Raw genomic sequence first — 55,251 nt, forward strand, 5'->3', positions numbered from 1 at the left:
ACCGGAGATCACCAGGTCGTAGCCGGCCTTCTCGATCGCCTTCGCCAGCACCAGCGAGGTGCCGATCGCGTCCGTGCCGTGCAGGTCGTCGTCCTCGACGTGGACCGCCTTGTCGGCGCCCATGGACAGCGCCTTGCGCAGCGCGTCCTTGGCGTCCTCCGGACCGACCGTCAGGACGGTGATCTCGGCGTCATCGGCCTCATCGGCGATCTGCAGGGCCTGCTCGACCGCGTACTCGTCCAGCTCGGAGAGCAGACCGTCCACATCGTCACGGTCGACGGTCAGGTCAGCGGCGAAGTGCCGGTCGCCGGTGGCGTCCGGCACGTACTTCACGGTCACAACTATCTTGAGACTCACGGCAATTGCTCCTCTTTCGACAGTTCGGCATACGGCGTCACCGGCCGCTGCGCCGCAGCCGTACGCGGTACGAGTAGTGCTCGGGCAGAAAGTGACTGATCGCCAGCTCGACGAGTTGTCCGGCGACCGACTGGTAGACCCGGTCGATGCGCAGCAGCGCGCGGCCCGGTTCGCAGCCGAGGTGTCCGGCGAGTTCGGGGGTGGCCTCCGCGACCGTGATGCTCTGCTCGGCCTCGGCGATCGGTTCGGGCAGCCGGCCGTCGAGGAAGCCGATGACGGTGGAGGCGCTGGGGGTGCCGGGCTCGGTGAGTTCGGGGACCGACTCCAGCAACTGGCCGACGGCGGGCGGCAGGGAGACCGCGGTGTGGCAGAACGCGGTGTCCTCGTGCAGCCGGACGAAGGCCAGCTTGTGCACCCGGTCGGTGTGCAGGCCCAGTCGCCCGGCCGCGTCGACGTCGACGCGTCGGTGCAGGGGCGTGACGACCCGCATACGGGTGTCGATGGACAGGCCCATCAGGTCGTCCACCGAGCCGAATTGGCGCAGATACTGCTCGTCGCGGGGCGTGGCGAAGGTGCCGCGCCCCGGCACCCGGTGGACCAGCCCTTCCGCCACCAGGTCCTGGAAGGCCCGGCGCACGGTCTGCCGGCTGATTCCGTAGTGCTCGGCGAGCTGGGCCTCCGTCGGCAGCCGTACCCCCTCGGGGTAGTCGTGCCGCAGGATCGCGGTGCGCAGTTCGCGGGCGAGCTTCAGGTAGGTGCTCTCACGCTGTGGTTGCTCGAGCATCGACGTCGCCCCGTCGTCAGACGACGCCGTCGGCGCGCAGCGCCTCGATGTCGTCGCGGCTGTGGCCGAGCCCGGTGAGGATCGCGTCGGTGTGCTCGCCCACCGCCGGCACGGGGTCCATGCGGGCGGGCAGCCCCGCCAGGTCGGCCGGCGGCAGCAGTGCCTGCACGGTGGCGCCCGGTACACCCACCTCGCGCCAGCGGCCACGGGCGGCCAGCACGGGGTGGTCGAGGAATGCGGCGATGTCGTTGACACCGGCGCAGGCGATGCCGATGTCCTCCAGGTCCTTGAGGATCTCCTCGGCGTCGGAGCGCGCACAGCGCTCGGCGACGACGGCGTTGATCTCCTCGCGGTGGGCGACACGGTCGGAGCCGGTGGCGAAGCGCGGGTCGGTGGTCAGCTCGGGATCGCCGAGGAACTCCGCGCACAGCACGGCCCACTCGCGCTCGTTCTGGATGGAGAACAGCACGTCCTTGCCGTCGGCGGACCTGAAGGTGCCGTAGGGGGCGATGGTGGCGTGCTGGGTGCCCAGGCGTGGGGGCTGCCTGCCGCCGTACTGCGTGTAATTGGCTGGCTGGCCCATCCACTCGGCCAGTGCCTCGAAGAGGGACACCTCCACCGGGTGGGCCGTGCCCGTGGTGGCGCGTGTGTACAGGGCGGTCAGGACGCCGCTGTAGGCGTACATCCCGGCGGCGATGTCGGCTACCGAGATGCCGACCCGCGCGGTCTCCTGCGGGGTTCCGGTCAGGGAGACCAGGCCGGTCTGGCACTGCACCAGCAGGTCGTAGGACTTGCGGTCGGCCCATGGTCCGTCGGTGCCGTATCCGGAGATCGTGCACGGGATGAGCCGTGGCCGGCGCTCGGTGAGTGTGCCGGTGTCGAGGCCGAGGCGGTCGACGGCGCCGGGGGCGAGGTTCTGCATGAAGACGTCGGCGTCGTCGAGGAGCCGGTGCAGGATCTCCAGGCCGCGCGGATCCTTGAGGTCCAGGGTGAGGGATTCCTTCGAGCGGTTCAGCCAGACGAAATAGCTGGAGTGACCGTGGACGGTCGTGTCGTACCGCCGCGCGAAGTCACCGCCGCCCGGCCGCTCCACCTTGATGATCCGGGCGCCGAGGTCGGCCAGCTGCCGGGTGGCGTAGGGGGCGGCCACCGCCTGCTCCAGGCTGACGACCGTGATCCCGGACAGAGGAAGCTTCGGGACGCTCATATGGCCTATTTGTACGGCCAAATCGAGGACACTGTCAAAGTGATCCAAGTCATGTGCGCGTGGTCATGTGTACGCACCGGGCCAGCGCCTGCGGGCAGGGAGGAAGGACCGCCGGTCCCCCCTCCTCACCCCGCGTGATCAGGACTGGCGGCTCGGATGGCACAGCACCATCACTGCGCGGGCGACGAGTTCGCCGGCGCCGCCGAGCTCCTGCCGGTAGCGGTCCGTCATCTCCCGTACGGTCTCCGCGAACTCGGGATCGACGGCGCGGGCGCGCGCGGGGGGAGGCAGTTCCTGCGCCATGGCGCGGCGACGGGCGAGGAGGGTGATGATCTCCTCGTCGAGACGCTCTATACGGTCCGGTGACGGGTCCGCCGTCAGGTCGGCGGTGCTGTTCGTCGTCACAATGAATCTCCGTTCTCCCGCGGGTGACGCGACGGGCCTCATCGCAGTTGGTCCTTCAACACCTTGCCCGTGGCGCCGATCGGCAACTCCTCCCGGAACTCCACGGATCGGGGCACCTTGTAACCGGCCATGCGTTCCCGGCTCCAGGCGATCAGCTCCTGCGCCGACACCCGGCCGTGCCGTACGACGAAGGCCTTGCCCACCTGACCCATCCGCGTGTCGGGGACGCCCACCACCGCGGCCTGGGCGACCGCCGGGTGCTGGAGCAGGAAGCCCTCGATCTCGGCGGGGTAGGCGTTGAAGCCGCCCACCACGAACATGTCCTTCTTCCGGCCGACGATCCTGAGCCGTCCCCGGTCGTCGAGCGTGCCGAGGTCACCGGTGTGCAGCCAGCCGTCAGGGTCGATCGCCTCGGCCGTCGCCGCGGGGTCGTCGAGGTAGCCGAGCATGACGCTGTAGCCGCGCACCAGCACCTCGCCGTCGTCGGCGATACAGACCTCCAGACCGTCGCAGGGGAGGCCGACGGTCGTGGCGATCTCCTCGAAGGAGTCGCCGGAACGGGATGCCGTGACCGTGCCGGCCTCGGTGAGGCCGTAACCGGTCATGATCGTCCGGAAGGGCAGTTCGCTTCTGATCCGGCGGATGAGCTCCACGGGGATGTCCGCCGACCCGGTCACCGCCGCCCGCAGCGACGACAGGTCCCGGCCGCCCGTCGCCTCCGCCTCCAGGAGGCAGTGGTAGAGCGTGGGCGGGCCGGGCAGCATCGTCACCCGTTCGCGTTCGACCAGGTCGAGCACGTGGTCCACGTCGAAGACCGGCACCGGGAGGATGGTCGCGCCCCGGATCAGGGAGGCGATACAGCCCGCCTTCCAGCCGAACATGTGGAAGAACGGGTTGACGATCAGATAGCGGTCGCCCTCGCGCAGGTCCGCCAGCTCGCACCACTCCGCGAACAGCCGAAGGTTCTGCGCGTGGCTCATCAGGACGCCCTTGGGGCGGCCCGTCGTCCCCGAGGTGAAGATGATGTCGGAGAGGTCCGATCCGCTCACCTCGCACTCGTACGGTGGTCCGCTCGCGAGGAAGTCCGACTTCAGGTCGATCACCGGCACGCCGGGCGGCCCGGTGAACTCCAGGCCCAAAAAGCCCTGTTGGACGAGCAGGGCCTTCACTCCGCCCCGTACGACGATGTCGTGCGCCTCGTCCGCCTTGAACCGGGTGTTGACCGGCACCAGCACCCCGCCGGCGGCGAGCAGGCCGAATCCCGCGACGAGCCACTCCGCGGAGTTGGGCGCCCAGATCGCCACCCGGTCGCCCTTTTCCACCCCCAGTGCCTTGAAGGCTCCCGCCGCTTTCCGTACCCGCTCGGCGAGTTCGGCGAAGGTGAGCCGCAGCGGGCCGTCGACGACCGCTTCGGCGTCACCGAAGCGGTCGGCGGCGGTGAGCACCATCCGGGGGATGGACTCCCAGGTCATGCGGGGATCAGCCGGGCCAGATTGCCGCCCATGATCTTGGCCTGGTCGGGCACGGCCAGCCCCTGGATGGCGTTGACGTACGAGGTCGGCTGGGACAGGCCCTCGGGGTGCGGGTAGTCCGAGCCGAACAGGATGCGGTCGACGCCGATGAGGTCGACAAGGCCGCCCAGGTCCTCCTCGTAGAACGGGCTGACGTGGATGCTGTTCTTCACGGCCTCCACCGGGTCGCCGAGGAACTCGTTCGGCATCTTCTTGTGGACGTCGGCGAGTTGGTCGAGCAGCGGGGCCACCCACGAGGAGCCGTTCTCGATGAGGGCGATCTTCAGCTCGGGGAAGCGGAACAGCGCGCCGTGGCACACCCACGCGGCCACCGCGTCCTGGATCGGCCGCCATTCCGAGACCGTACGGAAGGCGTTGGGCTTGAACGGCAGCATCTCGCCCCGGCCGCCCTCCCAGTCGCTCGTGTACCTCGCGTAGCCGCTGTCGGAGGAGTGCATCGCGACCAGGACCCCGGTCTCCACGACCCGCTTCCAGAAGGGGTCGAACTCCTCCAGCGCGAACGAGCGCGAGCCGCCGTGCCCCGGCACCGGGGCCGGGCGGATGAGTACGGCCTTCGCGCCGCGCTCCACCGCCCAGTCGAGCTCGGCGATCGCCTTCTCGACGATCGGCAGGGTGATCACGGGCGTGGTGAGGATCCGGTCCTTGTAGTTGAACGACCAGGTCTCGTACAACCACTCGTTGAGCGAGTGGATCACCGCGTGGATCAGCTCCGGGTGATGCCGCATCCGCTCCTCGATGAGACTCGCGAGCGTCGGGAACATCAGCGTCCGCTGTACGCCGAGTTCGTCCAGCAGCTCAAGGCGCGGGCCCGGTTCACGGAACGCCGGGATCGAGCGCATCGGGTCGCCGAAGATCTCCCGGCGTGACTTGCCGTCGGGGTTGCCGACCCGGAAGTACTCCTCCATCGCGCCCGGGCGGGCGACGACCTCGAAGGTCGGGTTAGGGATGTACTCGCTGATCCGGCCCAGGATCGCGATCTTCGTACGGCCGTTGACCTGTACGTACTGGATCGCGCCCTCGTACTCCTTGGGGAGGTGCTTCGTCAGCGCCTCCTCGGTCTCGTACAGGTGGTTGTCCGCGTCGAAGAGCGGATACGGCAGCGCACGCGACGTCATGAGACCCTCCTTGGCGAATTGCGAGAATCATATTCTCATCATGTGCGTACGGCAATGTCCTGCCGGAGTCGGAACTTCTGGACCTTGCCGCTCGCGGTCCTCGGGAAGTCGGTGACGCCGTGCAGCTCCTCGGGCCACTTCTGCCTGGCCAGGCCGGAGTTGTCGAGGTGGGCGCGCATCTCGTCGAGGCCGGGGAGGCGATGGCCGGGCAGCATGCGCAGGACGGCGGCGGCGTGTTCGCCGAGCCGGGCGTCGGGGGCGGCGACCACCGCGGCCTCCGCGACGCCGGGCAGGGTGAGGAGGACTTCCTCGACCTCCAGGGCGCTGACGTTCTCGCCGCCGCGGATGATGATGTCGGACTTGCGATCGGTGATCGTGAGATAGCCGTCCTCGTCGAGGACGCCGACGTCACCGGTGTGGTACCAGCCCTCCTCGTCGAAGAACCGCTCGGTCAGGGCCGGATCGGTGTAGCCGAGGCAGAGGTCCGGGCCGCGGCTGAGTACTTCGCCGTCCTCGGCCAGACGTACCTCCACGCCCGGCCGCGCGTCCCCGTCCGTGAAGAGGCGCTTGGCCTCCGGGGCGTCGAACCGTGACGACGTGACCGAGGGGTGCTCGGTGCTCCCGTAGGACCGGAAGACGTGCACCCCGAGACCGGCCAGACGGGTCGTGACCGCCGCCGGGACCGACGAACCGCCCAGCCCCGCGTACCTCATGTGCCGCAGATGGGCCCGGGTGAAGTCGGGGTGGTCGAGCAGGCTCGTCACGTAATAGGGGGCGCCGCCGCCGATGTGGAGGTTGTGCCGGGTCATCAACTCCAGTGCCTGGCCCGGGTCCCACACGTCGGTGAGATGGACCGGGGAGCCCTCCAGGACCGGGATGAGGAAGGCGTTCACCATGCCGATGAAGTGGCCGACCGGGGCCGCGGTGAGCTGATGGCCGCGGTCGGGCGGGTAGCTCGCGGTGAGCTGACGGGTCTCGTGGCCGAGCGTCTGGTGGCTGTGGACCACGCCCTTCGGGTCGCGGGTCGTGCCCGAGGTGAAGGCGATGAGGGCGGGGCCCGTCGGATCGGCGGGCAGGGCGGCGGGGAGCGGGGTGGCGCTCAGCAGGTCGTCGAAGTCCTCGACGCGCGGCTCCCGTCGCGTGGCACCGCCCACCACGCCGACCACGGGCACGTCCGCGCACAGGTCGGCCCGGAACTCCAGCCTGCCGAACCGCTCGGCGGCCACGAAGGCCTTCGGCTTCACCGCTTCGAGGATGTACCCGACCTCCTTGCGCCCGTAGAAGTGGACGATCGGCACGACGGCCGCACCGAGAAACGCCGAGGCCCAGAACACCGCCGCGGCCTCCATCCAGTTGGGCAACTGGAAGGCGACGGTGTCGCCGGGACCCACGCCCCGCTCGCGCAGTCCGCTCGCCAGACGGCGCGCGACCTGCTCGACGTCATGGAACGTTCCGGACCAGGGGCGGACGGCCGAGTGCACCCGGAACTCGGCGCCGGGCGCAGCCGCGAGGCCTCGTGCGAGCAGGTCCCCGATCGTGTCCCGGGTCCACCAGCCCTCTGCCTCGTAGCGCTTGGCCAACTCTGCGGGGATCCTTCGCATGTGCCTGCTACCTCCCGTACGGTGCGGCTCCGACCGGCGGCGCATACGCTATTCTCGGATTTGGAGAATGCCAATATCCCTCGGGGGGAATCACGTGATTGACCTCGAACTGGACGACGGCCTGGCCGTCCTCACGATCGACCGCCCGCACGCCCGCAACGCCATCTCGCTCGACACCATGGGCGAGTTGGAGAAGGCGCTCGACGCGGCGGAGGGTGCGCGGGCACTGGTGGTCAAGGGCGCCGGAGAGCGGGCGTTCGTCTCCGGGGGAGACCTCAAGGAACTCGCCGCGATCCGCACCGAGGACGAGGCGGTCGCGATGGCCCGGCGGATGCGGGGCGTCTGCGACCGCATCGCCGCCTTCCCCGGACCCGTTGTCGCCGCGCTCAACGGACATGCCCTGGGCGGCGGGGCCGAGGTCGCCGTGGCCGCCGACATCCGGGTCGCCGCGGACGACATCAGGATCGGCTTCAACCAGGTGACTCTGGAGATCATGCCCGCGTGGGGCGGTGCGGAGCGGCTGGCCGCGCTGGTGGGGCGGGGGAGGGCGCTGATGCTCGCGGGGAGCGGAGCCGTACTCGACGCCGCGGAGGCGCAGCGCCTCGGACTCGTCGACCAGGTGATTGCCCGCGCCGCTTTCGAAGAAGGCTGGCGTGCCCTGGCCAGATCCCTCGCGACGGTTCCAGCCGGTGAGGTCAAGCGTGTTGTCTCCGACGGCACTTCGGCCGACGATGCGGTACGCGCTTTCGCTCGGCTGTGGGTGGCCGACGCGCACTGGTCGGCGGCGGAACGGCTACTGGCACGCGGAAAGTGACGCGCCCCGCGAAGGCCTGGGACGCGCTCCTACGCACCAACCAGTTCGCCTGCACATGGTCTTCCTGGCCTCGGCCCTGTCCTCCTACGTCACCGGCACCCCTCCACTCCGACGCCGGCACCCACGCCTCGTCGGGGTGGTTCAAATGGCCGGGGTCGGAGTGGGCGAACCATGCCCCGACGCATCTGGTCGAGGACCGGCAAGCTCCACGGTGAGGCGCATCCGGACGTAGTGCCCGTCACCCGGACCGGGCCGCCGGTGCCCGTCGGGCCGCCAGCCGTGCCGGGCATAGAAGCCCTGGGCCCGGCTGTTGCGCTCCCAGGCCTCCAGCACCCCGGCCGTCAAGGACGCGTCCCGAAGGTGCCGCACGAACGCCGCGTGCAGCCGGGCGCCGATCCCCTGTCCCCAAGAACCCGGGCGGACGTGGATCTGGTACAGCTGCCCGGCGGCCGCGGCGTCCATATCGGCGTCATGTGGTGGCCCCATCGCCAGGACGCCCACCAGCTCGGCCTCCCGTACGGCGCACAGGACCGTCTTGGAGTCGTTGCGCACGGCGCGCAGCCACATCTCCCGCCGCCCGGACCATGCCTCAGGTGAGGTGAGCTCCGGCTCGCACCATCCGCCCGCCTCGTAGTACGCGGCACGCGCCCACGTGTGCAGATCGGTGATGGCGTCCAGGTCGGCGAGGCCCGCGGGGCGCAGCGAGGTGGTCACGCGTGTACGACGCACACACCTCGCCGCGCAGTTCCCGCCTCAGGTGTTGCGCCCCCCGTTCACCCCGATCACCTGCCCGGTGACGTACCCGGCCTCCTCGGACACCAGGAAGGAACACGCGGCGGCGATGTCCTCCGGTCGCCCGGCCCGCCGTACCGGAGTCAGCTCGGCGTGATGGTCCACCGAGCCGCCCAGCAGTCCGCGCTCCTCCGAGGCCCGCAACATGGGGGTGTCCACGAACCCCGGAGGGATCGTGTTCACCGTGATGCCCGCCGGGCCGAGCTCCAGGGCCAGCGACTTGGTGAGGCCGATGAGACCGGCCTTCGAGGCGACGTAGTGGGCCATGTACTGCTGGCCCGACTGGGCGCTGGAGGAGGAGATATTGACGATGCGGCCCCAGCCCGCGTCCTTCATGCCGGGCACGACGGCCTGGCAGAAGTAGAACGGGCCGTTGAGGTTCACGGCCATGATCCGGTTCCAGGACTCGTCGGTGATCTTCAGAAAGCCCTGGGTGGCGGACACCCCGGCATTGTTGACCAGGACGAGCGCCGGCCCGCCCAGCGTCTCCCGCACCCGCCGTACGGCGTCGTCCACCTGCGCACGGTCCGACACGTCGACCCCGCCGAGGGCGACCGCCTCGTGCCCCTTGCGGCGGGCCTCCTCGGCCACCCGCTCGGCCGCCTCCGTGTCGATGTCGAGGACGGCGGTCGCGAAACCGTCCTCGGCGAGCCGGTGCGCGATGGCCCGCCCGATGCCCGAACCGCCGCCCGTGACCAGGGCGGTACGCCGCTCCCCGGTCACGCGACGAGCTCCTCGCCCGCGAGGGAGGTGCGGTGCATGAGCCGGGAGGAGGCCTCGCCGTAGGGCAGGGCGCGGTGCAGCATGCCGGTGTTGTCCCAGATGACGAGGTCGCCCCGGCGCCAGCGGTGGCGGAGGGTGAACTCCGGCCGTGTCGCGCGGTCCAGGAGGTCGTCCAGAAGCGCACGGCCCTCGGCGGCCGGGCGGCCGACGACCTCGCCCGCCGTGGCTCCGATGAGGAGGGACCTGCGGCCACCGGCCCGGGTCCAGACGAGCGGCTGCTCGCGCGAAGGGTTGCGGTCCCAGGCGGCCCGTTCCCTCGGCGACGGATCGGGGGTGACGAGCAGTTGGGAGGCCGCGAAGCCGTGCACGACCCGCAGGCCGTCGAGCTCCGCCTTCTCGGTGTCCGACATCGCCTCGTACGCGGCGAACGTGTTGGCGAACTCCGTGTCGCCACCTCCGTCGTCCGGTACCTGGCGTGCCGTCAGAAGTGTGGCCTTGTTGGGCACTTCGTCCGTCGTCCCGTCGATGTGCCAGTGAAAGGTGCCCTCGCGACAGGCGGCCAGCGGACTCTTCGAGGGGTCGCGGGTGATGCGCTGGATCTCGCAGTGCGTCGGATGGCCGCCCAGGGGAAGCGGTACGACCTGTCCGAGGAGCCGGCTGAAGGCCACCAGGTCGTCATCGCCGATGTGCGCCTCGCGGTAGATCACGACCCCCCGTCGGTCCAGGGCTGCCCGGCACTCCTCGGCGACTTGCCTGTCGACCAGCCTGTCCCCGACCAGTGCGGTGATCTCGACGCCGGTGGTCGGGGTGATGTCGGAGACGGTGACTGTCATGCACGTTCCCTTTCTGTGACGAGGACTCAGGTCACCGCTCCCGCGGCCTTGAGCGCGAGGATGCGGTCCCAGTCCAGGCCGAGCTCCAGGAGGATCTCCTCGGTCTGGGCCGCGAACTCCGGTGCCGGACCGCTCGGTTGCGGAGCCTCGACGTCGAACTGCACCGGACTCGCCGCCAGTTCCAGCGCCCCGGCCCGCACGACGTACTCGTTGGCCCGCACCTGCGCGTCGCCGCCCACCTGCAGGGAGTCCTGCACCGGAGCCCAGGGCCCGGCCAGCGTCGCGAAGCGCTCGGTCCACTCGGCCAGGGGGCGGCCCGCGATCACCTCGCGCAGGATCTTGACCGCCTCCTCGGTGTGCGCGGCGATGTCCGGGGCGGTGGCGAAGCGCGGGTCCTCGGCCAGTTCGGGCCGGTCGATGTGGCGGCACACATCGGCCCAGAACTTGCCGGGCTGCATCATCACGAAGGCGAGATGGCGGTCGTCGGCCGTGCGGTACAGCCCGGACAGCGGGTTGGTGGGGGAGCCGTGTCCGCCCGCGGGCGGCGCGATCATCGGCCGCTCCAGGTGGAGCGACAGGGCGATCCCGTGGCCCATCGCCCAGACGCCGCTGCCCAGCAGGGAGACGTCCACGACCGGTGCCTCGCCCGTGCGCTCGCGCTGGAGCAGGGCCGCCGCGATGCCGCCGGCGAGGTTGGTGCCGGAGATGGTGTCGCCGTAGGCCGGTCCGGGCGGCGGGATCATCCCCTCGATGCCGGGCGGGGTGAGGCTGGCGGCCGTGCCGGCCCGGGCCCAGAAGGCGGTCATGTCGTAGCCGCCCTTCTCCGCCTCCCGGCCGCGCGGGCCGAGCGCGCTGCCCCGGGCGTAGACGATCCGCGGGTTCACCTCCCGGATGTCGTCCACGTCGATCCCGAACTTCCGCCGGGCCGAGGGCAGCAAACTCGTCAGGAACACGTCCGAGCGGCGGGCCAGGTCGTACAGCACCTCCCGGCCCTCGGGCCGCGCCATGTCGAGGCCGATACTGCGCTTGCCCCGGTTGGCGTGCTCGACGTTGGGGTTGGGATCACCCTCGACCTTGAACGTGCCGGTCTGCCTCAGACCGCGCTGCGGATCGCCGTTGACCGCGTGCTCCACCTTGACGACGTCGGCGCCCCAGTCGGCGAGGACGGCACCGGCGGACGGCACGAAGCCGTACATCGCGACCTCGAGAACCCGTATGCCACTCAGAGGTCCGGCGCTCATACGACCACCGCCCCGAAGGTCTTGCGCTCCATGAACTCCTCCAGCCCGTCCACGCCCTTCTCCCGCCCGATGCCCGACTGCTTGTAGCCGCCGAAGGGTGTGTCGGAGAAGAAGTAGTTGCCGCCGTTGATGCTGATCGTGCCCGTGCGGATGCGCCGGGCCAGGGCGATCGCCCGTTCCTGGTCGGCGCTGTGGACCGCGCCGGACAGGCCGTACACCGAGTCGTTGGCGATCCGGACCGCGTCGTCCTCGTCGTCGTACGGGACGATGGCGAGGACCGGACCGAAGACCTCTTCCTGTGCCAGCTCGCTCGTCGGGTCCACGCCGGTGAGGAGCGTCGGCGTGTAGAAGAAGCCCGGGTCCATCCGCTCGCCGCCGGTCACCAGCGTCGCGCCCGCCTCGACGGCCCGCCGGACCATGCCGTCGACCTTGTCGCGCTGCCGCTCGCTGATCAGCGGGCCCATATAGGTGCGGGGGTGTGCGGGATCGCCGTACCGCACCCGCTCCAGCGCGGACGCGACCTGCTCGGCGATCGCGTCGTGGTGCGCGCGCGGCACCAGCATCCGCGAGGTGATCGCACAACTCTGGCCCGCGTGCAGACAGATCATGTACGCCGCGTACATCGAGGCGGCCGCGAAGTCGGCGTCGTCGAGGACGATCAGGGCCGACTTGCCGCCGAGTTCGAGGAAGACCCGCTTCACGGTGCCGCTCGCGGCGGCCATGATGCGGCGGCCGGTCGCGGTGGACCCGGTGAAGCTGACCATGTCGACGTCCGCGTGGGCGGTGAGCAGCTCACCGACGGTCGCGTCGGACGAGGTCAGTACGTTCACCACGCCCGCCGGGATGTCCGTGTGCTCCGCGATCAGCTCGCCCAGGGCGAGGGTGATCAGCGGGGTGTCCGGGGCGCCCTTGAGGACGACCGTGCAGCCCGCGGCGAGCGCCGGGGCCAGCTTCGCCAGGGCGAGTTGGGTGGGGTAGTTGTACGGGACGATCGCGGCGAGGACCCCGCCGGCCTCCTTCTCCACCCAGCGGCGGTGCCGCTGACCCAGGTACTCGACGACGCCGAGATCCTCGGTCAGGGGGTGGGTCTTGAGGAGGTCCGCGTAGTAGCGGACCAGGCCTACCGGCTCGTCGAGCTGCTGGCTGTGCGTGAGCATCCGGGGCGCGCCGACCTCGGCGATGGTCAACTCCCGCAGCTCCTCCAGGTGTTCGGTGAGCGCGGTGTGGAGCTGGCCGAGGCAGTGGATGCGGAACTCGGTGTCGGTGGACCAGTGCGTGGTGTCGAACGCGCGGCGGGCGGCCGCGACGGCGGCCTCGGCCTGCTCGGCGGTGGCGTCGGGGGCGTGGCCGAGCAGGCCGCCGGTGGTGGGGTTGAGCGTGGCGAACGTCCGGTCGGCCTCGACGAGCCGCCCGTCGATGAGCAGCCGCCTGTCCGGGGGTGGCATCCCGTCCCCTTCCCGATGGAAATGGCGTTCTCGGATTGAGAGAACAGTACAGGGGCCCAACTTTCGCGTCACGACCCCGGTCTGGATCGGTCACGCATGTCACGTGCTGACACAAAGTCGCCACCCGGACCTTCCGGGTACTGCAGATTTGAAAGTATGGTTCTCGCATTCGGAAGGGAGATTCTTGTGATCCGGGTTGGAACGTGACGCGCGTCGGGCTCGTAGGAGCCGGCCGCATGGGACGCCCCATGATCCGCAGACTCGCCGAGGCGGGACACGCGGTGTGTGTCCTGGGCCGGTCGGCCGATTCCCGTGCCGCCCTCGCCCAGGAGTCGGCCCGAGTGGTGGGCCGGGTCGCCGAGGTCGGCGAAGGCGCCGATGTCGTACTGGTCTGCGTCCACACCGACGCACAGGTGCGTGAAGTCTGCCTCGGCAGCGGCCTGTTGGAGACTCTGCCGACCGGCGCCGTCCTCGTCGTGCACACCACCGGCGACCCGCACACCGTCGAGGAGATCGCACAACGCGGCATCGACGTGATCGACGCCCCCGTCAGCGGCGGCCCGCCCGACGTCGCCGCCGGTCACCTCACCCTCTTCGTGGGCGGCGCCGACGACACCGTCGCCCGCGTCCGCCCCGTCCTGCGCAGCTACGGCGACCCGGTGCTGCATGTCGGCCCGCTGGGCGCGGGACAGCGCGTGAAGCTCGTCAACAACACCGTCTTCGCCGCCCAGATCGGACTGCTCTCGCACGCGGCCCGGCTCGGCGCACAACTCGGCCTGGACGAACGGCTCCTGCTGAACGCCCTCACCCACGGCAGCGCGTCGAGCCGCGCACTGGCCGGAGTCGTACGCCGTGGCTCGGTCGCCGAATTCGCCCGGTCCACGGCCGAGTTCCTCGGCAAGGACCTCGATGTCGTCCGTGCGGTCACAGCCGAACTCGGCGCCGATCTCGGCGCACTGGCCCAGGTGCTCGACGCGGCGACGCCCGCGAGCACGCCCTGACCCCATCGACCTGCGGCGCCCATGGGCGTCCCCGAACCAACCGACCGACAACGTAAGGACACCACCCATGGGACGAGTTGAGGGCAAGGTCGCGTTCATCACCGGCGCCGCTCGCGGGCAGGGCCGCAGCCACGCCGTACGCCTCGCCGAGGAGGGCGCCGACATCATCGCGGTGGACCTGTGCCGCGACTACGAGACCGTCGGCTATCCGATGGCCACCCCCGAGGACCTCAAGGAGACGGTCCGCCTGGTCGAGGAGCAGGGCCGCCGTGTCGTCGCCCGCCAGGCCGACGTACGGGACGTGGCACAACTGCGCGAGGCGCTGGAGGCCGGGATCGCCGAACTCGGCGGTCTGGACATCGTGGTGGCCCAGGCCGGGATCGCCCCCCTGCGTGGCGAACCCAAGCTCCAGGCCTGGTGCGACGCGATCGACGTCGACCTGATCGGCAGCATCAACGCCATCCAGATCTCCCTTCCGCACCTGCGCGAGGGCGCCTCCGTGATCGCCACCGGCTCCACCGCCGCCCTCATGGAGCACGGCATCGTCGACACCCCCGGCTCCAACCCGGGCGGCTCCGGCTACGTCTACGCCAAGCGCGCCCTGTCGGAGTACATCCACGAACTCGCCCGCAACCTCGCCCCGTTGAAGCAGCGCGCCAACGTCGTCCATCCCACCAACGTGGACACCCGGATGCTCCAGAGCGAGCCGATGTACAAGTCCTTCCGCCCCGACCTCGAACACCCCACGCGCGAGGACGCCGAGCCCGTGTTCGCCGTACAGCAGGCCATGCCGATCGCCTACGTCGAGCCGGAGGACATCAGCAACGCCGTGCTCTTCCTCGCCTCCGACGAGGCCCGTTACATCACCGGCACCCAACTTCGCGTCGACGCCGGCGGATACCTCAAGTGGTACGACTGGCGCCGCTGAGCGTCAGGGACAACAGAATCGACAGGGAGGCAAGCCGTGAAGGTCCGCGTCGATCCGGAGCGCTGCCAGGGCCACACGCTCTGCTGGATGACCGCTCCGAAGGCGTTCCAGCTGGACGAGGTGGACGGCCACTCCTCGGCCGTCAGCGAGGACGTACCGGCCGATCAGGAAGAGGACGTGCGGGAAGCCGTGCACTCGTGCCCGGAAAGGGCCATCCAGATCTTCTGAAGGGAAAGGTCCCATGAGCGAGGCCGCGAGCGGCGACGACCGCAGGAAACACCAGGTGCACTTCGACCGGCACACCCCCGAGTACCGCCACCGGTTCGAGGAGATCACCCACGAGTTGCACGCCAAGTGCCCCATCGCCTGGACCGACACCCACGGCGGCCACTGGGTCGCCAGCGGCAACCGCGAGGTCTTCGAACTGGCCCGGTCCGCCGAGTTCCTCTCCAACGACCATGACGTCAAGGGGGAGCGGCGCGGCTACAAGGGCATCACCATCCCCTCGCCGCCACGTGCGCGTGAAGTCCAGGGCGGTTTCCTGGAGATGGATCCGCCGGAGCAGCGCCACTACCGGCAGACCCTGAACCCGTATCTCTCCCCGGCCGCGGTCGGCCGCTGGGTGCCCTTCGTGGACGAGGTGGTGCGCGCCTGCCTCGACGAGAAGATCGAGCAGGGGCGGATCGACTTCGTCGACGACCTCGCCAACATCGTGCCGGCCGTCCTCACCCTGGCGATGATGGGCATCCCGCTGAAGGACTGGACCGTCTACAACGAACCGGCCCATGCCTCGGTCTACACTCCGCCCAACTCGCCCGACATGCCACGCGTCGCCGAGATGAGCCGGAACATGGGGATGGGCCTGTACAAGGCCATCCAGGAGATCCGCCAGAACCGCCGGCCGGGACTGATCGACGCGCTCGTGCACGCCGACATCAACGGCAGCACCCCGCCCGACGAGGAACTGACCGGTGTCCTGGCCCTGCTCATCGGCGGCGGCTTCGACACCACGACCGCCCTCACCGCACACGCCCTGGAGTGGCTCGGCGAGAACCCCGAGGACCGCGACCGGCTCAGCCGCGAGCGGGACAGCCTGCTGGACTCCGCCACCGAGGAGTTCCTGCGCTTCTACGCGCCCGCCCCCGGGGACGGCCGTACCATCTCCGCCGACTGCGAGATCGCCGGTCAGCGCTTCGAGGAGGGCGAACGCCTCTGGCTGTCCTGGGCGATGGCCAACCGCGACCCGTCCGTCTTCCCCGATCCCGACCGCGTCGACCTCGAACGCAAGGGCAACCGGCACAGCAGCTTCGGCCTCGGCATCCACCGCTGCATCGGCTCCAACGTCGCCCGTACGGTGTTCAAGCGCATGGTCACGGCGGTGCTGGACCGCATGCCCGACTACCGCTGCGACCCCGACGCCAGCGTCCACTACGAGACCATCGGCATCATCCAGGGCATGCGCCACCTCCCGGCCGGCTTCACCCCCGGCAAGCGCCTGGGGCCCTCGCTGGAGGAGACCCTGGAGATCCTCCAGAAGGCGTGCGACGAACAGCGCCTCGCCGAGCCCGTCACCGTCCGCACGGGCCGGGCGAACATCGCCCGCTGAGAGGGAGGACACCCAGTGGCCGGACCCCCAGGACGTCCCCTGCCCCAACTCACCGACCAGAACGAGTTCTTCTGGACGGCGGGGGCGGACGGACGGCTGCGGATCCAGGAGTGCACCTCGTGTGCCTCCCTGATCCACCCGCCCCAACCCGTGTGCCGCCACTGCCGCGGCCACGACCTGGGCGTACGGACCGTCTCAGGCCACGCCACCCTCATCGGCTTCACCGTCAACCACCGCTTCGGCCTGCCCGGCCTCCCCGCCCCGTACGTCGTCGCCCAGGTCGCGCTGGAGGAGGACGACCGCGTCCGGCTCACCACCAACGCGGTCGAGTGCGACCCCGACGACCTGGTCCTGGGCATGCGGATGGAGGTCGTCTTCGAGCAGGCCGGAGCGGTGTGGCTGCCGCTGTTCCGCCCCGCGGCAGAACAGGGCGAGCCGGCGCCGCTGCCCGAGGACGAAGTCACCCCGCGGACAAGGCCGATGCCGACCACCGAGAAGTTCGAGGACAAGGTCGCCCTCACCGGCATCGGCAGCTCGCGCCTGGGCCGTCGCCTGCTGGTTCCCCCGCTCTCCCTCACCGTCGAGGCCTGTGAGCAGGCGGTCGCCGACGCCGGTCTCACCTTCGACGACATCGACGGCCTGGCCACCTACCCCGGCGCGGGCCCTTTCGGCGGCTTCGCCGAGGGCGGCATCACGGCCCTGGAGTCCGCCCTCGACATCCGCCCCACCTGGCACAACGGCGGCGGCGAGACCTTTGGCCCGGGCGGCTCCCTCATCGCCGCGATGCTGGCCGTGGCCGGCGGACTGGCCCGGCATGTGCTCTGCTTCCGGACCCTGTGGGAGGCGTCGTACGGCGAACTCGTCAAGCGCGGCAGGCTCCAGCCGCCGAGCAGCCCGGACGCCGGCTGGCTCAAGCCCTTCGGCGCGACCTCCGCCGCCCACACGCTGGCCCAGAACGCCCAGCGCCACTTCCACAAGTACGGCACCACCCGCGAGACCCTCGGCTGGATCGCCCTCAACCAGCGCGCCAACGCCGCCCTCCACCCGACGGCGATCTACCGCGACCCGATGACGATGGACGACTACCTCGAAGCCCGGCCCATCACCACCCCGTTCGGCCTCTACGACTGCGACGTCCCCTGCGACGGAGCCGTGGCCGTCGTCGTGTCGCACGTCGACACTGCCCGGGACCTCGCCAAGCCGCCCGTCCTCGTCGAGGCCGTCGGCACCCGGATCACCGAGCGCCTCGAATGGGACCAGAGCACCCTCACCCACGAACCCCAGGTCATCGGCCAGTCGGCCCATCTGTGGACCCGCACCTCGCTCGGCCCCGACGACGTCGACGTGGCCGAGCTCTACGACGGCTTCACCTTCAACTGCCTGTCCTGGATAGAGGCGTTGGGCTTCTGCGGCATCGGCGAGGCGAAGGACTTCCTGGACGGAGGAAAGAACATCGCCCGCGACGGCGTACTGCCCCTGAACACCCACGGCGGCCAGCTCTCCCACGGACGCACCCACGGCATGGGGCTCGTCCAGGAGGCGATCGTCCAACTGCGCGGCGAGGCGGGCCCACGCCAGGTGCCCGGCGCGCGCGTCGCCGTGGTCAGCTCCGGAGGGCTCACCCCCAGCGGAGTCCTTCTCCTCAGGACGGACACGTGAACCACAGCTCCCTCGCCATCGACGGCATCCCCCTGTCGTACCGGGCGAGTTGGGCCCCGCTGCCGCGCGCCGTCGTCCTCGCCCTGCACGGCGGCGGCACCGACTCCGCGTACTTCGACTGCCCGGGCCGCCCCTCGCTGTCGTTGCTGCGGACGGCTCCGGCGCTCGGCTTCACGGTGATCGCCCTCGACCGGCCGGGCTACGGCACCTCCCACGCCCACCAGGAGAAGGTGACCGACTCGGTCCACCGCGTCGAACTGACCTACGCGGCCCTTGACCTGCTGCTCGCCTCCCGCCCGCACGGCGCGGGCGTCTTCCTCATGGCGCACTCGGCGGGCAGTGAACTGGCCATCCGCATGGCGGCCGAGGAGCGTGGCGGTGCCCTGCTGGGGCTGGAGGTCGCCGGGACCGGACGGGAACACCATCCGCGCTTCACCGAGCGCTGGGCGCACCACGGGGAGCTGGGCATCCGTCGGCCGGCGCGCGGCCGGATGCGCGATCTGCTGTGGGGACCCAGCCATCTGTACCCGGCCGACGTCTTCGGCGGGACGGCCATCGGCGCCCCCTCGCCCGCCTACGAGGCCCAGGCGCGTGACTGGGTACGGGAGTTGCCCGAGCTGGCCGCCCGGGTGCGCGTCCCCGTGCACTACACCCTCGGCGACCACGAGGCGGTGTGGAGTCCCGGTGAGCGGGCGCTGAAGGACTTCGCCTCGGTGTTCACTTCGTCACCTCGCGTCAGGGTTCACGAACAACCTGACAGTGGCCACAATCTGAGCCTGGGTCACTCGGCCCGGGCTTACCACCTCGGAGTCCTGTCGTTCGCCGAGGAGTGCGCGGTGTTCCGCGAGAACGCGCGCCCCGAGGGCGTCGACTCCTCGCAGGGAAGGGCGGGTTGAGCGCCATGGACGACTTCGCGCTGCTGCTGATACGGCTGGTCCTGGGCGTCGTGATGATCGCGCACGGCCTGAACCACTGGCGCGGCGGCGGCCGGATCGAGGGCACCGCCCGCTGGTTCACCGGCCTGGGCCTGCGCAACGGCACACTGCAGGCCTGGATGAGCGTCGTCACCGAGATCGGCGCCGGAGCGCTCCTGGTGCTCGGCCTGTTCACGCCGCTGGCCTGCGCGGCCGTCGTCTCGGTGATGCTCGTCGCGGGTCTGCTCGCCCACCGTCGCAACGGCTTCTTCGTCTTCAAGGAGGGCTACGAGTACGTCCTCACCCTCGCCGTGGTCGCCCTGGCGCTGGCCGTACTGGGACCGGGCGGTGTGTCGGTGGACGAGGCGAGCGGCATCGACGTCACCGGTTGGGCCGGCGGCGTCCTCGCCCTGGGCGTCGCCGCGCTGGCGACGGCGGGACTGCTCGCCGTGTTCTGGCGCCCTGAACCCCCCGAGCAGGAGGCAAGCTGATGCGAGTCGGATTCATCGGTCTGGGCAGCCAGGGCGCCCCCATGGCCCGGCGGATCGTGGACGCGGGATTCGAGACCACTGTCTGGGCGCGACGGCCCGCCACCCTGCTCCCCTTCGAGGACACCCCCGCGAAGCGTGCCGGGTCCCCCGCCGAACTGGCGTCGGTCAGCGACCTGGTCTGCGTGTGCGTCGTCGGCGACGCCGACGTGGAGGAGGTCCTCACCGGAGGGGCCGGCGTCCTGTCGGGCCTGCGCCGGGGCGGGGTCGTCGCCGTGCACAGCACCGTCCACCCCGACACCTGCCGCCGCCTCGCCGACATCGCCCGCACCCACGGGGTCACGCTCATCGACGCACCCGTCAGCGGCGGCGGACCGGCCGCGGCGGAGGGGAGGCTGGTGGTGATGGCCGGGGGAGAGCAGGGCACCGTCGCCTACTGCCGCCCGGTCTTCGAGACCTACGGCGACCCGGTCGTCCACATGGGCCCGCTGGGGTCCGGACAGGTGGCCAAGCTCCTCAACAACGTCCTGTTCACCGCCCACCTCGCCACCGCCGCGAGCACCCTCGCCCTCGGCCGGGACCTGGCCGTCGACCCCGCCGCCCTGGCCCGCGTCATCTCCCACGGCAGCGGCAGGAGCTTCGCCCTGGACCGGGTCACCGCCGCGGGCGGCACCCTCGACCGGCTGGCCGCCCGCGCCGGACCGCTGCTCCGCAAGGACGTCCGCCTGCTGACCGACGTCGCCACGACCGCGCAGGCGTCCACGGGGGTCGTCACCTCGGCCGCGCAGGAGGCACTGGCGCTCATGAACCAGCTGCGCTGAGCCGCGAAACCCGGTGGTCGGCGCCTCGACGCCACCGGTAGGGTCGCCGCGTTCCGATCGATCACGCATATCGATCACGCACCTCGACCACGCACCTCGACCACGTACGGAGCGCGACCCCCATGACCAGCCCCCGACCGACGACGACCCTCTGGCGCCCCACCGGCCCCGTCGAGCTGGATCTGGTCCGCGAGCTGAACTGGCGTGCCTGGCCGCCCCGGCTGCCCGAGCAGCCGATCTTCTACCCCGTCCTGAACGAGGACTACGCCGTGAAGATCGCCCGGGACTGGAACGTCAAGCACGACGGCGCCGGCTTCGTGACCCGCTTCGAGGTCGACTCCGACTTCCTGCGCCGCTTCCCCGTCCAGCAGGCGGGCGGCGAGACGATCCTGGAGCTGTGGGTGCCGGCCGAGGAGCTCGACGAGTTCAACGCGCACATCGTCGGCGAGATCGAGGTCGTCCACGAGTTCCGGTGACGGGACCGCGTCTACGAGCGGGCCAAGTGGCGCATCGTCAGGGCCAGTTGCAGCCTGAACCGGTCCTGCGGGGTGCGCACGGGCCAGCCCAGCAGATGCTCGGCGTGCGCCAGCCGGTCCTGGAGAGTCGAATGGTGCACGTTGATCTCCGCGGCGGCCGCCCGCAGACTCGCCGTCGACGCGACGGCGTGCAGCGTGACCAGGAGCCACGGCGTCGCCGCGGCCGCGGACTCCAACGCGATGACGTCGGGCGGGGGTTCGGCCCCCGGGACGACGAGATCGGCGAGGAGAGCCGTGCCGCCCAGCTCGTCGGCGTACACCACACGCTGACCGGGATCCTGCGCGGAGCCCTCGGCGGTGAACCGCAACGCGGTGCGCGCGGCGGTCCAGGAGCGCGGCAGGTCGAGCACGGGCACGGCGGGGCCCAGCCCCAGGCGCCCGGCGGGAAGTTCCGCACCGTGCTGCTCGGGCACGATCCGGGGCAGGCCGTCGGCGGCGGCCACGGCGCGCGCGGGCACCGCCGCGTCGAGGCCCAGGCGCCGCGCCGCGTGCAGCCGGGCCGGTTGCGGGGCCGTGGCGTCGAGCAGTGTCTCCATCAGAGCCGGATCGTCGACCGGGACCCTGCCGCGGGTGCGGTCGAGGACGAGCCGCACGGCACCGGCGGCCCGTTCCAGGATCACGGCGTCCACCACGCTGGGCTCGGCCGCCCGCTCCAGCCACAGCGAGGGCACCCCGCCGGGCGCCAGCGCCGCCGACGGCCAGGCCGGATCCGGTGGCAGATCCGAGTCGCGGCGCGTGCCGTCGGCCTCCACCCGCACCTGCACCCGCCGGTCCGCGTCGACGAGCCGCGCGGGCACCCCGGCCAGTACGGCCGCCCCGCGCACCAGCGCCTCCAGACCGGCCCGTGACTCGGCCAGCCGGTCGAAGTAGGCGATCACCTGGACGGCGGCACCGGCGTCCGGGTCCAGCGCGGTCAGGCGCCCGGCCAGCTCTTTCATGGGTCCATGGTGCGCTATGCGGGGCGCGGCTGGGGAGCCCCGCGGCGCACACCGGGCACCATCCGATGGGAGCCGTGCCGTACGGTCACGCGTCGAGAAGCCTGCGCAGCCAGTCCAGATGCGCAGCCCGTGTCCGCTGGGACAGCGCCGCCTGCGGGGCGAAACCGTCGAAGCCGTGGAAGCCGCCCGGCCACACATGCAGCTCGGCGATGCCGCCGGCCTGCCAGATCCGCGAGGCGTAGGCGACGACCTCGTCCCGGAACGTCTCCGCGGAACCCACGTCCAGGAACGCCGGGGGCAGCCCGGTCAGGTCCTCGGCGCGGGCCGGCGCCGCGTACGCGGGCACGTCCGGGCCACCGCGAAGGTCGCCGAGCAGCGCCGTCCAGCCGGTCTCGTTGGCCGTCCGGTCCCAGACACCCAGGCCCGCCATCTGGTGCGAGGACGGGGTGTCGTTGCGGTCGTCCAGCATCGGGCACATCAGCACCTGGCCGATCGGACGCGGCCCCTGACGGTCCCGGGTGAGCAGGGCGAGGGCCGCGCACAGTCCGCCGCCCGCACTGGCGCCCGCGAGGACGATCCGCTCCGGGTCGACGCCCAGCTCCCCGGCGTGCTCCGCCGTCCACACCAGACCGGCGTACACATCCTCGATCTGCGCGGGATACGGGTCCTCCGGGGCCAGCCGGTACTCCACCGACACCACGACGGCGTCCAGCTCCTTCGCCCAGGCCAGCGCCACGTCCACGCCCACCCGGTTGGTGCCGAGGACCATGCCGCCGCCGTGCACGTGATAGACGACGGGCCGCGGACCCGCGGCCGAGGGCACGGTGGGGCGGCAGATCAGCAGCGAAATCTCGGGGGCGTCCTCGGGACCCGGCACCACGCGGTCCTCGACCTTGAAGAAACCGTCGAGCGTCAGGTCCAGCTCGGCCAGCATCTGGATGCCGGGGCCCTGACGTATCTGCTCGATGTCCTGCGGGGTCATCCCCGGGGAGATGAACTCCTTGATCAGTTCCAGGGCTCCGGCAAGTTCCGGGTCGAACGGCGGCGGCACCAGGGTCATGTCTTCTCCTCTACGCGGGAACGCGGCGGCTCATGCCGACATGATTCGCGCCCTGCCCGCCGTCCGGGATTCCGCCGTCCGGCGGAACCTGCCCGCCGTCCGGCGGGTGGCACCGGCGTGACCTGGGACCTTGCCATGTCATGACCCTTTGTTCACCTGTCAGGGGTGGAAGGGATCAGAAGCTGAGACAACCCTGTGAAGGCCCCACACGTACCAGGAGTAACAAGTGAACGTGTCCCTCTCCGTCTGGCTGTTGACGGTAGCCGCCCTGTGCGTGCTCGTCGCCATCGACTTCTTCATCGGCCGCAAGCCCCACGACGTGTCGATCAAGGAAGCCGGCATCTGGACGGTCGTCTGGGTCGTGCTGGCCTGTCTCTTCGGCATCGGTCTGCTGATCTTCAGCGGCGGAAAGCCGGCCGGTGAGTTCTTCGCCGGGTTCATCACCGAGAAGTCGCTGAGCGTCGACAACCTCTTCGTCTTCGTCCTGATCATGGCGAAGTTCGCGGTGCCCTCGCAGTACCAGCAGCGGGTCCTCATGGTCGGCGTACTGCTGGCCCTGGTGCTGCGCGCCGGGTTCATCGCGGCCGGCGCGGCGATCATCTCCACGTTCTCCTGGGTCTTCTACATCTTCGGTGCCTTCCTGATCTGGACCGCCTGGAAGCTCGTCCAGGACGCCCGCAAGGACGAGCACGAGGAGGAGTACCAGGAGAACAAGCTCCTCAAGATGGTCGAGCGGCGCTTCGGCGTGGCCGACCGCTACCACGGCACCAAGCTGTGGATCGAGGAGAACGGCAAGCGGGTCATGACCCCGATGCTGGTCGTCATGCTCGCGATCGGCTCCACCGACGTGCTGTTCGCGCTCGACTCCATCCCCGCCATCTACGGCCTCACCGAGGACCCGTACATCGTCTTCACGGCGAACGCGTTCGCGCTGATGGGTCTGCGCCAGCTGTACTTCCTCATCGGCGGTCTGCTGAAGAGGCTCGTCCACCTCAGCTACGGCCTGTCGATCATCCTCGGCTTCATCGGCGTCAAGCTGGTGCTGCACGCCCTGCACGAGTCCGGCGTCCATGTGCCCGAGATCAGCATCCCCTTCTCGCTCGGCTTCATCGTGCTGGTCCTCGCCGTCACGACCTTCACGAGCCTGAGGGCCTCCAGGAAGCAGGAGGAGCGGGTCTCCTAGCCGAGCCTCTTGACTTCGAGAGCGCTCGAAGATCTAGCGTCACCTGGGTCGGTTACGACCTTGGTGAACGGAGACGGCCATGCGCGTGGGCGTGCACATCAACCGGTTCGACCATCCCGGGGGAGGGCCCGCGCTCGGCGCCGAACTCGCCGCCGCGGGCGACGCCGCCGAGGCCGCGGGCCTGAGCTGGCTGTCGGTGATGGACCACTACTTCCAGATGGAGTTCAACGACCGGGCCGAGGACCCCATGCTGGAGGCCTACACGACCCTCGGCTATCTCGCGGCCCGCACCTCGACGGTCCAGCTCAGCGCCTTGGTCACCGGGGTGTCGTACCGGCACCCCGGACTGCTCGCCAAGATCGCCACCACGCTCGACGTCCTGTCCGGAGGCCGGGCCACCCTCGGGATCGGCGCCGCCTGGTACGACCGGGAGCACGCGGGCCTCGGCGTGCCGTTCCCGCCGGTCGCCGAGCGCTTCGAGCGGCTGGAGGAGACCCTGCGGATCTGTCTGCAGATGTGGGACCCGGAAGCGAACGGCCCCTTCGAGGGCAAGCACTACCGGCTCGCCGAGACGTTGTCCGTACCGGCCCCGGTCAGCGACCCGCGCCCCGAGATCATGATCGGCGGAGGCGGCGAGAAGAAGACGCTGCGGCTGGTCGCCCGCTACGGCGACGCCTGCAACCTGTTCACCACCACACCCGAGGAGGTCGCGCACAAGCTCGACGTCCTGCGCGGCCACTGCGACACCGAGGGCCGCGACTACGACGCGATCCGCAAGACCGTCGCCTACTCCGGGGACCCGCTCACCACCGGTGACCTCGACGCCTTCACCCAGGACATCACGGGCTACACCAAGCTCGGCATCGACACCGTGATCCTCTCCCCGCGCACGGGGGAGCCGGCGGCGTTCATCGAGCGGTTCGCGGCCCCCGCCGTTCAGCGGCTGGCGGGACTCGACTGAGGGACGGCGGGCCCGCTGCGGGAGACGATCCGCATCCCGCGGTCGTCGACCACACGCACCTGCAGCGAGCCGCAGCCGCAGCGGGTCCACACCGTGCGGCCCGCCGCGGTGGCGTGCCGGGACACCACCTGGAAGGGCTCGGCGCCGTCCGGCCATCCGCAGTGCGGGCAGACGGTGCCGGCCATGGTCGTGCCGGTCGGGCTGGTCATGGGGACTCCTCGTACGTGGTGGATGGTTGACCGTCGCGACACAACCAGGGTGCAGCGCATGCTTCGTACACGTCCAGGTTGACTTTCCGGACCTCACCTTGAAGCGTGGACTTCATGATTGATCTGCGTCGGCTCCACGTCCTGCGCGCGGTCGCGCACTACGGCACGGTCACCGCGGCCGCCCGCGCCCTGCACTTCACCCCGTCCGCCGCCTCCCAGCAGATCCGCCAGCTCGCCCGCGACCTCGGCGTCGACCTCCTGGAACCACAGGGCCGGGGGATCCGTCTCACCCCGGCGGCCGAGAGCCTGCTGGCGCACGCCGACGCCATCCAGGCCCGCTGGGAACAGGCGGAACTCGATCTGCGCGCCGAACGAGGCGCGCCCGGCGGGCCGTTGCGGGTGAGCGGCTACCCGGTGGCGATCTCGGTGCTGCTGGCGCCGATGGCGGTGCGGCTGCAGGAGCGGTACCCGCGGCTGAGCGTGCGGATCCAGGAGGCGGATGTGCCGGAGAGCTTCGATCTGCTCTTCGAGGGCGAGACCGACCTCGCGATCGTGGAGGCCACCCCGCACAACCCGCCGCTGAACGACGTCCGCTTCGACCAACAGCCGCTGCTGGACGACCCGTTCGACCTCGTCGTGCCCGCGGGTCATCCGCTGGCCGGGCGCGAGCTGGTCGGCCTCTCGGAAGCGGCGCACGAGGACTGGATCGCCCCGATGCCGGAGAGCCCCTGCCGCCCGCACATCATCTCCGCGTGCGCGGAGGCCGGGTTCAGCCCCGCGGTGGTGCACCACGCCGTGGACTGGAACGTCACGGCCCATCTCGTCGCCCACCGGCTCGGCGTCGCGCTGATCCCGCGCCTCGCCCAACTCGCCCCGCACCTGCCCGTCACGCGGGTGCCCTGCACCGGCAACCCGCACCGCAAGCTGCTCACCTGCACGCGGCGCGCCGGACGTGAACGTCCCGCGGTCGAGGCCGCGTTGACGCAGCTGCGGGAGCTGGCGTCCACCGCTGTGGCCTGAGCGTTGTCAGTGCCGTTCGGCATCATGGGGATCATGAGTCGCAACATCAGCTACAACACCGCCGACCAGAACGACATCATCGGCTTCCTCGGCGCCGGCGAACTGACGAAGGACCAGCAGCGCATCCTCGGCAACGTCCGCAAGTACGCCGAGGCGCACCAGGCCGACCTCGAACGGCAGGGCGTCGACTGGGGACTGACCATCCCCGAGGCGCTGGACCACCTCATAGCGGGCCGCGCCGACTCGGACGCCGAGTGCGCGGGCAACGCCTACTACACCGCCCTGCAGAAGATCATCGACAGGAACGGCAGCGACCCGTACCAGCTGGGCACCTTCTCCAAGCCCTCGACCTTCTTCGGGCTGATGGACGACGAGCTGCGCCGCCTCGGCGTCCCCGCGGACCTGCTGCCGGGCGACTTCCTGTTCGCCGGTCCGCCCGACGGCATCCCGTTCCCCATCCCGTGTCCGGTGGACGGCACCCCGGACATCGGCCGCCTGCCGCTGGCCAGGGCGAAGCCCGCCGCGGACGCCTACCGCGCCGTCCTGGACCGCGTCGACAGCGCCTTCTCCCACGAGCTCGGGCAGCTCGCCGGACAGCTGGAGTTCGAGCACGACGAGTGGCGGTCCGCGCAGTCGATCGACTGGTACAGCCAGGACACGATCTTCTTCTCGATCACAGGCTGAACCGTCATGCGGGCGTGAGGTCGTGCGGGCGTGAGGTCGTACGGGCACGAGAAAGGGGCCGGAGCTCCGTGAGCTCCGGCCCCTCGCCGCGAGGAGATGATCAGGCGGCAGCGGTCTCGCCGGCGTGACCGTGCACACGGGCGATGACCTCGGTCAGCTGCGCGGCGACCTCGGCGTCGTCGGCCGGGTGGGTCTCGGCGAAACGGACCACGGAACCGGGGATGGAGAGCTTGACGTCCTCCAGCACCGTGGCGCCGGCGATGCCCAGCGCCTTGCGGGTCTCGTCCTGCGCCCACACGCCACCGAACTGGCCGAACGCGGTGCCGACCACGGCGGCCGGCTTGCCGCCGAAGGCACCGGCGCCGTACGGGCGGGACAGCCAGTCGATGGCGTTCTTCAGGACGGCCGGGATGGTGCCGTTGTACTCGGGGGAGAAGAGCAGGAAGCCGTCGGCGGCCTGGGCGGCCTCACGCAGCTTGGCGGCCGGGGCCGGGACGCTGCCCTCGACGTCGATGTCCTCGTTGTAGAACGGGATCTCGGCCAGGCCCTCGTAGAGCTCGACACTCGCACCCTCGGGAGCGAACTTGACGGCCGCCTCGGCCAGTTGGCGGTTGTGCGAACCGGCGCGAAGGCTGCCGACGAGCGCAAGGATGCGAACAGACATGTGAACTCCAAAATGCTGAAACAGTGCCGTCACAATACGGACCGAGGTCCGTTTAACTTCTATCACCCTAACCGGACCGCGGTCCAGTTTCATTCCCGATGCTTTACGCTGTCGTCATGTCCGCCTCTCTGCCGCCGTTTCCCAGGCCTCAGGAACCTGCGGGTGAGGCCGAGTTGCTGCAGCTCGGCGCACCCGAGGAGGAGCCCTGCCTGCGCGCCGACGCCGCGCGCAACCGGGCCCGGCTGCTGGAGGCGGCCGCCCGGCTGATCGCCGAGCACGGTGCCGCCGGGGTCACGATGGAGGCGGTGGCCGCCGCAGCCCAGGTCGGCAAGGGAACCGTCTTCCGCCGCTTCGGCGACCGCACCGGCCTGCTGATGGCGCTGCTTGACCACTCGGCGAAGAAGCTGCAGGAGGACTTCCTGGGCGGCCCGCCGCCCCTGGGTCCCGGGGCGCCGCCCCTGGAACGGCTGCGGGCGTTCGGCGTGGCGGTGCTGTGCCGCACGGCCGAGCAGCTGGACCTCCACCTCGCCGCCGAGCCGGAGCCCACCCGCCGGTTCTTCCATCCGTCGCACCGCGCGCTCACCATGCACGTCACGGTCCTGCTGCGCCAGATCGTGCCGGACGCCGACTGCGAACTGCTGGCGCGGACGCTGCTCGGGTATCTCGACCCCGCCCTGATCCACCACCTGACCAGGGAGTGCGGGATGCCGATGGAGCGCCTCGAAGCCGGTTGGGCCGATCTGGTGGCCCGCGTGACAGGCACCGGGGCGACCCACTGAGAGGCGACTCGTACAGGTTCTGCAAAGATGCGTCACGTCATGGTGCAGATACCGAAAACGCCCGCCCCCGCGTCGCCCGCACCGCGCTCCGTACCCACGAGCGCCGATGTGGCCCGTCTGGCCGGCGTCTCGCGCGCGACCGTCTCCTACGTCCTCAACAACACCAGCGCCGTCCGGATCAGTGAGCCCACCCGCCGCCGTGTCCACGAGGCCGCCAAGGAACTCGGATACGTGCCGCACGCGGCCGCCCGCAGCCTGCGCGCCGGACACAGCCGCCTGGTCCTGATGCCCGCCCCGACCATCCCCGTCGGCCGGCTCTACGGCCAGTTCATCAACGAACTCCAGTGGGCCCTCAGCCGCCTCGACTACACCGTCGTGCAGCACGGCAGCGTCGGACTGCACGGCGACGAGGCCGCCCGCGCCTGGGCCGAACTCCGCCCGGTCGCCGTCCTGGTGCCCGGCGCCGGGCTCGGCCCGAAGGGCGTCGCGGTCCTCAAGCGTTCCGGCGCCCGCGCCGTCGTCACCCTCGGCCCCGAGTCCGTCGAGGGCGCCCACGCCCTGCTCATGGACCACCGGGCCGTCGGCCACAGTGCCGCCCGGCACCTGTGCGGGAGCGGCCGGCGCCACATCGGCGTCGTCGTCCCCGAGGAGCCGGGCCTGGAGGCCTTCTCCCTGCCCCGTCTCGAAGGCGTGCGCCGCGCCCTGCACGGCACCCACGCCACCATGACCCCGCTGCCCCTCGCCCACACGGAGGAGGCCGCCGCCCAACTCGCCGCCCGCTGGCGTGAACTCGGTCTCGACGCCGTGTTCGCGTACAACGACGAGTACGCGATGCTGCTGATGCGCGCCCTTCAGGACCAGGGGATCGACGTACCCGGTGAGACGGCGGTGATCGGCGCCGACGACCTGATGCTCGGCCGCCTTCTGCGGCCCAGGCTGAGCACGGTCCACCTGGAGCTGCCCTCCGGCCGAGACCTCGCCGAGCTGGTCGACCGGGCGGTGCGCGACCCCGGCGCCGTGCCCGAGACGCACAAGGTGCTGGGAGCGACGGTGGTGCACCGCGAGTCCAGCTGAGAGTCTGAGCCTCAGGCTGTCTCTCACGGAAGGCGTGCCATGCGCACGACGGTCGGCATCATCGGCGGCGGCCCCGCCGGACTGCTCCTCGCCCGCCTGCTGCACCGCGCGGGCATCGACTGTGTCGTCCTGGAGGCCAGGACGCGCGAGTACGTCGAACAGCGCCAGCGTGCCGGAATGCTGGAGCAGGGCACGGTCGACGCCCTGCGCGAGTGCGGCGCGGCCGAGCGACTGGAGGCGCAGGGTCTGGTCCACCAGGGCATCGAGCTACGCTTCGACCGGGAACGCCACCACATCGACTTCCCGGTCCTCACCGGCGGTCGCACCGTCACCATCTACGCCCAGACCGAGATCGTGAAGGATCTCGTGGCCCTCCAACTGGCCGACGGGCCACCGCTGTTGTTCGAGGCGCCGGCACTCGCGATCGAGAAGCCGGAGTCCACGGCACCGGTCGTGCGGTTCGTGCACGAGGGTCGCGAACAGACCCTGAGCTGCGACTGGGTCGTCGGCTGCGACGGCTTCCACGGCATCGCCCGCGACACCTTCCCCACGGAGGTGAGCCGGGCCCACGAGCACGACTACCCGTACTCCTGGCTGGGGATCCTCGCCGATGTCGCCCCGTCCTGCGACGAGTTGATCTACGCCCGCGGCGAGCGCGGCTTCGCCCTGCACAGCATGCGCTCACCGCATGTGTCACGCCTGTACCTACAGGTCCCGAACGACACCGACCCGGACGACTGGTCCGACGACCGCATCTGGGACGAACTCGCCGCCCGCTTCGCCATCGACGCCGACTGGAGCCTGCGCCGCGGCCCGATCACCGCCAAGTCCGTGACCCCGATGCGCAGTTACGTCCACGAACCGATGCGTCACGGACGGCTCCTGCTGGCCGGAGACGCCGCCCACATCGTCCCGCCCACCGGCGCCAAGGGCCTCAACCTCGCGGTGTCCGACGTGCGCCTGCTCGGCCGCGCCTTCACCGAGCTGCGTCGCACCGGTTCCGAGCAACTCCTGGACACCTACTCGCAGTCGTGCCTCGCCCGCGTCTGGCAGGCGACCCGATTCTCGTACGAGATGACGACGATGCTGCACACCCGGCCCGACGCGGACCCCTTCGAGCACCGACTGCAGCTCGCGCGGCTGCGCCGGATCACCGCATCCCGGCACGCCGCCGCCGAACTGGCCGCGAACTACACGGGACTTCCCCTCCAGTGGTGAGCCCCACCGGGATGCGGCGCCTCAACAGCCTTACGGTTACTGGCCGTTCTGCTCGGCGTCGGCCTGCTGCTCGGCGACCGACTTGCGGACCTCGTCCATGTCCAGCTTCCGGGCCTGCCCGATCACATCCGTCAGCGCGGCCTCCGGCAGCGCGCCCGGCTGGGCGAACACGGCCACCCGGTCACGGACGATCATCAACGTGGGAATCGACTGGATCCCGAAGGCCGCCGCCAGCTCCGGCTGCGCCTCCGTGTCCACCTTGCCGAAGACCAGGTCCGGGTTCGCCTCGGCGGCCTTGTCGTAGACAGGCGCGAACTGACGGCACGGCCCGCACCAGGACGCCCAGAAGTCGATCAGCACGAACTCGTTGTCCGTCACCGTCTGGTCGAAGTTCTCCTTGGTGAGCTCCACGGTCTTGCTCATGGCGTGAATCCCTCTTCCTGATGTCGGGGCGAAGCCGTCGTCGCAAACACGGCAGGCCGAGTAGGTATTCCGCGCACGTACCCATGTGGCTTGAGCGCACACCACCCACCAGACTGACCCCATGACGGAAACGGAATCCATCGCGCACACCACCTACGACGTAGTGGTTCTCGGTGCCGGGCCCGTGGGGGAGAACGTCGCCGACCGCACCCGCGCGGCCGGCCTCTCCACCGCGGTCGTGGAGAGCGAGCTGGTCGGCGGCGAGTGCTCCTACTGGGCCTGTATGCCCAGCAAGGCCCTGCTGCGCCCGGTCATCGCCCAGGCCGACGCCCGACGCCTGCCCGGTCTCGCACCCGCCGTGCAGGGCCCCCTCGACACGGCCGCGGTCCTCGCACGACGGGACGAGTACACCTCCCACTGGAAGGACGACGGCCAGGTCCGCTGGATCGAGGGCATCGGCGCCGACCTCTACCGCGGCCACGGCCGCCTCACCGGTCCACGCACGGTCACCGTGGGCGACAAGACCCTCACCGCCCGGCATGCCGTCGTCGTCAGCACCGGCACCCGCGCCGTCCTGCCCGACCTTCCCGGACTCGACGAGATCAAGCCCTGGACCAGCAGGGAGGCCACCAGTGCCAAGGCCGCGCCCGGCCGGCTGGTCGTGGTCGGCGGCGGGGTCGTCGCCACCGAGATGGCCGCCGCCTGGCAGGCCCTCGGCTCCCGGGTCACCCTCCTGGTCCGCGGCAAGGGCCTGCTGAACCGCATGGAGCCCTTCGCCGGCGAACTGGTCCACGAGGGCCTCACCGAGGCGGGCGCCGACGTCCGCACCGGCACCTCGGTCGCCTCGGTCACCCGGGAGAAAGGCACCGTCGTGGTCGTCACCGACGCCGGCGACCGCATCGAGGCCGACGAGATCCTCTTCGCCACCGGACGGGCCCCGCGCACCGACGACATCGGCCTCGACACCGTCGGCCTGGAACCCGGCTCCTGGCTGGACGTCGACGACAGCCTCCGCGTCACCGGCAACGACTGGCTCTACGCCGTCGGCGACGTCAACCACCGCGCCCTCCTCACCCACCAGGGCAAGTACCAGGCCCGGATCGCGGGCGCCGCCATCGCCGCACGTGCCTCCGGCGTCCCCCTGCTGGAGACCGACCCCTGGGGCGCGCACGCCGCGACCGCCGACCACTCCGCCGTACCCCAGGTCGTCTTCACCGACCCGGAGGCCGCCGCCGTCGGCCTCTCCCTGGCCGAGGCCGAACAGGCGGGCCACCGGGTCCGTGCCGTCGACTACGAGCTCGGCAACGTCTCCGGCGCGAGCCTGTACGGCGACGGCTACCGGGGCCGCGCCCGCATGGTCGTGGACCTGGAGCGCGAGATCCTCCTCGGCGTCACCTTCGTCGGCCCGGGCGTCGGCGAACTCATCCACTCCGCCACCGTCGCCGTCGCCGGAGAGGTACCGATCAGCAGGCTGTGGCACGCCGTGCCGTCCTATCCGACGATCAGCGAGGTGTGGCTGCGGCTGCTGGAGAGCTACCGCGACAACTGAGGCTGGTGCTCACGCGGGCGTGAGCAGCTCCAGGTAGTCCTCGTGCCACAGGTCCTCCTCGGACTCCGGGAGAAGCAGCACCCGGTCCGGGCGCAGCGCCCGCACGTCCGGGGTGTCCCGGCCCGCCAGAATCCGCAACAGGGTCGTCTTTCCCGCTCCGTTGGGCCCGAGCACGACCAGGCGGCTGCCCCGGTCGACGGCCAGATCGACGCCCGCAAGGACGCGATGGTCGCCGTAGGACTTCGTCAGGCCGATCGCGGCCAGCGGGATCCTGCCGCAGGGCGCCGGCTCGGGCAGCCGGATCCTTGCCACCCTGTCGGCCCGCCGCACCGGGTCGAGGTCACCGAGCAGCCGGTCGGCGCGCCGGGCCATGTTCTTCGCGGCCGTCGCCGTCGACAGGGTCCTCAGCTAGGAAATTCGGGGCGTCGACATGCGGTCACGGTAAGGGAGGCGCACGGGTCGGCGCCTCCGATTTTCGGTTACGGCAGTTCGCAGCCCGGCTACGGCAGTGCGAAGCCCAGCGACTCGGCGGCCTCCGCCGGCGTCGGCTGCGCCCATCGTTCCGCCATCGCCTGGCCCGAGGACAGCGACCGCAGCTCCGCCCGGTCGAGGTAGAGCAGGCCGTCGAGGTGATCGGTCTCGTGCTGCACGATCCGCGCCGGCCACCCGGAGAACACCTCGTCCACCGCACGCCCGTGCTCGTCCTCGCCCGTCAGCCGCACCTCGGCGTGGCGCGCCACGACCGCCTGCCAGCCCGGCACGCTCAGACAGCCCTCGAAGAACCCGGCACGCGCGGTACCGACCGCCTCGTACGACGGATTGACCAGCACCCGGAACGGCTGCGGCACCCGTCCGCGCGCCACCCTGATCTCGTCCGGCACCGGCGCCGGGTCCTCGATCACCGCGATCCGCAGAGGTACGCCGACCTGCGGAGCCGCCAGGCCCACGCCCGGCGCCGCGTGCATGGTGACGCGCAGCGCCTCGACGAACCGGGCCAGCAGCGCGGAGTCCAGCTGTCCTTCGAACCGCTCGGTGCCGCGTCGCAGCACCGGATCACCGGCCGCCACGATCGGCAGCGGGCCGTCGCCCGCCAGGAGTTCCTCGACCAGCCCGGCAAGGGGCGCGTGATGACGGGGAGTTGCCATCGCGCCAGGATGCCATGCCGCCCTGCGCACCCTTGTGTGACGCAGACCACTTCAATCCTCGGGAACTCGAGGACCTCTTCCCCCGACTACTGGACCGGTACAGCCGAGAAACGTCCCCTGCCCCAGAAAAGAACCGCCGATGACCTCCGCTCTCACGAGGACCACGGACGAGGCCCAGAAAGCCGCCGATCCGATGCCGTCACGCAGCAGTTGGGCGCCGCTCCGCCCCCTGTTGCTGCGCCTGCATTTCTACGCCGGACTGCTCGTCGCGCCGTTCCTTCTCGTGGCCGCCTGCACCGGACTCCTCTACGCCGCTTCCTTCCAGGCCGAGAAGATCGTCTACGCCGACGAGATGACCGTGTCCCAGGTGGGTGACACCAAGCTGCCCATCTCCGAGCAGGTCACCGCCGCCCGCGAGGCCCACCCCGAGGGCACCGTCGCGGCCGTCCGCCCCTCCCCGCAGGACGACGCGACGACCCGGGTCCTGCTGTCCGGCGTCAAGGGCGTCGACGCCGACCACACCCTCGCCGTCTTCGTCGACCCGTACACCGCCGAGGTCGAAGGCGCCCTCGAACAGTACGGCTCGACCGGCGCGCTGCCCCTGCGCACCTGGATCTCCGGGCTCCACCGCAATCTGCACCTCGGCGAGACCGGACGCCTCTACAGCGAGTTCGCGGCGAGCTGGCTGTGGGTGATCGCGAGCGCCGGCCTGGTGATGTGGTTCACCCGCCGCCGGGCCCAGCGCAAGCTGCGCGGGACCAGCGGGCGGCGCCGCACCCTGGGCCTGCACGGCGGCGTCGGCGCGTGGGCCGCTGCCGGGTTCCTCTTCCTGTCGGTGACCGGTCTGACCTGGTCCACCTACGCCGGCGCCAACATCGACGTACTGCGCACCTCGCTGCACCAGGCCACGCCGTCGATCTCCGCGAGCGCAGGCGGCGACCACTCCGGGCACGGCGCGTCCACCTCGGCCGGGGACGCCGAGCACGGCGTCGGCCTCGACAAGATCCTGGCGGCGGCGCGGGCCGAGGGACTCGGCGACCCGGTCGAGATCGTCCCACCCGCCGACGCCGCGTCGACGTACGTGGTGAAGCAGGTGGGGCGCAGCTACCCCACGAAGCAGGACGCGGTGGCCGTCGACCCGACCACCGGCGAGGTCACCGACGTGCTGCGGTTCGCCGACCACCCGGTCCTCGCCAAGCTGACCCGCTGGGGCATCGACCTGCACACGGGCGTCCTGTTCGGCCTGGTCAACCAGATCGCCCTGATGCTGCTCGCGCTCTCTCTGATCCTGTTGATCGTGTGGGGCTACCGGATGTGGTGGCAGCGCGGCCGCGGTTCTGCCTTCGGCCGTCCGATCCCGCGCGGGGTCTGGCAGAAGGTGCCCCCGCTGGTCCTGCTGCCGTGCGTGGCGGCCATCGCGGTCCTCGGGTACTACGTCCCGCTCCTCGGCATTCCGCTGGCCGCGTTCATCGTCGTCGACATCGTCCTCGGCGAGATCGGCCACCGGCGGGGGAAGCGCGCCGACGCGGCGGCCTGACCGTACGGCACAGCACAGGGCCCGGTTCCGTGACGGAACCGGGCCCCTGCTGTCGTGCTCAGAGCGTGTCGAAGTCGCCCGCGAGCGCGGAGGCGAGGCGGATGTGCGGCTCGGCCTCCTGGTGCCGCCCCTGCCGCTCCAGTGTGCGGCCCAGCATCAGACGGGCGTACTGCTCCACCGGGTCACGCTCCACGATGATGCGCAACTCGGTCTCCGCGCGCCGCAGTTGGGCCGAGTGGTAGTAGGAGCGGGCCAGCAGCAGCCGCGGTCCGGTCTGCTCCGGCACCTCCTCGACCAGCCCGTCCAGGACGCGCGCCGCGGCGGCGTAGTCCTTGGCGTCGAAGAACATCCGCGCGCGCTCCCAGCGCTCCGCCGGTGTTCCGTGGTCGTAGTACGTCATCTCCACTCTGACCTCCTTCGAGGCCGTCAACGGAGAGAGTTGGTTCAATATTCCACTACTTGCTGAGCGTCGCGAGCTCGGCGTCGGCCCGGTCGGCGATGAGGGACAGCACGCGTCCGGCGACGGCGAGATCCTCCGTCGGGATGCCGTCGTAGATCCGGGCCGTGATGGGTGCGGTCTCGGTGGACGTCCGGTCGTACAGCTCCTGCCCGGCGTCCGTGATCCGCACCAGCGACGGCTCCAGGGGGGCCAGCAGCTCCGCGGCGATCAGCTCGTCGACCACGGCATGGGCCTCCGCGGCGCCGATCTTCAGCGAGCCGACGACGCTGTCGACGAGATGGCCCCGCTCGACCGGTCCGTCGGCGACGGCCGCGACCCGCAGGGTGACGGACTGCTGGAACGTCACGCCGTGGCGGGCCAGTACCCGCTCCAGGACGCCGCGGGCCGCGTAGTGGGCCAGGGCTATGACGCGGGGGTTGAGCAGGGGAGTGGTGGTGGTCATGACTGCTCCTTGTCGGGCCCGCCGGTGACGGCGAGCGGATCCAGAGGTGCGTCGAGCAGGGTCACGAGGTCGTGCCTGAAGTCCCGGGTGCGCTCGCTGTCCTGGCCGCCGAACGGTGCCAGCAGCTGCTCCAGGAGCCCCTGGACGACCTCGATGGCCTGCCGGGTCGTGTCGCTGCCCTCCTCGGTGAGGGCCAGTTGCACGGCGCGTGGGTCGCGTGGGTCGCGGGTGCGTTCCAGGAGGCCCGCGGACTCCAGTGAGCGCGCCAGCTTGGACACGTACAGGGGCTCGAGGCCCACGTGGTCGGCGAGGCGCCGCTGACTGGGGCGTTCACCGGCACGCTGCATGCCGTACAAGGATGCGACCAGCGAGTACTGCGCATGGGTGAGCCCCAGCGGAGCCATCGCGCGGTCCACCGCGGTCCGCCACTTCATCGACAGTCGCCACACCAGGAAGCCGGGTGTCGCCTTCTCGGAACCCTCACTCATGGCAAACACACTACATGGCTACTATGTACATGGCTACTATTTTTCGAACGAGCCGGGACGGCCGGGGCGACGGACTGACGGGACGCCACTCGCGGGTCTAGGTTGGGCGCCATGAGCAATCTTGATCGCGAGGCGGCTCCCGCTCTGTGCGGCGGCCGCGGCTTCGTGGTGGCGGAGCCCGTTCGCGAACTCCTCAGCCCGCGCACCGTCAGGCTCGGCGAGTCCACCGAGGTCCGCCGGCTGCTGCCCAACCTGGGGCGCCGCATGGTCGGCGCATGGTGCTTCGTCGACCACTACGGCCCCGACGACATCGCCGACGAGCCCGGTATGCAGGTGCCGCCCCACCCGCACATGGGCCTGCAGACGGTGAGCTGGCTGCACCAGGGCGAGGTGCTGCACCGCGACTCGACCGGCAGCCTCCAGACGATCCACCCGCGCGAGCTGGGCCTGATGACCTCCGGACGGGCCATCAGCCACTCCGAGGAGAGCCCCAAGTCGCACGCCCGCTACCTCCACGGCGCCCAGCTGTGGGTGGCCCTCCCCGACAGCCACCGCCACACCGACCCGCACTTCGAGCACCACGCCGAACTGCCGGTCGTCACCGCACCCGGCCTCTCGGCCACCCTGATCCTCGGCGCCCTCGATGGCGCGACCTCGCCCGGAACGACGTACACCCCCATCGTCGGCGCCGACCTGACCCTCGCCCGTGGCGCGGACGTACGCCTCCCGCTGGAACCGGACTTCGAGTACGCCGTGCTGTCCATGTCCGGCGAGGCGCGGGTGGACGGCGTTCCGGTCCTGCCCGGCTCCATGCTCTACCTCGGCTGCGGCCGCACCGAACTGCCGCTGCGCGCCGAGTCGGAGGCCTCCCTGATGCTCCTGGGCGGTGAGCCGTTCGAGGAAGAGCTCATCATGTTCTGGAACTGGATCGGGCGGTCCCAGGAAGAGATCGTGCAGGCCCGTCGGGACTGGATGGAAGGGCGGCGATTCGGTGAGGTGAAGGGGTACGACGGTGCTCCGCTACCGGCCCCGGAACTACCGCCTGTGCCGTTGAAGGCGCGCGGCAGACTGCGCTGACCTGCTGGACTGTCAAAGGAGACGATGCGGATCTTCCCCCATCAGCGGCCGACGGTCACCGCTGCGTCGGCAGTCGGTGACCGGCCTGTTGTCGTGGAGATCAGCAGCAGCCTGCCGTATGCACGCTTGTGGCAGCCATCGTCGTCGCCGTGGGGGTGGCGGCCTCCTGATCCTGGGCGATGCGGCCGCGCAGCATGGTTTCCACGATCTTCATGAAGCGCTGTGCTGCCGGGGTGCCCACGACGAACGGGTTCTCGCGTCCGTTCGGCGCACTGCGCAACTTCTCCATACGCTCCAGGCCGTAGTCGGCGAAGCCGTGGTTGCTGAGTTCGACGTCGACGCCGGCCCGCCTCATCCGGGAGGCGAAGGTGAGGGCGGAGGAGAGGTAGAGCTCCTTGTTCGTGGTGGCGGCGGGCGGGTTGGTCCCGCCCCACAGCATCGCGGTGTGGGCGCGGCCCCGCCAACGGGCCGGGAAGACGGGCGAGACGGTGCCGGGTGTGTGACCCGGCGTGCGGTGGAGCGTCACGGTGGTACCGCCCAGCGTCAGCTTCTGGCCGTCGGCGATGTCCAGGTCACGGGTGGGTGCGTTGGCCGGGTTGGTGGAGGCGACGAGGTCCCAGTCGGCCGGGGCCATCATGACCCGGGTGCCGTACTGGTCGGCCAGGTACTGGGCGCCGCCGAAGTGGTCGCCGTGGCCGTGGGTGACCACGACGTACTTGATCTTCGAGGGATCGGCCCCCAGGCTGCGCAGTCCCGGGACGATGTACTGCTCCGCCTCGTCCGGATTGTTGAGGGCGTCGATGAGGATGATGCCGGCCGGGGTGAGGATCGCCGTGGCGGACACGAATCCGACGCTGAGCACGGCGACGTTGTCGAAGATCCGCAGTGGTGCCGGAGCGGGGGGCCTCGGCGGGGTGTAACCGGCGGTGAGCGCGCTCACGATGCTCTTGAGGTTCGGGGTGTCTCCGGCCAGTTCGGCGGCCCGGTCGAAGTAGTCCTGCGCGGTGGGATCCGCGGCCGCCGAGGTCTCGGCGGAGGCGCGTTCGGGCAGCAGCGCCGCAGTGCCGACGGTGACCGCCGCGGCGGCGCCGAACTGCCACAGGCGGCGACGCGTCAGGGCTCCGTGGGGGCGGCCTTCGGTCGATGCCCGGCGGATGGGGTCGGTCTGCGGCTCGTTCATGGGGGCTCCTTGAAATGTGGGGAGGTGGGGGTGGCGGGACCGGCCGCCCGTCGCGGGCGTGGGCTGGGTCGCCGGTCCGAGATTTCTCAGGCGGTCACAACCGCCTGCTTGTCCTTCTCGCCGGCTTCGGCGTCGCTCAGCGGCGCATCCTGGCGTTCCTTCAGGAAGAAGGTGACGGCGAGCCCGATCACCGTCACCGCCGCGAGATAGACGGCGACCGAGTACACGGTGCCGGTGCTGGACTGCAGGGTTTCGGCGATCATCGGCGCGAAGGCGCCGCCGAGTACGGCTCCGATGGCGTAGGACAGTGCCGCACCGGTGTACCGGACCGCGGTGGGGTACAGCTCCGCGAACAGTGCGGCCTGTGGCCCGTAGGTGAGTCCGAGGCCGACGCTGTAGAGGACGAGCGCCACCACGATGAGCCCCCCGTTCGCCGTGTTGAGCAGTGCGAAGAACGGGAACATCCAGGCGAGTTGGATGACGAAGCCGATGCGGTAGACGCGCAGGCGCCCGATCCGGTCGGACAACCGGCCGCCCGCCAGGGTGCTGGCCAGCCAGCCGACCGCGGCGACCATCACGCAGATGAGGATCACCGTCGGATCCATGTCCAGATGGTTCACGGAGTAACTCTGGACATAGCCGCCGGTGGTCATGTAGCCGACGGCGTTGTTGGCGGCGAAGAGCAGGGCGCCGGCCACGACGAGCGGCCAGTGGTGTTTGAACAGGGTGGCTATCGGTGCCTGGGACCGCTTCCCGGACTCCTTCAGTTCGCGGTAGACGGGGCTCTCCTCGACCTTACGGCGGATGACGAAACCGGCGGCGACGAGGACCACGCTGAGCAGGAAGGGGATGCGCCAGCCCCAGGCGAGGAACTGGTCGTCCGTGGTGAGGGCGGTGACGGCCGCCAGGGCGCCGTTGGCCAGCAAAAGACCCAGCGGTGCACCGAGTTGGGGGTAGGAACCGAACCTGCCGCGCTGGCCCGGCGGTGCGTGCTCCACGGAGATCAGCGCGGCGCCGCCCCACTCGCCGCCGGCGGACAGGCCCTGGAGGATCCTCAGGAGGACGAGGATGACCGGGGCGCTCATGCCGATGGAGGCGGACGACGGCACGAGGCCGATCAGGGTGGTGGAGACGCCCATGAGCAGCAGGGTGGCGATCAGCATCGCGCGGCGGCCGAGCCGGTCACCGAGGTGTCCGGCGAGCGCTGCTCCGACCGGTCGGAAGAAGAAGCTGATGCCGATGGTCGCGAAGGAGATGACCAGCGAGTCCTCGCCGAGCCCGTCGAAGAACCGGCTGCTGAACACCAGTCCGGTGCACAGGGCGTAGATGAAGAAGTCGTACCACTCGATGGTGGTGCCCGCCATGGCGGCGAGCGCGACGGTGCGGTGCTGACCGCGGGTGCCGGATGTCTGAGCGGATGGGGACATGGGGAGTGTCCGATCGTCGTCGGGTCGTCGTCGGCCCGGGGGAGCGGGAGGGTGTCAGACGGCGTAGTCGGGGGCGATGCGGTCGATCCTGCGGCGCAGGGCGTCGAACAGGGTCCTGCCCGCCTCCGTACGGTCGCCCATCTGGAAGGACTCCTTGGTGGAGCGCACCGCCGCCTCCCGGCTCACCGGGGTCAGCGGCTGCCCGGCCTGCTGGGCGGCGAGCTGGATCTCGCAGGCGCGTTGCAGGGTCCACAGGGCGGCGAAAGCCGCGGGGACGGTCGGACCCACCGCCAGCAGGCCGTGGTTGCGCAGGATCATCAGGTCGCGGTCACCGAGGTCGGCCACCAGGCGTGGCTTCTCCTCCGGGTCGACGGTGATGCCCTCGAAGTCGTGGTAAGCGACCATGTCGTGCAGTTGGGCGGCGTAGAAGTTGTCCGGGTCCAGGCCGTCGCGCAGACAGGCGACCCCGGTGCCGGCGGTGGTGTGCGTGTGCATGATGCAGTGCGCGTCAGGCCGGTTGGCGTGGATCACCGAGTGGATGAGCAGTCCTGCCTCGTTGACCGGCCAGTCGGAGTCCGACAGAAGGTTGCCGTCGAGATCGATCTTCACCAGGTTCGAGGCGGTGACCTCGTCGTACATCAGGCCGAACGGATTGATCAGCAGGTGTCCCTCCTCGCCGGGCACCCGGACGGTGATGTGGTTGAAGACCATCTCCACCCATCCCAGATGGTGGAAGACGCGGTAGCAGGCGGCCAGTTCGAGCCGCGCCCGCCACTCGGCCTCGCTCATGCGGGCCGGTTTCGCGGTGCTGGTCGGGGTGTCCAGAACGGTCACTGCCGTGCTCCTTGATCGCTGCGTGGGCATCGCCGGTGCCGGGCGACGGCCTCGGTGTCCAGGAGCATGGGTGCGCGACCGCTCGGGAGCCAATGTCGGGATCGACAGTGAATCCGGCCGGGTGGTGTCCGATGCGACATCAGTCGGGCGTCGTCGGCTCCGACTGGCGGGCAAGCGCCGTCAGTTCGAGTGTCAGCAGCAGGCGCCGCGTCGGATCGGCGAGCGATACGTCGAAGAGTTGCTCGGCCCGGCGCAGCCGCAGCCGCAACGTGTTCTGGTGGATGTGCAACTCGTCGCTGGCCGCGGCGACGTCTCCGAAGTGCCGCAGATAGGTGAGCAGCGTGGCGCAGTAGTCGGTGGCGTGTTCGGCGTCGTGTGACCGCAGACGTTCCGCGACACCGGTGCGCAGCTCGGCGTCCTCGCGTACGGCGCCGACGAGCCGCCGCAGCACCAGCTCCGGCCGCAGGTCCTCGGCGTGGTAGGCGCCAGGGCCGGCGCACTGCTCGCGGAGGTGGCCGAGCGCGGCGTCGATGTCGCGGCGGGCCGCGACCAGGGCGGAAGCCGTTCCGATGACGGGGGAGTCGACCGCCGTGAACGACCGGTGCAGGCTGTGCCGGACCCGGTCCAGAAGGTGGTCCAGCAGGACCCCGGTGGACACGGAGCCGGAACCGGGGGTCGGCAGCAGGACGTAGACGCGGTCATCGAGGAGGGCCGCCGCCGGTTCGTACCCGAGAGAGCGGCCGTCGAGGACGGCCAGGTCCAGGGTCCGCAGCAGAGCGGCGCGGCGGCGAGCCGCGGTGCCCGCTTCCCACGACGTCTCGCTGCCGCGCGCCCCTGCGGCCTCGGCCAGCCCGACCAGCACGGCGGGAAGGCGGACACCGCCGGGTGAGTCGCCCTGCCCCGACCTGCCCTCCAGCGCGTGACGCAGGGCGCGGTCGCGGCTCTCCTGGTCGGCGTCGACCTGGCGGCGCAGCGCCAGCATGTGCAGCGCCGCGACCCGGGCCGCCTCCTGCAGGGTGGGCCCGCAGTCGGTGGCCGCGGCCTCGTCGGGGAACGCGGCCCACAGGGAACCGAGGACGTCCTCGCCCGCCCTGATGACCACGGCCGTGCGCGGCAGGTCGCCGGGCCGGTGCCGGCGTACGACCGTGTCGCTCACCCACACCTCTCGGTCCAGGTGATCGGCGAGCGCGTCTTCGGGCACCCGCCTGCCCAGGATCCCGCGTCGCCGGGTCTCGTCGATGGGCTGGTCGGGCAGGTTCGAGTAGGCGACCACCACCTGCTGGGTGTCCATGATCGCGACGGCGCCGCCGACGATTCCGGCGACCGCGTTGGCCAGGGAGAACAGGTCGCCGCCCGTCGCCCCGCCGCCCGGTTCGGCAACCGTCTCGCGTGCGGCCAGGATGGTCGTGATCAGACGTTGCACGCGCGTCCAGGGCACTTGCGGATCGACGGCCAGGACGGGGACGCCGGTCTCGCCGACCTGCGCCGACATCTCCGGCGGCGGGGGAGTGGGGCACTTGACGGCGAGGGCGCAGGAATTGTCCGCGGCCGTTCGCAGAGCCGTGCCCAACGCGTCCCGGTCGGCGATGTGCAGACCGACCCCGAGCAACAGGTGCCCGGGCGCGATGGTCCCGAGCGCCTCCGGGCAGTCCAGCAACTCGGCGCCGCTGACGCGCCATTCACCACCGCCCCCGTCCGACAGCAGGCTGATGACACCGCCTCGCAGGGCCCCGACAAGCTGATCGAGAGACATCGCGGTCATGCCGACCCTCCCTTCGAGTGATGTCGGAATCTACATCACTCGATCTGTGCGGGTGTAGGTGCCGACATTGTTGTGGTCCCGCCCCGCGGCGCATGCTCCCTGCGAACGGCCACACCGGCCCATGGACCCACCCGAAAAGGAGGTGCGACGGCGTGTCGCATCCGCTCGCATCCCCACCGCCCGGCCGGCCACCCCGGATCACCGTCGTGGGGCCGGGTGCCGTCGGCGCCACCCTCGCCGGGGCGTTCGCCGCATCGGGTGCCGAAGTCTCTCTGCTCGGACGGCCCGGGCCGCACCTCGACGCGATCGCCGCCCGGGGGCTCCTGCTGCGCGGCCGGGAAACGGGAGTCGGCCGGGAAACGGGAGTCGGCCGGGAAACGGGAGTCGAGGTCCGGTACCGCTTCCCCACGGCGTACGACGCCGGGCGGCTCCCCGTCCCGGACCTGGCCGTCCTCTGCGTCAAGAGCCAGCACCTCCTTCCGGCCGCCCGCTCCCTGCGGACCTGGCTCGACCAGCACGGCACGGATGTGCTGGTCGTGGCCAACGGAGTGCCCTGGTGGCTGCTGTCCACCGTCGAACGCGCCGGGGATGACGCCGTACTGCGATCCGTCGACCCCGACGGGGAACTCCTGCGACTCCTGCCCCCTGAGCGGGTGATGTCCGGTGTGGCGCACTTCAGCAGCGCTGTCGAAGGACCGGGCCGGGTGACGCACCTCAGCGGTGACAGGCTGATCATCGGCGACCCGGCAGGCGGGATCTCGGACCGTGTCCACCGGTGCGCAGCGGCCCTCTCCGCAGGGCCCGTCCACGCGGAACCCAGCGCGGACATCCGCCGGGACAGCTGGGAAAAGCTGCTGGGCAACGTCAACCTCAACCCCGTCAGCGCACTCACCGGTGCCACCGTCCTCGACATCCTCGACGACCCGGACGTACGGCACATCTGCGCCGCCATGTTCGACGAGACGGCGGCCGTGGGTACGGCATTGGGCATCGAGAGCGCCATGACGGCAGATGACCGGCTGGACATCGCCCGCAAGCTCGGCGCGTTCCGCACCTCCATGCTGCAGGACGCGGACCGGGGCCGCCCCCTCGAACTCGACGCGATCGTCGGTGCCGTACGCGAACTCGCGCGCCGCACCGGTGTCCCGTCCCCCACCCTCGACGCGCTCCACGGACTGCTCGCCCTGCGCGAGCGGGTCCGCGGCCGCGGCGAGACGCCCGACAGCTGAAGGAGCCCCAATGCCACATCCCTTGGGGAACACCCCATCGAAGATCATCGCCGTCCATCTCAACTTCCGCAGCCGCGCCAAGGAGCGCGGCCGGACCCCCGCTCATCCCTCCTACTTCCTGAAGCCGCCGTCGTCGCTGGCCGGTACCCAGGAGGCGATCGTCAGGCCGCGGGGCTGCCGGCTCATGGGCTTCGAAGGTGAGATCGCCCTCGTCATCGGTGCGCGCGCCCGACGCGTGCGGCCCGAGGACGGGTGGCGCCACGTGCGCTGGGTGACCGCCGCCAACGACGCGGGCGTCTACGACCTGCGGTACGCCGACCGCGGCTCCAACCTGCGCTCCAAAGGCGCGGACGGCTTCACCCCGATCGGTCCAAGGCTGCTGGACGCCACCGAACTCGACCCCGACGCACTGCGGTTGAGGACCTGGGTCAACGGTGAGCTCGCCCAGGACGACACGACCGACTCGCTGCTGTTCCCCTTCGGGGAGCTGATCGCGGACCTGTCCCGGCTTCTCACCCTGGAACCCGGCGATGTGATCCTCACCGGCACCCCGGCCGGCGCCTCGGTCGTCCAGCCGGGCGACGTGGTCGAAGTCGAGGTCAGTGACGGCCGGTTGAGCACAGGAGTGCTGCGCAACCCGGTCGCCGACGCCGATCACGACCTGGAGCCGTGGGGCGCGCAGCCCAGAACGGACCGGGCCGAGGAGGAGTCGGCGTACGGACCCTCTGACGAGCCCCCTCCGCTGCTGGGCGAAAGCCTCGCCGGCGGTCTCCGCTCGGTGGCCGTGGCGACGATCAGCGCGCAACTGCGGAAGCGCGGTCTGCCGCACATGTCGATCGACGCGGTACACCCCGCCACGCCCGGCACCCGCATGGTGGGCGTCGCGCACACCCTGCGCTATCTGCCCCTGCGCGAGGACCTGTTCGAGCAGTACGGCACCGGAATGAACGCCCAGAAGCGGGCGATCGAGGAGCTCCGCCCCGGACACGTGCTGGTGATGGACGCCCGGCGGGACACCTCCGCCGGAACCCTGGGCGACATCCTCGCCCTGCGCGCCCAGCGGCGCGGCGCGGCCGGGATCGTGACCGACGGAGGACTGCGGGACGGCGCGGCCGTAGCCGCCCTCGGACTGCCCGTGTTCCACGGCGGAGCCCACCCGTCGGTGCTCGGCCGCCGCCACGTCCCCTGGGACACCGGGGTACCGGTCGCCTGCGGCGGGGCGCTCGTCCAGCCCGGCGACCTGATCGTGGGCGACGACGACGGCGTGGTCGTCGTACCCCCCGACCTCGCCACCGAGTTGGTCGCCGACTGCCGGGAGCAGGAGCGTCAGGAGCGGTTCGTCACCGAGCAGGTGCGGGCCGGGGCGAGCGTCGACGGGCTGTACCCGCTGGGGCCGACGTGGCGTGAGCAGTACCGCACCTGGTGCGCCAAGAACGCCGCACAGAACGACATCGAAGGAGAACAGGCGTGAAGTTCCGCAGCGACCCGTCCACCATCCGGGGTTCGATCGCCCCGGTCATCACCCCCTTCACCGCCGAGGGGTCGGTCGACCACGACAGTCTGGCCGGGTTGATCAGTTTCCAGCTGGAGTCGGGTTCGCACGGCATCTCGCTGGGCGGCTCGACCGGGGAGCCGAGCGCGCAGAGCGTCGCAGAACGGATCGCCGGGATGCGTACCGCGGTAGAGGTGATCGCCGACCGGGTGCCGTTCCTGCCCGGCACCGGCTCGCACAAGCTCGACGAGACTCTCGAACTGACCGCCGCCGCACGCGAGTTGGGCGCGGACGCGGCTCTGGTCATCACCCCGTACTACGCGCGCCCCACCCAGGAGGCGCTCTACACCTGGTACGCCACGGTGGCCCGGGAGTTCCCGGATCTGCCGATCGTCGCCTACAACGTGCCCTCGCGCACAGCCGTTGACATCGCGCCGGAGACGGTGAAGCGGCTGTTCACCGACTTCGAGAACTTCGTCGGGGTCAAGGAGACGACCAAGGACTTCGAGCACTTCTCCCGCGTGCTGCACGCCTGCGGACGCTCGCTGCTGGTGTGGTCCGGCATCGAGCTGCTGTGCCTGCCCCTGCTGGCGCTCGGCGGCACCGGCTTCGTCTCCGCCGTGGCCAACCTGGCGCCGACCGCGGTGGCGCGGATGTACGAGCTGTGGGAGGCGGGCGACTTCGAGGCCGCCCGCGACCTGCACTACCGGCTGCACCCGCTCGTCGACCTGCTGTTCGTGGAGACCAATCCGGCACCCGCCAAATGGGTCCTCGCCCAGCAGGGCCGCATCGCCTCCGCCCACGTCCGCCCGCCGCTGACGACACCTACCGAGGCGGGCCTGACGAGGATCCGGGCGCTGCTGACCGAGGGCGGCGACCTGACCGCACAGATCGGAGCATGACCATGAGCGTCGAGAACAGCATCGAGAACCTGCCGCCCGTCATCCAGCACTGGATCGGAGGCGAGTTGGTCGACAGCGCCGACGGGCGGACGTTCCCCGTGGCCGATCCGGTGACCAACACGCCCTACGCCCGGGCCGCGCGCGGAGCGAGGGCCGACGTCGACCGGGCGGTGGCCGCCGCCCGGTCCGCCTTTCCCGCCTGGTCGTCTCTGGGCAGCCGGGAGCGAGCCAACGTGCTGGTCAGGATCGCGGACGCGGTCGAGGCCCGCCACGAGCGGCTGGCGTCCTTCGAGTCGTACGACACCGGGCTCCCCATCACCCAGGCCCGCGGCCAGGCCCGGCGCGCCGCCGAGAACTTCCGCTATTTCGCCGATGTGATCGTCGCCCTCGGCGAGGAGGCCTTCCGGCAGGGTGACGAGCAGTTCAGTTACGTGGTGCGCACGCCGGTCGGCGTGGCCGGACTGATCACACCGTGGAACACCCCCTTCATGCTGGAGAGCTGGAAACTGGCCCCGGCCCTGGCCTCCGGCTGCACGCTGATCCTCAAGCCCGCCGAGTGGACCCCGCTGTCGGCCTCACTGTGGCCGGAGATCCTCGCCGAGGCCGGAGTGCCCGACGGGGTGGTCAACATCGTGCACGGCATCGGCGAGGAGGCCGGTCAGGCACTGGTCGACCACCCGGACGTACCGCTGATCTCCTTCACCGGCTCCACCGACACCGGCCGCCACATCATCCGCTCCAGCGCCCAGCACCTGAAGACCACCTCGATGGAGCTGGGCGGCAAGTCCCCGGCCGTCGTCTTCGCGGACGCCGACCTCGAAGCGGCCCTCGACTCGGTCGTCTTCGGGGTGTTCTCCCTCAACGGCGAGCGCTGCACGGCCGGTTCACGGATCCTCGTGGAGCGGCCGGTGTACGAGGAGTTCACCCGCCGTCTGGCGGAGCGCGCGGACGCCGTCCGGGTCGGGCCGCCCTCCGACCCCGCCACCGAGGTGGGCGCACTGGTCCACCCCGAGCACTACGCACGCGTCCTGAACTACGTCGAGATCGGCAAGAAGGAGGCCCGCCTCGTCGCCGGCGGCACCCGGCCCGCACACCTGGCCGACGGCAACTACCTCCAGCCGACCGTCTTCGCGGACGTCGAGCGGGACGCCCGGATCTTCCAGGAGGAGATCTTCGGCCCGGTCGTCGCCGTCGCCCCCTTCGACGACGAGTCCGAGGCCATCGAGCTGGCCAACGCCACCCAGTTCGGCCTCGCCGCCTACATCTGGACCTCGGACCTCAAGCGCGGCCATCGCATCGCCCACGCCGTCGAGTCCGGCATGGTCTGGATCAACTCCCACAACGTACGGGACCTGCGCACCCCCTTCGGCGGCGTCAAGGCCTCCGGCGTCGGCCGTGAAGGCGGTGCGCACTCCATCGACTTCTACACCGAGTCGAAGATCGTCCATGTCGCCCTGGGCGATGTCCACACCCCTCGCTTCGGAGCCGCCCGATGACCACCGCGCACCCGGACGCCCCGGACGTCATCCGCTCCGCCTACGCACAGTTGGCCGTCACCGACCTCGCCGCATCCCGCTGGTTCTGGGTCGACATGCTCGGTTTCCACGTCCAGTACGAGGATGCCGGCACTCTGTGCCTGCGCGGCACCGACGAGTTGACCCACCACTCCCTCGTCCTGCGCCGGGGCGAGCTCGCCGCCCTCGACCACATCGCCTACCGGGTGCGCACCCCCGAGGACATCGACAAGGCGGAGAGGTTCTTCCGTCAACTCGGCCGCCCGGTACGGCGCATCCCGAAAGGGGAGGGTACGCCCGGTGTCGGCGACGCCGTTCGCGTCATCGACCCGCTCGGCTTCCCCGTCGAGTTCTTCCACGACATCGAGCACGCCGAGCGGTTGATCCAGCGCTACGACCTGCGCCACGGCGCCGAGGTGGCCCGCCTGGACCACTTCAACATCTGCACCCCGGACATACCCGCCGCCTACGCCCACTACAAGTCACTGGGTTTCGGCTGCTCGGAGACCATCGAGGGCGACGAGCACGAGCTGTACGCGGCCTGGATGTACCGCAAACAGACCGTCCACGACGTCGCCTTCACCTGCGGCGCCGGGCCCCGCCTGCACCACCTGGGCGTAGCCACCCACGAGTCCCACCAAGTCCTGCGCGCCGCGGACCTCTTCGGCTCGCTCCGCAAGGAACACCACATCGAACGCGGCCCGGGACGACACGGCGTCTCCAACGCCTTCTACCTCTACCTGCGTGATCCCGACGGGCACCGGGTCGAGATCTACACCTCCGACTACTACACCGGCGACCCCGACCACGAGACGTACCGCTGGAACGTCCACGACGACCGCCGCCGCGACTTCTGGGGCAACGCCGTCATCGAGTCCTGGTACAAGGAGGCCACCCCCGTCCTCGGCCTCGACGGGAGCCCACATCTCGTCTCCGACGCCGTACTGGACGAGTCCGCCGTGCAGGTCGGCGCGGACGGCCTCGGCTGACCCGCCGACGTACGGGGGCGCCACCTCGGTGTGCCCACCCCCGACAGCAACCGCCTCCTCGTCGCGACGTCCCGATGTCCGGAATCTGCAAGCGCTGAGGTCTGCCACGGGAAAGACGGCACCGGCCGCTCGGGGATTCACTCCGGTAAGTCCGCGACGAGAGAGGCCATTCACATGCCCGACATGCCCGCCGGAGAGTTCTGGAAGGACCTCAGGCCGATCGAGAACTCCTTCCGCCCCGACGCCCTTCCCGAGGTCTATCTGTCCAAGGTGGCCACGGACGACGACCGCTATTACGTGCCCTTCACCGAGACCGTCGGCTCGCGCCCGCTGTGGATCAACGTCAAGGACAACAGCTGGGCCGACATCCTGCGGGCCAAGGAGGCGGGGCTGGTCAACCGGCACTACCACCCGCACGAGGTGTTCGCGTACACGATCTCCGGCAAGTGGGGCTACCTGGAGCGGCCCTGGACGGCGACCGCGGGCGACTTCGTCTACGAGGCGCCGGGCGAGGGGCACACGCTGGTCGCCTACGACAGCGACGAGCCGATGAAGGTGTTCTTCATCGTCAAGGGCCCGCTGATCTGGCTGGACGAGAACGGCGATCCCGACGGCTTCTTCGACGTGCACGACTACATCAAGATGTGCCGCGAGCACTACGAGAAGGCCGGGATCGGCGCCGACTACGTCAACTCCCTGTTCCGCTGAGCCGCGGCGCGCCCCGACCGATCGAGACCGCCATGACCGACACCACCGTCGCGCCGGACAACCGCACGGCCGACCGGTGCGAGCCCCGTCTCGTCGCCCTCTTCATGACCGCCGGACACGTCGCATGAGGGCGGCCGTCTGGCACGGAGCCCTGGATGTCCGCGTCGAGGACGTGCCGGTGACACCACCCGGCCCCGGCGAGGTGACGATCGAGGTCGCCTACTGCGGGATCTGCGGCAGCGACCTGCACGAGTACACCGACGGGCCGCACGCCATTCCCGTGGGCGACCCGCACCCGGAGTCCGGCGTGGCGGCTCCGATCGTCCTGGGACACGAGTTCTGCGGCACCGTCACCGAGGTGGGCGACGGTGTCACCGCCGTCGTCCCGGGCGACCGTGTGGCAGTGGAGCCGCACTACCGTTGCGGCACCTGCCCGCGGTGCCTCGCCGGGGACTACAACATCTGCCGGCATTTCGGGTTCGCCGGGCTCATGGGACATGGCGGATTGGCTGAGCACGCCACGGTGCCCGCGTACATGCTGCACCGGCTGCCCGAGTCGGTCTCCCTGGAACAGGCGGCGGTGTTCGAGCCGGCCGCCGTCGCCCTGCACGCGGTGCGGCGGGCCCGGATCCGCCCCGGCGAGACCGTCGCCGTGCTCGGCCTGGGCCCGATCGGGCTGCTCGTGACGCAGCTCGCGGCCCGTCATGGCGCCGGGCGCATCGTCACCGCCGACCGGACTTCGGCCCGCCGCGAGCTGGCGCTGCGTCTGGGTGCCACCGAGACCGGCGCGGACCTCGTCGACGTGGCCGCAGGCGAGGGAGCGGACGTGGCGTTCGAGGCGGTCGGCTCCGAGGACACCCTGCGTGCCTGTCTGGCCGCCACCCGACGCGGCGGGCGGGTGATGTTCCTCGGCCTGACCGGCACGGTCCGCCTGGACGCCTTCGCGCTGGTGAACAACGAGCACACGATCACGACCAGTGTGGGATACCGCGACGCCTATCCCGAACTGATCCGCATGGTGGCCGAGGGAGGCGTGGACCTGGCGGGGATCGTCACCTCCACCATCCCCCTGGAACACGTGGTACGTGACGGATTCGAGGCAGTGCTGCGCGGAGAGGATCAGGTCAAAGTGCTGGTACGACCGGGGGAGCAGCGTCCGTGAGCGCCCCGGTGAACTGCGCGGGCGTCAGCCGCGACGGCGAGGAGTACGACCTCGCCCGCCGGCCGCCTCGTACGTCACCGGGGCGGTCGTCCCTGTGGGCGGAGGCTTCCTGACGGTGTGACCTGTCACCTAAGCTCAGGCACCCCGACCGCATGCCGATGGGAGGTCGCGTGTCCGTCCCCTCCCTGATCTCCCAGGCCACCACCGAGCACATCGCACCCGCCGAGCGCATCCACTACTGGGAGGACTACAACCGCAGGGCGCTGGTGGGCCTGTCCTGCACCTCCTACTCCGAGCAGGGGTTGCTGGCCAGGCAGACCAACATCGAGCTGGGCGGCCTGCGCCTCGCCGACATCGCCGGCAACGCCCACGCCATCGAGCGCAGCCCGCAGACGGTCAGGTCGGCGCCCAAGGACTCGGTGTTCGCGACTCTCCTGCTCAAGGGAGAGGCGGTGTTCCTGCACGAGAACGGCTGCCTCGCGGCAACCGCGGGCGAGCTGTTGGTCTACGACACCCGACGGCCGTATCTCTTCGGGTTCTCCTCCTCCATGCGCCAGATCCTGGTGGACGTGCCGCACGACCTGTTCCCACAGGCGGGCGTGGAAGGCGGGCTGCCCGGGCCGATGCTGTTCGGACGGGGCACGGCGCGGGAGGGCGCGCTCGTGGCCGCGCTGAGCTCCCTGCTCGGTGGGTTGGCCGCGGCGCGTGGCGGGCCGCCGGATCCGGCCGACGGCGAGGGGGCCCTGCTCGGCCTGCTGAGGCGACTCGCCGAGGAGCGCACGGGAGGGCGATCGGGATCCGACGCCTACCGGTCGCAGCTCATCGTGGCCGAGGACTACATCGACCGGCATCTGCACGACCCCTGTCTCGGAGCCGTGCAGGTGGCAGGCGTGATGGGCATCTCGGTACGCCACCTGGGGCGGATCTTCGAGTCGACGGGCACGTCTCCGGCACGGCACATCGTGGAACGGCGCCTGGTCAGGGCGCATCAGGAACTCACCGGACCGGGGGCGAGGGAGACCCGGATCGCCGACGTCGCGCACCGGTGGGGGTTCTCCAGTCAGGCCCACTTCGCCCGCCTCTTCCGCTCCAGATTCGGCCTCACCCCGAGCGAGGCCCGGGAAGCGACGGCATGCGGGTGATGGTGCACGTATGGGCGACGTCGCCATTGCCGAGGATGAACACACGGGTGCAGGCGGCCCATGTGTGGCACCAGGAGGGCGAGTTCGCCACCGCCGTCGGCGAGGATCCCGCGCAGGCCCCGTGACCATTCTTGCCGTCATCGGCAGCTCTTCGGGTCACGGGCGCTCACCGCGCCCGCATCTCCATCGGCCTGCGCACGGGCGGCGCCCCCCTGGCCGGTAGACGTCCGCCACAGCCCGAACGCGTACTACGGGCCCAGGGCCGTCAACCTAGGCGGTGCCCGGGCCCGATTGTGAGAGGCGGACCATGGCGCGGTAGAGAGCCGTGGGCTTCGGGGCTTCGGGCAGTGGGGGGATCGGTGCGTCGGGTGCGGCGTAGGAGCGGAGCATGTGGCCGACGAGGCGGCGCCAGGTGTCGGGGGCGGCGTCGCCGGTGGCGGCGATGACGCCGGCGTTGGCCATGAGCAGGATGACGACGTCCTGGTGGGTGAAGTCCTCGCGCAGGTGCCCGGTGTTCTTGGCGCGCGTGATGAGTTCGAGCAGCCGGTCGTACGCCTCGGCGCGGCGGGCTTCCAGTGCCTTGGCTGTGGGGAAGGTCATGGTCAGGACGTCGGCGAAGCCGCGGTCGGCGGCCTGCATGGCGCAGACGGTGTGGAGGTAGCCGGTGAAGCCGCGCCAGGGGTCGGGGTCGGCGAGCGCCGCGGCGACGGCGTCGGCGTAGGCGTCCATGCGGTCGGCGAAGACCGCGTTGATGAGCTCCTCCCGGGTCGCGAAGCGGCGGCCGAGTGTGGCTTTGCCGACGCCTGCCTCGCGGGCGACGGAGGCCATGGAGGCACCGAGTCCTTCGGTGGCGTAGAGGCGGCGGGCGGCGGCCAGGATGCGGTCGCGGTTGCGTTCGGCGTCGGCGCGCAGTCCCGTGCCGGGTTGCGGGCACGGTGTCTGGTCGGAAGGTGGCGAGGTCATGCACCCACTCTACCCAAGTGGAACGGGCGGTCCGATTCTATTGCGCGGTGGGCGGCAGTGTAAGTGGGCCGCCTGGCCCACTTGCGTGAAAGGGTGTTGTCATGCGTGCTGTCGCGCTCGAATCCGTCCCCTCGGCCCCCGGCCGTGACCGAGGTGGACACCCCTCGCCCGGCGGCCGGCGAACGGCTGGTCAAGGTGGCCGCCGCCTCGCTGAACGGCATCGACTTCGCCACCGCCGCCGGCTACACGCAGGCGGCGCGCCGATGCCGCCGGGATCCGACGCTGACCGGTGAAGGCCGATCCGGTCAGGCGGCGGTGCGTTCGCCGACCGTCCGGGCCCATCGCAGGGCCTGGTCGTGTGCGTCGGCCAGGGACGCTTCGTGCAGCGGGACGAGGGGGGTCATCGCCGGGGTGTGGGGAGCCAGGGTCAGCTCTGGGGTCACCGTGCTCAGATCGAGTCCGAGTGTGTGCGAGTGGCCCAGGATCACCTCCAGGGCGGGCATGACGTGGTCCAGGCCGTGGTTGGGGGTGCCGGGGCCGTAGCCGCCACCGCGCGCGGAGATCACGACGGCCGGACGCCCGGCGACGGGGGAGCCGTTGACGAAGTCCAGGGTGCGGCCCGCGACCATGATCTGGTCCAGCCATGCCTTGAATACGGAGGGCATCGAGAAGTTGTACATCGGCACGGTGAACAGATAGGCGTCGGCACCGAGGAACTCGTCGATGAGCTCGTCTTGGATCGAGGAGGCCTTGATCTGCTCCGGGGTGTGCTGGGCGGGGTCGGTGATGCGGGCGGTGATGCCCGCTTCGGTCAGGTGGGGTACGGGCGAGACTGAGAGGTCACGGTGCACGACCGGGCCCTCCCACGCGGCGCGGAGGGTTTCGGCGACCTGGCGGGAGACCGAGCCGGAGCCCAGGGAAGAGGAGTCGATGTGGAGCAGGTAGGACATGGGTGTTGCCTTTCAGTGGGGTGAGGTCCCGGATCGCAGCGGGGAACGGATGTGCCCGTGGTGGACCCGGGCAGGTGGAGGCTTCGGCCGCCTGCGCCCCCGGCACATCAGGGTGGCGAAGGCTGGGCCCGATACACGGTGACCCTGTGCTCAGGGGGCGGGGCGCTGGCGTCGGCGCCGTCGACGAGCGAGGTGGGAGGCGATCGACGACGCCCGTGGAGCGGGCTCGATCAGCCGTGTGGTGACACCGGGGAGCGTGGAGGACGCAAAGCCTGACAGGTGGGTGGATCAGGCGTGCGTGGCGTGGTCCGCGGGAACCGCGCAACCGTCCGGTCCACAGAGTGCCGCGTCACTTCCGGCGGCGAGCACGGTCGGGTGGGTCTCGTCCCAGGCCTGGCGCAGGACGCCGAGCAGGGCGTCGGTGTTCTGCGCCCCGGGAATGCCGTACCGGCCGTCGACCACGATGAACGGCGCGCCGGTGGCCCCCAGCTGCTGCGCCTGCTCCAGCTCGTCCTGCACCTGCTGCCGGTAACGGCCCTCGGTGAGCACACGCCGGGTCTTCTCACGCTCCAGGCCGAACTCGTCGGCCAGGTCGAGCAGGTCGTCGAGGCCGAAGACGGGCCGCGCCTGACCGAAGTAGGCCCGGAAGACACCGTCCCACGCAACGCGGTTCTTGCCCTCGGCCGAAGCGTGGGCGAGGAACTCGTGGGCGAGCCGGGTGTTGCCGACCTGGTTGTCCAGCACCCGGTAGGGGCTCAGGCCCTCCTGCTCGGCCATCCCCTCGATCTGGCGGGTCGTTGTCTCCAGGCTGGCGTCGGCCAGGCCGTACTTCCGCAACGTGGCCTCGCGCACGCTGACCGTACTGCCGACGGCGAAACTGTCGCTTATCGGGAACGAGCGGTGGATCACCTCCACCTCGTCGCCGTGCTCGAACCGCTCCACGGCGCGGTCCAGGCGATGACTTCCCAGGCCGCACCAGGGGCAGGTGATCTCGGACCAGATCTCGACCTTCATGACTGACGCACCTCCAATTCCTACTGTTTGTGCGTAGCATCATGATGGACCAGTATGGAAGGCCGTACAAAAGGCACATCGATGTGTGTGCCGGAGGGGAATGTGCGCCATGGACACCGCAGACCGTCCTGATGTCGCCGCGGGTCGGGGGCCGTGCGCAGGCATCCCTACCGAGCAGATGGACTTCGTCCGGCAGATCCTGGACCGGGTCGGCGACAAGTGGAGCATGCTCGTGATCGCCGTCCTGGAGGCCGGCCCTCTGCGCTATAC

57 protein-coding genes and 1 pseudogene (1 of these 58 only partly in view) are annotated in these 55,251 nt (G+C 70.7%); 29 read left to right on the plus strand and 29 right to left on the minus strand.

Annotated elements, in window-relative coordinates; translation table 11 throughout:
- From TN53_RS03290 to TN53_RS03320, 7 genes are all read right to left on the minus strand, one after another.
- The coding region (locus tag TN53_RS03290; RefSeq protein ID WP_046256969.1) for an electron transfer flavoprotein subunit beta/FixA family protein at positions 1–357 on the minus strand (357 nt) is incomplete at its 3' end.
- Between the two features lie 37 nt (positions 358–394).
- Positions 395–1,141, minus strand: a complete 747-nt coding sequence (locus tag TN53_RS03295; RefSeq protein ID WP_046256787.1) for a GntR family transcriptional regulator — start codon at positions 1,139–1,141, stop codon at positions 395–397.
- Positions 1,142–1,157: 16 nt separating this feature from the next.
- Positions 1,158–2,348, minus strand: coding sequence for a CaiB/BaiF CoA transferase family protein (locus TN53_RS03300; protein WP_046256788.1), 1,191 nt, complete (start codon positions 2,346–2,348; stop codon positions 1,158–1,160).
- 138 nt (positions 2,349–2,486) lie between these two features.
- The gene (locus TN53_RS03305) at positions 2,487–2,753 is read right to left on the minus strand and encodes a hypothetical protein (protein WP_234441500.1); all 267 of its coding nucleotides are present in this window, start codon (positions 2,751–2,753) and stop codon (positions 2,487–2,489) included.
- 38 nt (positions 2,754–2,791) lie between these two features.
- Positions 2,792–4,225: a FadD3 family acyl-CoA ligase gene (locus TN53_RS03310; RefSeq protein WP_046256789.1), complete on the minus strand. Its 1,434-nt coding sequence runs from the start codon at positions 4,223–4,225 to the stop codon at positions 2,792–2,794.
- Positions 4,222–5,400, minus strand: a complete 1,179-nt coding sequence (locus TN53_RS03315) for an amidohydrolase family protein (protein WP_046256790.1) — start codon at positions 5,398–5,400, stop codon at positions 4,222–4,224. The genes TN53_RS03310 and TN53_RS03315 overlap by 4 nt, the downstream gene beginning before the upstream one ends.
- Before the next feature lie 38 nt (positions 5,401–5,438).
- Positions 5,439–7,001 carry an AMP-binding protein gene (locus tag TN53_RS03320; RefSeq protein WP_046256791.1) on the minus strand — a complete coding sequence of 521 codons (1,563 nt, stop codon included), beginning with the start codon at positions 6,999–7,001 and terminating at the stop codon, positions 5,439–5,441.
- Positions 7,002–7,095: 94 nt separating this feature from the next.
- On the opposite strand from TN53_RS03320, the gene TN53_RS03325 reads away from it, so the two are divergent.
- Positions 7,096–7,815 (plus strand): enoyl-CoA hydratase/isomerase family protein, encoded by a 720-nt coding sequence (locus TN53_RS03325; RefSeq protein WP_046256792.1) that lies wholly within the window; start codon positions 7,096–7,098, stop codon positions 7,813–7,815.
- Between the two features lie 141 nt (positions 7,816–7,956).
- Here TN53_RS03325 and TN53_RS03330 read toward each other — a convergent pair whose 3' ends face one another.
- The 5 genes from TN53_RS03330 to TN53_RS03350 are packed head-to-tail and all read right to left on the minus strand — an operon-like array spanning position 7,957 to position 12,849.
- Positions 7,957–8,529, minus strand: a complete 573-nt coding sequence (locus TN53_RS03330; protein WP_234441501.1) for a GNAT family N-acetyltransferase — start codon at positions 8,527–8,529, stop codon at positions 7,957–7,959.
- Positions 8,530–8,568: 39 nt separating this feature from the next.
- Positions 8,569–9,330: an SDR family NAD(P)-dependent oxidoreductase gene (locus TN53_RS03335; RefSeq protein ID WP_046256793.1), complete on the minus strand. Its 762-nt coding sequence runs from the start codon at positions 9,328–9,330 to the stop codon at positions 8,569–8,571.
- Positions 9,327–10,163 (minus strand): TauD/TfdA dioxygenase family protein, encoded by an 837-nt coding sequence (locus TN53_RS03340; protein WP_046256794.1) that lies wholly within the window; start codon positions 10,161–10,163, stop codon positions 9,327–9,329. Before TN53_RS03340 ends, TN53_RS03335 begins: the two co-directional genes overlap by 4 nt.
- 26 nt (positions 10,164–10,189) lie before the next feature.
- Positions 10,190–11,404 (minus strand): CaiB/BaiF CoA transferase family protein, encoded by a 1,215-nt coding sequence (locus TN53_RS03345; RefSeq protein WP_046256795.1) that lies wholly within the window; start codon positions 11,402–11,404, stop codon positions 10,190–10,192.
- Complete coding sequence (locus TN53_RS03350) at positions 11,401–12,849, minus strand: aldehyde dehydrogenase family protein (RefSeq protein WP_095046267.1); 1,449 nt, start codon at positions 12,847–12,849, stop codon at positions 11,401–11,403. Before TN53_RS03350 ends, TN53_RS03345 begins: the two co-directional genes overlap by 4 nt.
- A gap of 203 nt (positions 12,850–13,052) precedes the next feature.
- Here TN53_RS03350 and TN53_RS03355 point away from each other — a divergent pair, with 203 nt between their 5' ends.
- From TN53_RS03355 to TN53_RS03395, 9 genes are all read left to right on the plus strand, one after another.
- A complete protein-coding gene (locus TN53_RS03355; RefSeq protein ID WP_046256796.1) occupies positions 13,053–13,850 on the plus strand; it encodes an NAD(P)-dependent oxidoreductase in 798 nt (265 codons plus the stop codon).
- A 67-nt stretch (positions 13,851–13,917) separates the two neighbouring features.
- Positions 13,918–14,778, plus strand: coding sequence for a mycofactocin-coupled SDR family oxidoreductase (locus TN53_RS03360; protein WP_046256797.1), 861 nt, complete (start codon positions 13,918–13,920; stop codon positions 14,776–14,778).
- A 36-nt stretch (positions 14,779–14,814) separates the two neighbouring features.
- Entirely contained in the window at positions 14,815–15,006 is a 192-nt protein-coding gene (locus TN53_RS03365) for a ferredoxin (protein ID WP_046256798.1), read from the plus strand.
- A 13-nt stretch (positions 15,007–15,019) separates the two neighbouring features.
- The gene (locus TN53_RS03370; RefSeq protein ID WP_046256799.1) at positions 15,020–16,384 is read left to right on the plus strand and encodes a cytochrome P450; all 1,365 of its coding nucleotides are present in this window, start codon (positions 15,020–15,022) and stop codon (positions 16,382–16,384) included.
- 15 nt (positions 16,385–16,399) lie between these two features.
- Positions 16,400–18,043: a thiolase C-terminal domain-containing protein gene (locus TN53_RS03375; RefSeq protein WP_046256800.1), complete on the plus strand. Its 1,644-nt coding sequence runs from the start codon at positions 16,400–16,402 to the stop codon at positions 18,041–18,043.
- On the plus strand, positions 18,040–18,939 hold the full coding sequence (locus TN53_RS03380) for an alpha/beta hydrolase (RefSeq protein WP_046256801.1): 900 nt from the start codon (positions 18,040–18,042) through the stop codon (positions 18,937–18,939). The genes TN53_RS03375 and TN53_RS03380 overlap by 4 nt, the downstream gene beginning before the upstream one ends.
- Before the next feature lie 5 nt (positions 18,940–18,944).
- Positions 18,945–19,448: a DoxX family protein gene (locus TN53_RS03385; protein WP_046256802.1), complete on the plus strand. Its 504-nt coding sequence runs from the start codon at positions 18,945–18,947 to the stop codon at positions 19,446–19,448.
- Positions 19,448–20,266 (plus strand): NAD(P)-dependent oxidoreductase, encoded by an 819-nt coding sequence (locus TN53_RS03390; protein WP_046256803.1) that lies wholly within the window; start codon positions 19,448–19,450, stop codon positions 20,264–20,266. The genes TN53_RS03385 and TN53_RS03390 overlap by 1 nt, the downstream gene beginning before the upstream one ends.
- Before the next feature lie 122 nt (positions 20,267–20,388).
- Entirely contained in the window at positions 20,389–20,742 is a 354-nt protein-coding gene (locus tag TN53_RS03395) for a hypothetical protein (protein WP_046256804.1), read from the plus strand.
- Between the two features lie 11 nt (positions 20,743–20,753).
- On the opposite strand, the gene TN53_RS03400 is transcribed toward TN53_RS03395, so the two are convergent.
- On the minus strand, positions 20,754–21,740 hold the full coding sequence (locus tag TN53_RS03400) for a helix-turn-helix domain-containing protein (RefSeq protein ID WP_046256805.1): 987 nt from the start codon (positions 21,738–21,740) through the stop codon (positions 20,754–20,756).
- An 85-nt stretch (positions 21,741–21,825) separates the two neighbouring features.
- Complete coding sequence (locus TN53_RS03405; protein ID WP_046256806.1) at positions 21,826–22,800, minus strand: alpha/beta hydrolase; 975 nt, start codon at positions 22,798–22,800, stop codon at positions 21,826–21,828.
- Between the two features lie 226 nt (positions 22,801–23,026).
- Between TN53_RS03405 and TN53_RS03410 the strand changes: the two genes are divergently transcribed.
- Together TN53_RS03410 and TN53_RS03415 are read left to right on the plus strand one after the other, a co-directional pair.
- Positions 23,027–23,983: a TerC family protein gene (locus tag TN53_RS03410; RefSeq protein ID WP_046256807.1), complete on the plus strand. Its 957-nt coding sequence runs from the start codon at positions 23,027–23,029 to the stop codon at positions 23,981–23,983.
- Positions 23,984–24,062: 79 nt separating this feature from the next.
- The gene (locus TN53_RS03415) at positions 24,063–24,944 is read left to right on the plus strand and encodes an LLM class F420-dependent oxidoreductase (RefSeq protein WP_046256808.1); all 882 of its coding nucleotides are present in this window, start codon (positions 24,063–24,065) and stop codon (positions 24,942–24,944) included.
- Here TN53_RS03415 and TN53_RS03420 read toward each other — a convergent pair.
- Complete coding sequence (locus TN53_RS03420; RefSeq protein ID WP_046256809.1) at positions 24,920–25,153, minus strand: hypothetical protein; 234 nt, start codon at positions 25,151–25,153, stop codon at positions 24,920–24,922. The two genes, TN53_RS03415 and TN53_RS03420, sit on opposite strands and share 25 nt — an antisense overlap.
- Before the next feature lie 114 nt (positions 25,154–25,267).
- Here TN53_RS03420 and TN53_RS03425 point away from each other — a divergent pair, with 114 nt between their 5' ends.
- Entirely contained in the window at positions 25,268–26,173 is a 906-nt protein-coding gene (locus TN53_RS03425; RefSeq protein WP_046256973.1) for a LysR family transcriptional regulator, read from the plus strand.
- A gap of 33 nt (positions 26,174–26,206) precedes the next feature.
- A complete protein-coding gene (locus tag TN53_RS03430; RefSeq protein WP_046256974.1) occupies positions 26,207–26,857 on the plus strand; it encodes a DUF7691 family protein in 651 nt (216 codons plus the stop codon).
- 100 nt (positions 26,858–26,957) lie between these two features.
- Here the strand turns inward: TN53_RS03430 and TN53_RS03435 are convergent, their stop codons facing one another.
- Entirely contained in the window at positions 26,958–27,521 is a 564-nt protein-coding gene (locus TN53_RS03435; RefSeq protein ID WP_046256810.1) for an NAD(P)H-dependent oxidoreductase, read from the minus strand.
- A 98-nt stretch (positions 27,522–27,619) separates the two neighbouring features.
- Between TN53_RS03435 and TN53_RS03440 the strand changes: the two genes are divergently transcribed.
- From TN53_RS03440 to TN53_RS03450, 3 genes are read left to right on the plus strand one after another with little or no spacing between them, the layout of a single operon-like run.
- Positions 27,620–28,300, plus strand: a complete 681-nt coding sequence (locus TN53_RS03440) for a TetR/AcrR family transcriptional regulator (protein WP_199924504.1) — start codon at positions 27,620–27,622, stop codon at positions 28,298–28,300.
- Between the two features lie 27 nt (positions 28,301–28,327).
- A complete protein-coding gene (locus TN53_RS03445; protein WP_420719079.1) occupies positions 28,328–29,374 on the plus strand; it encodes a LacI family DNA-binding transcriptional regulator in 1,047 nt (348 codons plus the stop codon).
- A gap of 39 nt (positions 29,375–29,413) precedes the next feature.
- On the plus strand, positions 29,414–30,592 hold the full coding sequence (locus tag TN53_RS03450) for a 4-hydroxybenzoate 3-monooxygenase (RefSeq protein ID WP_046256812.1): 1,179 nt from the start codon (positions 29,414–29,416) through the stop codon (positions 30,590–30,592).
- Positions 30,593–30,628: 36 nt separating this feature from the next.
- On the opposite strand, the gene trxA is transcribed toward TN53_RS03450, so the two are convergent.
- The gene (trxA, locus tag TN53_RS03455) at positions 30,629–31,015 is read right to left on the minus strand and encodes a thioredoxin (RefSeq protein WP_046256813.1); all 387 of its coding nucleotides are present in this window, start codon (positions 31,013–31,015) and stop codon (positions 30,629–30,631) included.
- Between the two features lie 121 nt (positions 31,016–31,136).
- On the opposite strand from trxA, the gene TN53_RS03460 reads away from it, so the two are divergent.
- On the plus strand, positions 31,137–32,564 hold the full coding sequence (locus tag TN53_RS03460; protein WP_046256814.1) for a dihydrolipoyl dehydrogenase family protein: 1,428 nt from the start codon (positions 31,137–31,139) through the stop codon (positions 32,562–32,564).
- A gap of 105 nt (positions 32,565–32,669) precedes the next feature.
- On the opposite strand, the pseudogene TN53_RS03465 reads toward TN53_RS03460, so the two are convergent.
- Positions 32,670–32,963 (minus strand): annotated as a pseudogene (locus TN53_RS03465) (ATP-binding cassette domain-containing protein); the annotation flags it as partial.
- 101 nt (positions 32,964–33,064) lie between these two features.
- On the minus strand, positions 33,065–33,709 hold the full coding sequence (locus TN53_RS03470) for a peptide deformylase (RefSeq protein ID WP_046256816.1): 645 nt from the start codon (positions 33,707–33,709) through the stop codon (positions 33,065–33,067).
- Between the two features lie 139 nt (positions 33,710–33,848).
- On the opposite strand from TN53_RS03470, the gene TN53_RS03475 reads away from it, so the two are divergent.
- On the plus strand, positions 33,849–35,246 hold the full coding sequence (locus tag TN53_RS03475; RefSeq protein WP_046256817.1) for a PepSY-associated TM helix domain-containing protein: 1,398 nt from the start codon (positions 33,849–33,851) through the stop codon (positions 35,244–35,246).
- Between the two features lie 58 nt (positions 35,247–35,304).
- Here TN53_RS03475 and TN53_RS03480 read toward each other — a convergent pair whose 3' ends face one another.
- The 3 genes from TN53_RS03480 to TN53_RS03490 are packed head-to-tail and all read right to left on the minus strand — an operon-like array spanning position 35,305 to position 36,636.
- Positions 35,305–35,652 carry a tetratricopeptide repeat protein gene (locus tag TN53_RS03480; RefSeq protein WP_046256818.1) on the minus strand — a complete coding sequence of 116 codons (348 nt, stop codon included), beginning with the start codon at positions 35,650–35,652 and terminating at the stop codon, positions 35,305–35,307.
- A 49-nt stretch (positions 35,653–35,701) separates the two neighbouring features.
- A complete protein-coding gene (locus TN53_RS03485) occupies positions 35,702–36,148 on the minus strand; it encodes a winged helix DNA-binding protein (protein ID WP_046256819.1) in 447 nt (148 codons plus the stop codon).
- Positions 36,145–36,636 (minus strand): MarR family winged helix-turn-helix transcriptional regulator, encoded by a 492-nt coding sequence (locus tag TN53_RS03490; RefSeq protein ID WP_046256820.1) that lies wholly within the window; start codon positions 36,634–36,636, stop codon positions 36,145–36,147. Before TN53_RS03490 ends, TN53_RS03485 begins: the two co-directional genes overlap by 4 nt.
- A gap of 111 nt (positions 36,637–36,747) precedes the next feature.
- Between TN53_RS03490 and TN53_RS03495 the strand changes: the two genes are divergently transcribed.
- Positions 36,748–37,713: a pirin family protein gene (locus tag TN53_RS03495; protein WP_046256821.1), complete on the plus strand. Its 966-nt coding sequence runs from the start codon at positions 36,748–36,750 to the stop codon at positions 37,711–37,713.
- A 100-nt stretch (positions 37,714–37,813) separates the two neighbouring features.
- Here TN53_RS03495 and TN53_RS03500 read toward each other — a convergent pair whose 3' ends face one another.
- The 4 genes from TN53_RS03500 to TN53_RS03515 all read right to left on the minus strand — a co-directional run bounded on the left by TN53_RS03500 (position 37,814) and on the right by TN53_RS03515 (position 42,916).
- A complete protein-coding gene (locus TN53_RS03500) occupies positions 37,814–38,893 on the minus strand; it encodes an MBL fold metallo-hydrolase (RefSeq protein WP_052745134.1) in 1,080 nt (359 codons plus the stop codon).
- Between the two features lie 86 nt (positions 38,894–38,979).
- Positions 38,980–40,320, minus strand: a complete 1,341-nt coding sequence (locus tag TN53_RS03505) for an MFS transporter (RefSeq protein WP_095046268.1) — start codon at positions 40,318–40,320, stop codon at positions 38,980–38,982.
- A 54-nt stretch (positions 40,321–40,374) separates the two neighbouring features.
- Positions 40,375–41,154, minus strand: coding sequence for a class II aldolase/adducin family protein (locus TN53_RS03510; protein ID WP_199924505.1), 780 nt, complete (start codon positions 41,152–41,154; stop codon positions 40,375–40,377).
- Between the two features lie 139 nt (positions 41,155–41,293).
- Positions 41,294–42,916, minus strand: coding sequence for a PucR family transcriptional regulator (locus TN53_RS03515; RefSeq protein ID WP_046256823.1), 1,623 nt, complete (start codon positions 42,914–42,916; stop codon positions 41,294–41,296).
- 152 nt (positions 42,917–43,068) lie between these two features.
- Here TN53_RS03515 and TN53_RS03520 point away from each other — a divergent pair, with 152 nt between their 5' ends.
- From TN53_RS03520 to TN53_RS03555, 8 genes are all read left to right on the plus strand, one after another.
- Positions 43,069–44,145 carry a ketopantoate reductase family protein gene (locus TN53_RS03520; RefSeq protein ID WP_046256824.1) on the plus strand — a complete coding sequence of 359 codons (1,077 nt, stop codon included), beginning with the start codon at positions 43,069–43,071 and terminating at the stop codon, positions 44,143–44,145.
- Between the two features lie 10 nt (positions 44,146–44,155).
- Positions 44,156–45,616, plus strand: coding sequence for a fumarylacetoacetate hydrolase family protein (locus tag TN53_RS03525; protein ID WP_046256825.1), 1,461 nt, complete (start codon positions 44,156–44,158; stop codon positions 45,614–45,616).
- A complete protein-coding gene (dapA, locus tag TN53_RS03530) occupies positions 45,613–46,539 on the plus strand; it encodes a 4-hydroxy-tetrahydrodipicolinate synthase (protein WP_046256826.1) in 927 nt (308 codons plus the stop codon). Before TN53_RS03525 ends, dapA begins: the two co-directional genes overlap by 4 nt.
- 2 nt (positions 46,540–46,541) lie before the next feature.
- Positions 46,542–48,035: a 5-carboxymethyl-2-hydroxymuconate semialdehyde dehydrogenase gene (hpaE, locus tag TN53_RS03535; RefSeq protein ID WP_234441503.1), complete on the plus strand. Its 1,494-nt coding sequence runs from the start codon at positions 46,542–46,544 to the stop codon at positions 48,033–48,035.
- Entirely contained in the window at positions 48,032–49,042 is a 1,011-nt protein-coding gene (gene hpaD / locus TN53_RS03540; protein ID WP_046256828.1) for a 3,4-dihydroxyphenylacetate 2,3-dioxygenase, read from the plus strand. Before hpaE ends, hpaD begins: the two co-directional genes overlap by 4 nt.
- Positions 49,043–49,216: 174 nt before the next feature.
- Entirely contained in the window at positions 49,217–49,750 is a 534-nt protein-coding gene (locus tag TN53_RS03545) for a 2,4'-dihydroxyacetophenone dioxygenase family protein (RefSeq protein WP_046256829.1), read from the plus strand.
- Positions 49,751–49,874: 124 nt separating this feature from the next.
- Positions 49,875–50,912 carry a 2,3-butanediol dehydrogenase gene (locus tag TN53_RS03550; RefSeq protein ID WP_046256830.1) on the plus strand — a complete coding sequence of 346 codons (1,038 nt, stop codon included), beginning with the start codon at positions 49,875–49,877 and terminating at the stop codon, positions 50,910–50,912.
- 170 nt (positions 50,913–51,082) lie between these two features.
- Positions 51,083–52,054: a helix-turn-helix domain-containing protein gene (locus TN53_RS03555; RefSeq protein ID WP_234441504.1), complete on the plus strand. Its 972-nt coding sequence runs from the start codon at positions 51,083–51,085 to the stop codon at positions 52,052–52,054.
- A 270-nt stretch (positions 52,055–52,324) separates the two neighbouring features.
- Here TN53_RS03555 and TN53_RS03560 read toward each other — a convergent pair whose 3' ends face one another.
- From TN53_RS03560 to TN53_RS03570, 3 genes are all read right to left on the minus strand, one after another.
- The gene (locus tag TN53_RS03560) at positions 52,325–53,017 is read right to left on the minus strand and encodes a TetR/AcrR family transcriptional regulator (RefSeq protein WP_046256831.1); all 693 of its coding nucleotides are present in this window, start codon (positions 53,015–53,017) and stop codon (positions 52,325–52,327) included.
- A gap of 305 nt (positions 53,018–53,322) precedes the next feature.
- Positions 53,323–53,967: an FMN-dependent NADH-azoreductase gene (locus tag TN53_RS03565; RefSeq protein WP_046256832.1), complete on the minus strand. Its 645-nt coding sequence runs from the start codon at positions 53,965–53,967 to the stop codon at positions 53,323–53,325.
- A 288-nt stretch (positions 53,968–54,255) separates the two neighbouring features.
- Positions 54,256–54,981, minus strand: coding sequence for a DsbA family oxidoreductase (locus tag TN53_RS03570; RefSeq protein WP_046256833.1), 726 nt, complete (start codon positions 54,979–54,981; stop codon positions 54,256–54,258).
- A gap of 109 nt (positions 54,982–55,090) precedes the next feature.
- On the opposite strand from TN53_RS03570, the gene TN53_RS03575 reads away from it, so the two are divergent.
- Positions 55,091–55,251, plus strand: the start of a protein-coding gene (locus TN53_RS03575; protein WP_199924506.1) for a winged helix-turn-helix transcriptional regulator. It continues 241 nt past the right edge of the window; only the first 161 of its 402 coding nucleotides appear in the window; its start codon is at positions 55,091–55,093; its stop codon lies off the right edge, out of view.

Source organism: Streptomyces sp. WM6386 (assembly GCF_000972385.1).
GTDB lineage: Bacteria > Actinomycetota > Actinomycetes > Streptomycetales > Streptomycetaceae > Streptomyces.

Coding starts and splice junctions, on each gene's coding strand:
- TN53_RS03445 (WP_420719079.1), top strand. CDS start 28,328: ATGCGTCACGTCATGGTGCAGATACCGAAAACGCCCGCCCCCGCGTCG.
- TN53_RS03525 (WP_046256825.1), top strand. CDS start 44,156: ATGCCACATCCCTTGGGGAACACCCCATCGAAGATCATCGCCGTCCAT.
- TN53_RS03570 (WP_046256833.1), bottom strand. CDS start 54,981: ATGAAGGTCGAGATCTGGTCCGAGATCACCTGCCCCTGGTGCGGCCTG.
- hpaE (WP_234441503.1), top strand. CDS start 46,542: ATGAGCGTCGAGAACAGCATCGAGAACCTGCCGCCCGTCATCCAGCAC.
- TN53_RS03505 (WP_095046268.1), bottom strand. CDS start 40,320: ATGTCCCCATCCGCTCAGACATCCGGCACCCGCGGTCAGCACCGCACC.
- TN53_RS03310 (WP_046256789.1), bottom strand. CDS start 4,225: ATGACCTGGGAGTCCATCCCCCGGATGGTGCTCACCGCCGCCGACCGC.
- hpaD (WP_046256828.1), top strand. CDS start 48,032: ATGACCACCGCGCACCCGGACGCCCCGGACGTCATCCGCTCCGCCTAC.
- TN53_RS03405 (WP_046256806.1), bottom strand. CDS start 22,800: ATGACCCTGGTGCCGCCGCCGTTCGACCCGGAACTTGCCGGAGCCCTG.
- TN53_RS03440 (WP_199924504.1), top strand. CDS start 27,620: ATGCTTTACGCTGTCGTCATGTCCGCCTCTCTGCCGCCGTTTCCCAGG.
- TN53_RS03345 (WP_046256795.1), bottom strand. CDS start 11,404: ATGAGCGCCGGACCTCTGAGTGGCATACGGGTTCTCGAGGTCGCGATG.
- TN53_RS03390 (WP_046256803.1), top strand. CDS start 19,448: ATGCGAGTCGGATTCATCGGTCTGGGCAGCCAGGGCGCCCCCATGGCC.
- TN53_RS03490 (WP_046256820.1), bottom strand. CDS start 36,636: ATGAGTGAGGGTTCCGAGAAGGCGACACCCGGCTTCCTGGTGTGGCGA.
- TN53_RS03435 (WP_046256810.1), bottom strand. CDS start 27,521: ATGTCTGTTCGCATCCTTGCGCTCGTCGGCAGCCTTCGCGCCGGTTCG.
- TN53_RS03460 (WP_046256814.1), top strand. CDS start 31,137: ATGACGGAAACGGAATCCATCGCGCACACCACCTACGACGTAGTGGTT.
- TN53_RS03395 (WP_046256804.1), top strand. CDS start 20,389: ATGACCAGCCCCCGACCGACGACGACCCTCTGGCGCCCCACCGGCCCC.
- TN53_RS03430 (WP_046256974.1), top strand. CDS start 26,207: ATGAGTCGCAACATCAGCTACAACACCGCCGACCAGAACGACATCATC.
- TN53_RS03350 (WP_095046267.1), bottom strand. CDS start 12,849: ATGCCACCCCCGGACAGGCGGCTGCTCATCGACGGGCGGCTCGTCGAG.
- TN53_RS03425 (WP_046256973.1), top strand. CDS start 25,268: ATGATTGATCTGCGTCGGCTCCACGTCCTGCGCGCGGTCGCGCACTAC.
- TN53_RS03515 (WP_046256823.1), bottom strand. CDS start 42,916: ATGACCGCGATGTCTCTCGATCAGCTTGTCGGGGCCCTGCGAGGCGGT.
- TN53_RS03340 (WP_046256794.1), bottom strand. CDS start 10,163: ATGACAGTCACCGTCTCCGACATCACCCCGACCACCGGCGTCGAGATC.
- TN53_RS03450 (WP_046256812.1), top strand. CDS start 29,414: ATGCGCACGACGGTCGGCATCATCGGCGGCGGCCCCGCCGGACTGCTC.
- TN53_RS03475 (WP_046256817.1), top strand. CDS start 33,849: ATGACCTCCGCTCTCACGAGGACCACGGACGAGGCCCAGAAAGCCGCC.
- TN53_RS03550 (WP_046256830.1), top strand. CDS start 49,875: ATGAGGGCGGCCGTCTGGCACGGAGCCCTGGATGTCCGCGTCGAGGAC.
- TN53_RS03415 (WP_046256808.1), top strand. CDS start 24,063: ATGCGCGTGGGCGTGCACATCAACCGGTTCGACCATCCCGGGGGAGGG.
- TN53_RS03495 (WP_046256821.1), top strand. CDS start 36,748: ATGAGCAATCTTGATCGCGAGGCGGCTCCCGCTCTGTGCGGCGGCCGC.
- TN53_RS03385 (WP_046256802.1), top strand. CDS start 18,945: ATGGACGACTTCGCGCTGCTGCTGATACGGCTGGTCCTGGGCGTCGTG.
- TN53_RS03470 (WP_046256816.1), bottom strand. CDS start 33,709: ATGGCAACTCCCCGTCATCACGCGCCCCTTGCCGGGCTGGTCGAGGAA.
- TN53_RS03565 (WP_046256832.1), bottom strand. CDS start 53,967: ATGTCCTACCTGCTCCACATCGACTCCTCTTCCCTGGGCTCCGGCTCG.
- TN53_RS03320 (WP_046256791.1), bottom strand. CDS start 7,001: ATGCGAAGGATCCCCGCAGAGTTGGCCAAGCGCTACGAGGCAGAGGGC.
- TN53_RS03370 (WP_046256799.1), top strand. CDS start 15,020: ATGAGCGAGGCCGCGAGCGGCGACGACCGCAGGAAACACCAGGTGCAC.
- TN53_RS03315 (WP_046256790.1), bottom strand. CDS start 5,400: ATGACGTCGCGTGCGCTGCCGTATCCGCTCTTCGACGCGGACAACCAC.
- TN53_RS03360 (WP_046256797.1), top strand. CDS start 13,918: ATGGGACGAGTTGAGGGCAAGGTCGCGTTCATCACCGGCGCCGCTCGC.
- TN53_RS03300 (WP_046256788.1), bottom strand. CDS start 2,348: ATGAGCGTCCCGAAGCTTCCTCTGTCCGGGATCACGGTCGTCAGCCTG.
- TN53_RS03545 (WP_046256829.1), top strand. CDS start 49,217: ATGCCCGACATGCCCGCCGGAGAGTTCTGGAAGGACCTCAGGCCGATC.
- TN53_RS03560 (WP_046256831.1), bottom strand. CDS start 53,017: ATGACCTCGCCACCTTCCGACCAGACACCGTGCCCGCAACCCGGCACG.
- TN53_RS03500 (WP_052745134.1), bottom strand. CDS start 38,893: ATGAACGAGCCGCAGACCGACCCCATCCGCCGGGCATCGACCGAAGGC.
- TN53_RS03295 (WP_046256787.1), bottom strand. CDS start 1,141: ATGCTCGAGCAACCACAGCGTGAGAGCACCTACCTGAAGCTCGCCCGC.
- trxA (WP_046256813.1), bottom strand. CDS start 31,015: ATGAGCAAGACCGTGGAGCTCACCAAGGAGAACTTCGACCAGACGGTG.
- TN53_RS03485 (WP_046256819.1), bottom strand. CDS start 36,148: ATGACCACCACCACTCCCCTGCTCAACCCCCGCGTCATAGCCCTGGCC.
- TN53_RS03400 (WP_046256805.1), bottom strand. CDS start 21,740: ATGAAAGAGCTGGCCGGGCGCCTGACCGCGCTGGACCCGGACGCCGGT.
- TN53_RS03420 (WP_046256809.1), bottom strand. CDS start 25,153: ATGACCAGCCCGACCGGCACGACCATGGCCGGCACCGTCTGCCCGCAC.